Consider the following 57,671-nt stretch of genomic DNA (forward strand, 5'->3'; position numbering starts at 1 on the left):
CTTACTGCATCATCAATGTCGGCGTCAGGCATGACAATCGTGTGATTTTTGGCTCCTGCCAGCGCTTGTACACGTTTCCCGTTGGCAGCAGCAGTCTTGTAGACGTACTCTGCGACGGGCTGTGAGCCAACAAAGGAGACGGCCTTAATACCTTTGTGTTCCAAAATCCCGTTCACGGCATCATGTGCTCCGTGAACCACGTTTAAGACGCCATCTGGTAATCCTGCCTCCTGAAACAGTTCCACCAGGCGATTGGCGCACAGCGGTGTACGCTCCGACGGCTTCAGTACAAATGTATTGCCGCAAGCAACGGCCAAAGGAAACATCCACATAGGGACCATCACAGGGAAGTTAAACGGTGTGATTCCACCTACAACACCAACTGGATAGCGGTACATCGCCGATTCCATGTTAGCCGCGATATCAGGCAGTTGCGATCCCATCATCAATGTGGGGGCTCCCGCTGCGAATTCAACGTTTTCAATTCCCCGTTGCACTTCACCGTATGCTTCCTTGTAGTTTTTCCCGTTCTCCAACGTAATCAGGCGTGCCAGCTCTTCCCAATGCTCAACCAGCAGTTGTTGATACCGAAATAAGATTCGCGCGCGTTTCGGAACGGGTGTCCTGCTCCAGGTCAGAAAGGCTTCTTGAGCAATCTGTACTGCATCGTCAATGTCTTCCTTTATGGACAAAGGGACCTGCGCAATAGTTTCTCCAGTGGCAGGATTCGGAACAGGAAGAGTGTTGCTTCCGCGTGATGGGACCCAATTACCATTAAGAAAGTTCTTCAAAGTCTCTGCATTTGTTGGAGTCATAACGAACTATTACCTCCTCGACGCTAGATTGTCTTGTCGCACAATACGACACCAGTACTACGCGAGAAACTGATACTGCGCCTCGACCAGATGAAAATAATGCCCCTGTGACTGCATCAGTTCACTGTGACTGCCGCGCTCTACGATTTCACCGTGGTCAAACACAAGAATTTGGTCAGCACCCCGAATTGTTGACAGCCTGTGTGCCACGACAAAGGCAGTTCGGCCTGCCAGGAGCGCTTCCAGCCCTTTTTGGACGAGGTGTTCTGTATGGGTATCGATACTGGCTGTCGCTTCATCCAGCATCAGGACCCGCGGATCGGCGAGAATAGCCCGCGCGAAAGAAATCAACTGTCTTTGGCCCATCGACAAGCGGCTGCCGCGCTCGCGAACTTCTGTCTGGTACCCGTCTTCCATCCGCTCAATAAATTCATCCGCATACACGGCTTTGGCTGCGCGAATGACTTCCTCATCGCTGGCATCAGGTTTCGCATAACGAATATTGTCGAGAATCGATCCCGAAAAAATAAAGGTGTCCTGCAACACGATGCCCATTTGCATTCGCAGCGAATCTGACTGCACCCTTCGGATATCCTTCCCGTCGATGAGAATTCGCCCGCCAGTCGGGTCATAAAAGCGTGCCAGCAGATTCACAACGGTACTTTTGCCGGCACCTGTGTGCCCAACAAGTGCAATAGTTTGACCTGGACGCGCGGTAAATGAAATTTGATGTAAAGCTTTTCTCTCATTGTCATAGGCAAAATCAACGTTGTCGAACTTCACTTCACCCTCAATCCGAGACAACGGTTTCGCGTTCACGTCGTCGATGACTGCCGGACGTGTATCCAGATACTGAAAAATCCGTTCGGATGAAGCCATTGCTACAAGCAATTGATTGTAAAGCTGTCCCAATTGAGAAATCGGAGGCCAGAAGTTGCCCAGGTAGTTGGCAAAAGCGACTAACAAACCCACAGTAACGATGTCTGCTCTCAGCAGATGAACGCCGTACCAGAAGAGCACCACACTGCCGATGGCTCCGGTGACTTCAACGAGCGGACCAAACAAGATGCTGCGCCTCTGTGCTCGTAAAAAGTGATTGACATAATCCTGGTTCATATTGCGGAAAAAATGCTGATTCTCTTCTTGCCGTACATAAGCCTCTGTCACCCGCATCCCCTGAATGCTTTCGGCCAAGTGGGCATTAATACGGGAGAGACGGATACGGACAGACTGCCACGCCCTGCGAATTCGAATGGTGAGTCTAGTAGAAAGTACAAACATCAACGGTACGACTACCATGGTGAGGAGTGCGAGACGTGCGTTCAATGTCAGCATGATGATAATGATGCCAGCCAAGTTGAAGAAGTTGGTGATACTGTTCACAACACCGTTGGTGAACAAGTCTTGCAGGCGATTGACATCATTCATAATTCGTACCAGCACAGACCCTGCCGGTCTGGCGTCAAAGAAACTTAACGATAAGCTTTGAACATGTGTAAACAACTCTTTACGGAGACTATGAATGGCCCGCTGGCCAAGTAGATTTGTTAAATAGATTTGAAACCTTGTTGAGAGCAGGTTCAAGAGATACAACAGTAATAGAATACCGCACTCGATATACAGCCGCTGTGTGTTGTCCTTGCTGATGGCCGTATCAATTACTACCCCCACCATGTAGGGTCCTGCCAATTTCACTGCGACACCGGCAAGGGTTGCCAAAAGCGCTGCAGCGATGAGCTTGGGAAAGCCTGCTACGTATGACATCAAACGCTGAATTTCATGCCACTGAAATCTCTTTTCAAGTGCTTCGTCATCCTTGTATATAAATGGCGCTCGCAATGGATTCTCACCGCGGAACTCAGTCATGAACGATTCCCCCTTCCAGTCGATCCAACAGCATTCCCGTGGTTCTCCAGACTTTCGAAATCCTGAAATTGCATCGAGAAGATTTCCTGATACAACCCTTCCTGCCGCAATAGTTCATCATGGACGCCTCTCTGCACAATCCTTCCGCCGTCAATGACGAAAATCTGATTTGCTCGCTTCAGAGTTGAAATCCTGTGAGCAATGACAAAGGTGGTCCTGTCCCGCAGTACGCGCTGCAATGCCTGTTGAATCTCATACTCCGTTTCCATATCCACCGCACTGGTAGCGTCATCCAATATCAAAATGGACGGATCCTGTAAAATTGCCCGAGCCAGCGCAATCCGCTGCTTCTGACCGCCGGACAGGCCCATTCCCCGTTCTCCGACTAACGTATAGTACCCGTCAGGCATCTGTGAAATAAATTCCTCGGCGTCAGCAATCGCCGCGGCTCTGCGTACATCCTCCATGGATGCATCAGGCCGACCGTATGCGATATTCGCAAAAATGGTTGTTGAAAACAGGAAAGGTTCCTGAAAGACCATTGCAATACTGCGACGAAGTTCCTGGATATCCCACTCTCGTACATCCTTGTCATCAATCCGTACGTTGCCTTTGCTCACGTCATAGAAACGGGGCAGGAGGTTCACCAAAGTGGATTTCCCTGCACCAGTCAGTCCCAGCAAAGCTACTGTTTCTCCCGGCTGAACCTCGACTTGAATGTCTTTGAGTACAGTTTCATCTCCATAGGTGACGGAGACATTGTCAAACGACACCTTTCCTGCCACCTTGCGCTTGTCAACGGCGGATCCTGCGGCCTGTTCAGAGTGAGGCCGGTCGACAGGCTCAATGTCGTTCTCGGCCTCAAGCAGCTCCAGCAGTCTGTCCCCCGCAGCGACCGCCTGGGTCAAGTTATTTAAAAAGAAACCCAATTGAGCCATGGGCCAGATAATCGTCCACAGGATGCTGAGAAAAGCAACGAGATCGCCTAAATTCATGACCCGTTTCATGACCAGCAGGCCGCCGATGAATAAAATCAAAACGACTCCAAAGTTGCCGATGGACTCCATTAACGGAAAGTATCTACGCCACAGTACGGCGGTTCCGATGTTTGCATCAAAGTAGGCATCATTGCGGTCGCCAAACTTTCCAATTTCATGGGGCTCTTGTGCAAACGACTTGACCGTTCTCATTCCCATTAAGTTTTCCTGTACACCTGAGTTGAGCGTACCAAGAGAAACGCGTACACGGGAAAAGGCCGGTCGAAGATGGCTGCCGAAGCGGATAGCAATGAAGGCCAGTATTGGCATCAGCCCAATCAACACAAGGGCAAGCCAGACGTTCAGATAGAGCATAAAACCAATGCTGAAACAGACGAGCAGAAACAGGTTCATTAAGTTATTGATGCCGAAAGAGAGAAACATGCGGACGGCATCGAGATCGGCAGTTAAACGGGACATTAAATCGCCCGTGTGCATATCATCAAGAAACGTAAAGGACTGGTGATTCAGCTTGTGGTAGAGTGCATTGCGCAGGTCGAACCCAGTCAAACTGCCAAACACCTGGGAACTATAGGCTTGCCCAAACTGAAAGACACCTTTGACAATGGCAGCCGCAAGAATAGCTCCAACCAGCCACGGCAGTTCTCCATAGTGGTGATTTTCAATGACTTGGTTGACAATTGTCCGCAACAAATAGGGATAAGCAATTCCCAGACCGGCAGCAAAAACCAACAAAAACAGCCCCAAGTACAAGAACCGGATATGAGGCATGTAAAATCGACTGAGCCGTCGAAGGGAAACTTTCATCTGATGTCACCTCATTCAGAAAATATGGATGATTACTAATCAAGACAGGATAGAACATTCCCTATGCCATGACACCGACTTCATGACATAGGGAACCCGCTTGTAAAGCGCGCATAACAACAGCCTGGCCGTCCGTATACAGTTAACATACACACTGGGAAACATAGATAAGAGTTTCGAAGACGAATGACCAACTTGGCTTGACGAAGGAACTGCGTTCACAAAAGCGTGCGAATTTCCACTCTGACTATTTTAGCATGATTTTCACCAATATGATAAAATTCACACTTCTATTCCGAACAGAGCAAGTTATATTTCGTAAGATTGCCGTCAAACTTCTGGTATAATGCTGAACTTAGAAAGGACTGAGCATGAATTGACTTCAAACTGCTTCACCTCATTCTCTGAACAACGGCCGCAATGATTTGGCGACTTCGCAACCTCTACTTCTTCATCGGTATCAGCATTGGTGTTTTTCTTCCATATATATCAATACTGTTAAAACACGACGGTGTCTCCAACACGACCTTAGGGTTACTTATGTCCATGGGGATTCTCGCAGCCATGATTGCGCAGCCACTGTGGGGATGGCTAAGCGACAAATTCGGCATTGCGCGGTTTATTCTTGTTGTCGTATTCTTGGTCCCTGCTTCCTTTGCGATGTTTTTTAACGCTCACGTACTGTTCCTTCTGGCACTCATTAATGTGCTGTACTTTACGATTAAGTCTCCACAATTCTCTGTCGTCAATGCGTATACCCTGTCTATCACTGCAGATATGGGTTCTGTATATGGCAAGATTCGCTACTACCAGAGTGTCGGATTTGGTATCGGCGGATATATTGCTGGACTCTATTTGGGACACTTTTCTGTATCATCCCTTTGGATACTGTTTTCTCTTCTCAGCGTCATTGGTGCTTTCACATTGATTGGCTTGCCTCCAATGCCCAAAGTCGAGCACCATCCTCATGAGAAGGAAAACTTCGTCCAGAACTTGAAGGTCCTGCTCGTCGGAAAGCAAAACTATTTTCTGCTGTTTTTGCTTGGCGCATTTTTTATGAATCAAACGCTGGCTTCGTTCAACACCTACTTCGTGGTTGTTTTTCACGACTACGGCGGTGCCATGGATCATATCGGATGGGGCTTTATCATCGCATCTGTGGGAAACATCTTTAGTATGATTCTCGCTGAGCGCCTGACCAATCGATTCGGAACCGTCCGCATTTTGATTCTTGCTTCACTTTTGTACGCGCTGCGCTGGTTCCTGCAGATTTTCATTACGAGCCCAGACTGGGTGCTGGTCTTGCAAATCTTACACGGCTCGTTCGGGTTGTTTTTCATTCCAGCGGTCCACTATGTTGCCAACAACGCACCTGTCAAGGTACGGGCAACAGCTCAGGCCATCTTCGGTATGGTTGCGGGAGGCATGGGGTTATCCACAATTGTCGGTAACAGCCTTGACGGATACTTGCTGCAGTTTGGCGGTCCATCCGCAATGTACAGTGTATCTGCAGTCAGTGCAGTACTTGCGACAGCCTGTTTCTTCTACATTCTGTTTCATCAGAGACGAGCACGCATCCGCGAATCATACGCACAGTGACCGGATGCCTAATCCAGCCCCTACACTGTCCCTCTCCGATGCCGAAGATGCGAGGCGGTACCCAAGGTACCCAAAAGCTTTGGCGGAGTCTGTGCGTAAAGGTCATGATACAATCTCGGACACTGCCAAGCGAGTCTAACCTCACTTTAAGTCGAGTTGTTCATTGGCCGCGCATAAAGCAGATTGATAGACTTGCTTCAAAGGGACCGCTTGTTGCCGTGCTAACGCCTTCAAATCCTCGAATTCCGGGGCGATGTTTTTTACGCCACCGTTCCCTGAGGCAATTTTAACTCTGACGTCTCCATACTTGGTCTGGACGGTTTTCCACTCCCGATCGAGAATTCGTCTTGAAGCCTCATAGCCGCGGACACCAATGGTGGTCGTTTCGGTCAAGAGCAGTTCTTCCATCTGCTCACGCAGTTCGGGAGTGCACAACACATGGAATACCTGCCCCGGTCGTCCTTTTTTCATGACAACTTGGGATACCCAAGCATCGAGTGCCCCGTCTTCCAAAAGCCGATGAACGGTATAGGCAATCCATTCAGGCGTCATATCATCAACATTGGCTTCGAGGACGACAACATACTCTCGTTGTTCGTCATGACCGCTTTGCGTTAACTCACGTTGCATGGGGGCTGTTGCCGTAACCTCACCCATTTGAATACGAAGTAAATTTGCCGCAGGCAAGTCTTTCGTTCCTGCGCCATAGCCAACGGAATCGAAGACCATAGCAGGGCGAGACGCCTTGGAAGAACAGAGGGTCTTAATAATGGCGGCTCCTGTCGGTGTTACGGTTTCTCCCCAAGTACCCGAAGAGTAGGTCGCGAAGCCTTGCAGTAAAACAGCAGCAGCAGGGGCTGGCACCGGCATCAAACCATGCGCACAGTGGACAGTCCCGCCTCCGACCTCGATGGGAGATACGTAGCATACAGGCATGCCTGCCAAGTACCAACCAGCCATCGCACCGACGATATCAACTATCGCATCCATCGCACCTACTTCGTGAAAGTGAACTTCTTCGGGCGGAAGACCGTGAATGTATCCTTCTGCCTTTGCAAGGTGTCGAAATGCTTCCCTGCTTTTCTGCCGAACGGCTTCTGGTAACGCACTGTTGTCAAGGATAGACTCAATTTCCCGGAGACCGCGGTGTTCATGACTGTGTTCATGACTGTGTTCATGACTGTGTTCATGACTGTGTTCATGACTGTGTTCATGGCTGTGTTCATGGCTGTGTTCATGGCTGTCGTGTCGTAAGTCCGGATATAATTCGCCGTCCGCCTGTACATCCACTTTGGTTCCGCGAATGCCCTGTTTGAAAACAGAACGCACGGTGACATCGATGCCCTCAATGTCCAACGTTGCCAGAATGCTGCGCCACTGTGCTTCGTCAATCCCTGAATCTAGCCAGGCACCGAGAAACATGTCTCCGCTGGCACCGGCCTGGCATTCGATGTATGCAGCCCTCACTCCGATTCCCCCAGTCGATTAATCAGTGCAGCCAAGTAGCCCGCACCAAATCCGTTGTCAATGTTCACGGTACCGACCCCAGAGGCACAGGCGTTCAACATGGACAACAACGGGGCTAATCCGTTGAAGTGAGATCCGTAGCCCACGCTGGTGGGAACAGCGACAACAGGTTTGTCCACCAATCCCGTCACTACGCTGGCCAGTGCGCCTTCCATACCTGCCACCACCACAATCACCTTTGCTGCATAAATGGTGTCCAGGTGCTGCATCAACCGGTGCAGTCCGGCAACGCCCACATCGACAATCAAAGTCGTCGCCGCTCCCATCAATTCCAGGGTCAGGACGGCTTCGCGAGCAACAGGCAAATCCGACGTGCCGGCTGCCAGCACCAGCACATTGCCTACCGGTGCCTGTAACCCTCTTTGCAAATACACCATTCGCGCGGCCTCATCGTATTGAAAGTCTGGATAGGTTTTCGAGACTTCATGATAGACTTCAACATCCGATCTCGTTCCCAGCACAGGGCCATCCGTCGTCTCCACAAGCCGTGTCAGTACCTGCACGGATTGCTCCACTGTCTTTCCTTCGCAGTACACGACCTCCGGGAATCCTTTGCGCAAACTTCGATGGTGGTCTATTCTGGCAAATCCCAAGTCTTCAGCGCCAAACTTGCCAAGTTGCTCCAATCCTTCATCGACGGACAGCGTCCCCGATTGTACCGATTCTAAAATATCCCGGTAGCTCAACCTGTTCCCTGCCTCTCTATCAAAAAGGAATGTGTATCCATTCTAGTGTTCCAACAACCACAGCTACCAACACAGACAACCCGGTGATGATTAAATTGTAAACAATGCGCCGGCCATTCTTCTGAAACGCCCAGCTATACGCATGCATCATCATGACGCCGTCAATTCCGTCAACCAGGCTCATCCCTGAAGTAAAAAGCAGGGGGAGTACCAATGTGTCTGCGGCAGGCATCCCTCCGTTTACAGCGGCAGCCGAGACGGCCAAGAGACCCACTTCAGTAGCAGTATCAAAGCCAAGTCCAAACAACAAACCGACAAAGTATGTCTGCCAATCATGTGTCACCAATTTGAGGGGCTTTTGCAGCAGCCGGTTCAGGAAACCTCTTTTCCATAACAGGTCGTCGGTCTGTCCATGTCCGGTAACCTGCGCATCCGCATTGTCTTCATTAAAATTGATTTTGTCGCCTCTCATAGACTCGCGTCTACCCTTGCGCCAACTAATCCACAGGCTTCGAAACACCAAAAAATTGGCGATAGCAATCACATACAGAAATGTAGTTGAAACTGCGATGCCAATAAGCGATCCGACGGAAGCCAAATGAGGCAGATTGTGCCGAACACCTTTTACCGACAGAGAGATGACCAAAGCCAACAAGAACACAATGGTAGAGTGACCAAATGAAAAATACATTCCGACGCGACTGGGGTTTTTCTCTTCCTGCAAGAGCTTTCTCGTGATGTTGTCAATGGCTGCAATGTGATCGGCGTCTACCGCATGCCTTAACCCAAACCCATAAGCCAGGAGGCCAAGGGTAATCAGCATAGGATAACTGTTGCCAACAAACCAAAGCAAGGACCACGAAATAACATTTAAAAGCATCGTGATAGTGAAGACGGACGTTGCAGGTTTGAGTCTTGACTGTAAGCCTATTTTCTGTCCGGGCACTACATTTCCCGGCTGTAGTGAGTGTGAATGAGTCATCTCGAGACCTTCAAGAGACCCGTTGGGACGTTTCATCCGAAACACCACTTGCTAGACATGTGATGTCTCCCTGTGACTCTGATGTGCCTGTGAGGTCTTCTTCTGGTGAGCAGCCAACGATTCATTCAAGCTGCCTGTACGGTAGCCCTGCAAATCCAAGGAGACAAACCGGTAACCAATTTTCTTGAGTTTGGTTACAATGAGATCGGCGTATTGCAACACTTCAGTCATGGTTTCAGGCGGCACTTCGATGCGAGCCAGCCCGTCGTGGTGGCGTACACGAACCTGGCGAAACCCCAAATCGGTTAGGAACATTTCCGCCTGCTCCACGGCAGACAACTTCTCCTTCGTAATCTTCTCTCCATACGGAATACGAGAGGAAAGGCAGGCCAAAGACGGCTTATCCCATGTGGAGAGTCCCATGTTTTTTGAAAGTAATCGAATTTCCTTCTTGTACAGCATGACGTCTTGCAGAGGTGCGTAGACGCCTTTATCCTTCGCGGCTTGAAGTCCTGGGCGAAAGTCTCCCAAATCATCTGCGATAGCACCAAACGCCACTGCGTCGTAACCCTGCTCTTTGGCAATGGGAAGCAAATGAGAGAACAAGTCAAACTTACAGAAATAGCAACGGTTAACGGGATTTTCAGCGTAACCTGGAATACTCAACTCACTGGTGGCAATGATTTCATGGCGAGCACCCAAGTCTTTGGCAAGAGCTGCTGCTTCCTCCCGCTCACGCATTGGATAGGTTTCCGAATCCGCTGTGACAGCGAGCACGTTGTCAACGCCTACTCCTTCAATGGCCGCTTTCAAGAGAAAGCTGCTGTCCACGCCCCCTGAAAAGGCAACCAAAATCCTGCCAAGGGACCGCAATTGCTCAAGCAGTTGGTTATACTTCTCCCAGACTTCCTCCATGTAACTCATCCTCTCCGAAAATCCAGGGCACCCTCGGAGCGGGCACCGAATATCATGCCGGGTGTAGAAATCAAGCGATGGATGTCGGATGCCCAAACGGAGTTTGATACTCAGGCAGTGTGCTGAGAATCTTCGTAACCTCTTCATCGGACATTTGTCCATACCGCTCGACAGCATCCACGATTTTTGGAAACAAATGCACATCGCCGGCACTTGCAAAGCTGCTAATTCCCTGTGTGTTCAACACATAGTGCACACAGGCATCGATAATCTGCTGCTCGTCAAAGGGTTCATACCATGTAGCGTAATTGCGCTTCTGGTCTACACCCCAAGGTCCTTTTGCCACGGCCTTGATGACCCGCAGAGCCACATCCTGTTTTTGGGTTTGCTCGCGAAGTGCATCAAAATCCTGCCGATACTGAGGCATTGAGTACAGCTTGAAATTCAACGGTGTCAAAACTGCATCAAAGGTAAACCGGCGCAAGGCCTCCAAGTGGGTCGCTGGTGCTTGATGCCCATGGCCGGTAATGCCGATACCTTTGACAATCCCTTCGTCCTTCGCTGCAAGGGCTGCTTCGAGTGCACCTCCTTTTGAAGTGCACTTATCCAGTTCTTCAATGCTTCCTACTGCGTGCAGTTGAATTAAATCCACGTGGTCCACCTGCAGGCGTTCCAGTGACCTGTAGATCTCGCGCTTGGCCTCATCCCTTGTTCTCTTCCCCGTTTTCGTCGCGAGAAAAATTTGATTGCGAATTTTCGGCATCCACGGTCCTAAGCGCAGTTCTGAATCACCATAGTCTGCGGCCGTATCAAAATGATTGACACCGTGGTTTACAGCGAACTCAATCGATTTGTCTGCCTCATCTTGGGTCACAGCAGCCAGACTTGCCGCACCGAACATCACTGTGGTACTCATGTACTCCAATCGACCTAAACGACGCTTCTCCACGTCCATTCCTCCCTGCTGACCTACGTTAAAAAGAGGGGAAAACAGGATGAAATCCTGTCTTCACCACGCCGGTACAAAGCCATCAATTTCTTTCAATACGACGTCGATTTCTTTCATGACATCATCCGTCAACTCGACGTCTACGGCCTTCACATTCTCACGAACCTGGGATACTTTACTGGCACCCACAATGGCGGAGCTGACATTTGGTTGCCGCAGAATCCACGCAATGGCAAGTTGAGCTAAATTAGCATCGATGGATTTTGCAATGTTGTCCAATTTTTGCACCCCGTTCAAGACATCGTCATTCAAGTACCCCTTGATAAAACGATTTATTTTCTCATTCGCGGCACGACTGTCCGCAGGGGCCTGCTGTCCTGGCTTATATTTACCGGTGAGAATGCCTTGCGCCAACGGAGAAAATACAATTTGCCCCATGCCGTTTGCTTCAGAAGTCGGAATGACTTCTTTTTCTATGTAGCGAACAAGCATGTTGTAGATGGGTTGATTCGAGACGATGGGCCTCAAATTCCGTTTGTCTTCGATGGCTTTTGCGTGTGTAATTTGCGCAGCCGACCACTCGCTGACACCTGCGTATAGTATTTTCCCCTGTGCTGCCAAGTCATCCAATGCACGCAGCGTTTCCTCGAGCGGAGCATTCTCGTCATAACGATGACACTGGTACAGATCTACATAATCCACTCCAAGACGTTTCAGACTGGCATCACACTGCTCCATGATGTGCTTGCGCGACAATCCTCTGTCATTCGGACCGTCACTCATCGGAAAGTACACCTTGGTTGCCAGTACATAACTGTCGCGCGGATACTTTTTCAGAGCCTCTCCTACAACCAACTCAGCTTGACCGCGGTTGTATACGTTGGCTGTATCAAAAAAGTTAACACCCAGGTTATACGCCTCATCAATACACTCAATAGCTGTCTGTTTTTCGGTGGATTCGCCGTAGGTCAACCAACTTCCTAAAGCAATTTCACTGACTTTTAAGCCACTATGTCCAAGATTTCGATATTTCATGTTATTCGCTCCTCATTTATATCAACTTTTATGTTCCATTCCCACAGTCTTTCAATTCCACAGTCTTTCAATCAAGTCCAGAAACAAGGCTCCCGAAGGAATCGACAGAAGCCGCTTCCATACTGGTTTATCCTCGGCACTGGTTTATTCTCGGCCTCTGCGCTGCTGTGCCTCTGCACCGTCATCGTAAGGATAGGTCACCGGCAGTTTGCTGGCAGCATTTAAACGTTCGACTTGCTGTACCGTCAAATCCCAATCAGATGCACCGAGGTTGTTTTCCAACTGTTCCAAGGTCCGTGCACCAATAATGGGCGCCGTAACGGCTGATTGCTGTAACAGCCAGTTGATAGCCGTCTGAGCCGGTGTTTTCTCCGCTTCTGTTGCCGCCTCGAACAATGCGTCAATAACGGTCCAAGTGTATTCGTTGTTGTAATTGCTCCAAGACTCGCCCCATCCCTGAGTCTCTGCAGTTGCAATACGCGTCTGTTCAGGAGGATGCTCCATTCCACGGCGGAACTTCCCGCTCAACCAGCCTCCCCGCAGCGGACTCCAAGGAATCACCCCGATGCCTTCGTGCAAAGCCAAAGGAATCAATTCATATTCTGTGGCGCGGGAAAGAAGATTATATTGAGGTTGCAGACAAGAGAAGGCCTCCCAGCCGTTTTGCCGGCTCAAATAAATCGCCTTCTGCAACTGCCACGCACGGAAATTGCTCGCGCCTATGTAGCGAACCAGACCGCGACGAACGAGATCGTTCAAAGTGCTCAAAGTTTCCCCAAGGGGTGTCAGAGGATCCCAAGCGTGAACCTGATATAAATCAATATAATCCGTACCCAAGCGCTTTAGGCTTGCTTCGACTCCAGCAAGGATGTGCTTCCGGCTCAACCCCAGGTCATTTTGCGCCGTTCCCATAGGAAAGCGAACCTTTGTGGCTATGACATAGTCATCTCGATTTTTCTGTTTGAGCCAACGACCAACAATTTCTTCTGAAAGACCGTTGGAGTATACATCGGCGGAGTCAATAAAATTCCCCCCGGCTTCCACGAACCGGTCCATAATCTTAAAACTGTCTGTTTCGCTGGTCTCCCTGCCAAACGTCATAGAACCAAGACACAGTTCACTGACCTTAAGACCCGTCTTTCCAAGCATCCTGTACCTCACACGTCATCATTCCCATCCTAGTTAGTGTGTACACAGTGGATTGCGGCCTCTATTCTGGTAAACAAGAAAAAGCTTACTTTGATATTGTAGACCATCTAGTTCATCTGATACAGTAGTGAATATAATCATATATAATTACATTCTATAAACCGACTTACTTTTTTGAAGTGAAGAAAGAGAGTGTGTGTATCTAAAGGAACCGCTACAACATGAATTCCCTTTCACCTTCTGCGAGACAAGATGATATGTTCTATAAAATGAATCAAAGGAGAGAGTTATGGCACAAGCAAAGAAAGTAGTCGAACAAGCTGAAACAAGACTAACATCCAAAGAACTGCAGGATGCCGAGGATGCCTACTGCTCCATCGAGAATGCACTGGATATTATCGGCGGAAAATGGTCCTTTCTGATTTTACGGGAACTGTACGAGGGGCCTCAGCGTTTTAACGAACTGAGACGCAGACTTCACGGCATCAGTCCGAAGTCTCTCACAGATGCACTGCGCCATCTGGAAGCAAACGGCGTTGTCGAGCGAAGGGTATTTGCGACCGTACCCGTCACAGTGGAATACTCTGTAACGAATAAGGGACACGCGTTTCACGCAGTGTTAAAGGCCATGAAAAAATGGGGCAAGGAGTGGGCCTAGTCCACCGCGATTCGGCCCGGGATTGGCTTACGTCAAGTCGTCGTAAACCAACACATAAACGGCAGCCGGGCCGTGTACACCAATGCTCTGATCGTTTTCGATGTCCGAAGACCGGCTCGGACCGCTGATGAAATGCACCGATGATGGCAATGCTTCCATGGCAGACAGTTCTTCCATCACCTCGCCAAGCCTTGTACGAACCTGGGAGGCCCTGACAACGGCAATATGAACACTGGGCAACAAGCTGACGGAACGCCCGCGTTTTGAGCTTGACATCAGGACCAGTGTTCCTGTATCGGCGACGGCCCCCATACACCCCGTCAGCCCTACATCTGCTTCCGCTGCATCCTCTATTCCGGTTTCGCCCCACTCGGATAGTTCGTAGGGTTGCAGCGTTTCCATCAACTGCTGCAGCGACAACCCTGTACTTGTCAGTTCATCCAGGGACCACGTTGTCATCCGTTTAGGAGAAAGAGAGGCCAACAAGTCTTGCAAAGCGCCTTGCAATTCTTCGCTGGACCTACAGGTTTGTACGTGGGCCCCAAGCTTCTCAAGTGAATCTCGAAACGTCTGCAGCCGTTCACCGTTCTCCAATTTATAGGATTTCCAGAACTCAGGCGCCCCTATGATGTCCCTGGCGGGAGGCGCTGCAGGTACCTCATCTCTGCCGAGACGTTTCGAGATGTTTGCAAAGAAATCGGTCTCATTCACGGTTCCATTCCCCTTTCCCGCTGGTGTCCAACTCTTGCTTCAAACTAGACCATCTGTTGCGAAACGACTGCTTAGCGAGACTGGGTGCATCACGTCCCTTTGTCCATCCGGACAGAGGGCCAATCTGCGATGAAATGACGCCATTTCGCACAAATGGTTTCTGAAGCACCCGCGCTGTGCCCATAGCAGCACGGTACCTCTTCGAAGACGAAAACGTCCGGGCAAACCCCTTGAATGCCATCCGTTCCGCTGCGGATCCGTATCCGTTCTCCACAGCACGCTGCCGCAGGTGGACCAGCATATCGTGCAGAGGAATTTGTACGGGACACGCTTCTGAGCAGGCCCCGCAAAGACTGGATGCAAAGGGCAGGTCCGAATACTTATCCCCTTCATTGAGCAGAGGTGACAGGACAGCGCCGATGGGGCCCGGGTACACGGAACCGTAGGAATGACCCCCAACTTGCCGATAGACGGGGCAAACATTCAGACAAGCGCCGCAGCGAATGCACTTGAGGACATCCTGGAACTGAGAGTCGCCTAATTGACGTGATCGGCCGTTGTCTAGAATAATGAGGTGCAACTCGCTGGAACCGTCCAGTTCATCGTTGCGCTTGGCACCCGTAATCATGGACATATACGTTGTCAGCTTTTGACCAGTAGCACTTCTCGGAAGCAGGTTTGCCATCACTTCAAGGTCGCTAAAAGTCGGCAGAATGCGCTCCATCCCCATCAAGACGATGTGGGTTTTCGGTAGGTTTGTGACCATATCTGCATTTCCTTCATTTGTAAACAGCGTCACTGTTCCAGATTCTGCAATACCGAAGTTACACCCGGTAATCCCGATGTCCGCATTGCGAAACTTTTCCCGCAAGGTCTGCCTTGCAAAAGCAGTCAACACCTTGGTTTCGGTGGTCAGATTCTCCCCGCCGGCCGCATTAAACAGGTCCTTGATTTGATTTCGGTTTTTGTGAATCGCTGGAATAATAATATGCGATGGGGTTTCCTCTGCCAACTGGATGATATACTCTCCCAAATCGGTTTCCACGACTTCCATCTTCTCATTCAGCAGTTTTTTGTTGATGTGAATCTCTTCGGACACCATTGACTTGGACTTCACAATGGATTTGGCCTTCTTATCTTTGGCAATCTTAATGACCTGCGCCGATGCCTCTGCTGCGTTCTTCGCAAAATAGACTGTGCCGCCCGCATTCCTGACATTCTCCACGAACTGCTGCAAATAATAATCCAGATACTCGACCGTATGTGCTCGAATTGCGCTTCCCCGAGCGCGCCACTCTTCCCAATTCCCAAATTCCTCGGTGGTCGCTCTTTTCTTGTTCCGAAGTTTATCCTGGGTAAACCGAACGGCAGTTCGAAGAAAATCGTCTTGCAACGCAAGTTTCGACCTATCCAGCATCTTTGTTGCCTTTAGCTGTGCGTGCTGTTCAACAGTTGCCTGACCTTCTGTCATTTTGATTCACCTGCCTTCACGGGTGTCGTCTGATTCTTGCTATTCTCAATCCCTTCCTGAAGCAACTGGGCCAAGTGCAACACTCGTACAGGTTGACCCATTCGATTCAGGCGGCCGCCGATGTTCATCAGGCACCCCATATCCAAACCAACTAACACGTCAGCACCCGTTTCCAGAACATGACCGGCTTTTTCCGATACCATAGCAATAGAGATGTCACTCATCTTTGCAGCAAATGTGCCGCCAAAGCCACAGCAATCCTGTCCATAGGGCAAGTCAGTAAATTCAATGTCCTGTACCGCATCGAGGAGCCGCTTTGGTTCGTCCTTAACACCCAAAATCCTCGAACCGTGGCAAGAGGGGTGGTATGTAACACGGTGTGGAAATACGGCACCCAAGTCTGTGATTCCCAAGACGTTCACCATAAACTGAGAGAATTCATAGGTTTTCTCTGCAAGCTCCCGGGCCAATTTTTCGTATTTTGTGTCTCCTTGAAACATGTCCTCATAGTAGTGATGTGCCATACCGGTACAAGAACCGCTTGGCGAGACCACATAATCTGAATCCGCAAACGCTTCCAACAAGGTTACAGCGGAAGCCTTTGCTTCTTCGACGTAGCCGCTGTTAAAGGCGGGCTGTCCACAACACGTCTGTTGCTCCGGTACGCTGAGATCCACACCGCACTGATGCAGCACTCTCGCCATGGACTCTGCAACCTGTGGGTAGAAATTGTCCACTAGGCACGTGATAAACAGTGATGCTTTCATAATGGACCTTCTTCCTTTTATCTGTTTTATGTCGACAAAAACGGCATGTACTCTTCAATCTCTTGAAACTTCTCCGTCAGAGATTGAAATTTGTATTTCTACGCCTTATCAAGCTGGTTCAGCCTTGCTTCCACATGACGCAAGTGCTGCAACATTGCTGTTTCAGCACTGTTCGGGTCCTGGTTTTCAACTGCCTGAAGAATCTCCTGATGTTGGGCCAACAGTTGCTGCGGTTCACCTTCTATGCGGTAGAGAGCCAACCTGCTAGATAACTGCGCCGATTGCATTTTCTCTCTGACAGACTCCATTAATGCTCTGAGGTACGGGTTTTTGCTTGCTTCTGTCAATTTGTAGTGGAATTCAAAATCCGTTTGTTCACCAAGCTGGGACAGTTCCAAATCTGCTTTCATTCTTTGCACAGTGAGAGACAGACCGTCCAGCTCAGCCTGTGTCCTTCGCAAAGCAGCCAGCCGCACAGCCCCAGCCTCCAAAATCAGTCTTAATTCGAGCAATGACTGTACTTCTGCCGGCGTCATTAAATCATTAAACTTGAGAGACTGTGCAATCTGCTCAGACGTATGAGGATTGACAAAAGTCCCTTCGCCCTGTCGGCTTGTGATGAGATTCATCGCCTTTAATGCACTCAAGGCTTCCCGTACTGCTGCCTGACCCACTTGCCAGTCCACGCTGAGTTGGCGGACAGAAGGCAGCTTCCTTCCCGCTGGAAAAGTTCCAGAACGAATCCCCTCCAACAACCGCTGGATAATCGCTTCGTAGGTCTTTGTCGTCTGAATCGGCGTGTCGTTCATGGCCTCTCCTCCCGTTCCTAAGCTCACAGTGATCCAGTCATCCACCCGGTCACTTAGTCATCTGATGACTGGATGACTACTTGGCACCTAGCATAGCCGAACACTGTCTTCAGGTCAACAAGTTGAGGCGCTCGGAAGCTTATCCTACTGCGTTCAAAACGGATTCTTTAGGAAGAAAAGGTCGTCTGGTCGGGCAGTGTGTCAAATATATGCCCGTTTTCTTTGATGACTTGCTGAGCCTGCCGCACTTCGGCACATTTGGACGGGTGCGGAATTAATTTGCCGGAGTTGCATAAGTCTCGCGGGTTAAAAACGGATCGGACCGAAATTTGCGCATCAAGGTCGTGCTTTGTATACAAGTAGTTCATATCCTCTATTTTCTCAATTCCAATACCGTGTTCACCAGAAATGGTACCGCCTGCGTCTACACAGATTTTCAAAATTTTCGATCCCGTTTCCAATGCCAACTCCGTCTCACCCGGCACACGTGAATCGTAACAAATCAGCGGGTGCAAATTCCCGTCCCCCGCGTGAAACACGTTCGCAATCCGCAAACCGGTCTCCTCACTCAGGCCCTTGATTTGACGTAACACTTGTGTCAGTTTGCTCCTCGGAATGACTCCATCCTGAACCACGTAATCCGGAGAAATTCGACCCATGGCACCAAAGGCCATTTTTCTGCTGCTCCACCACAGTGAGCGCTCCGTATCTGATTGTGCCACCTTCACTGTGCGTACACTGTTTTTCTCGCAAATCTCGACAATCTGCCGTGCACTTGCATCCAGACCCGCCGCCATGCCGTCCACCTCGATGAGAAGCACTGCTTCAATGTCGTTCGGATAACCCACATGGTAGTTACTCTTGTCAACGGCCTGCATGGCCAACTGATCCATCATCTCCATTGCAGCCGGAATCACGCCTGCCGAAATCACATCCGATACGGTGTTTGAAGCCTCTTCCACACGGTTGAACATCGCCATGATGGTTTTTACAGCTTCAGGTTTCTTTAAAATTTTCACGACAATCTCTGTCGCGATACCCAGCGTTCCTTCAGCTCCTACTAGCAGTCCCATCAGGTCATAGCCAATGGGTTCGCCAAATTCCGAACCCATCTTTACGACCTCACCATCGGGCAAGACCACCGTTGCGGCCACAACGTGATTTGTCGTCACACCGTATTTGAGACAGTGCGCACCTCCGGCGTTTTCAGCTAAATTGCCGCCGATTGTACAGGCAGTTTGAGAAGACGGGTCCGGTGCATAATACCAGCCGTCGCGGCCAATCTTCTTCGTCAGCATAATATTCACGTGTCCTGGCTGGACCACTGCCCGCATGTTATCAAAATCTACGGACAAGAGCTTGTTCATCCGGACCAAATTAACAATAACTTCGCGGTTCATAGGAATTGCACCGCCGCTCAGGCCCGTTCCTGCCCCTCGCGGCAGGAACGGAATCTCATGTTTGTGCAAAAGCCTGACAATCCCTGCGACTTCCTCTGTAGACTCCGGATAGACAGCCAAGCGCGCACGACTCTTCTGCGCAACATATCCGTCACAGTCATATACCGCCAGTTTCTTACTTGAACTTATTATCTGGTTTTCGTCGATAATTTTAGAAAGCTCATGGATTAATTCAGTATCGTTCAACTCTGCTCTCCTCCTTTTGATAGGCAAGGTCAAGCAGTTCAATTGTATGAAGAACCTCCAAGCTCATTCCTTGCCGGTACGCTCCAACCTTTAGCTGCATCATGCAACCAGGGTTCCCGACAGCAATACCGTCAACATCACTAGGGATGTTCCCCATTTTCCGGTTCAAGAGTTTCCCAGACATGTCAGGATGGGTGAAATTATAAATTCCTGCGCTGCCGCAGCAGTAATCCGATTCCGACATTTCTATCAGATTTAACCCAGGTATGGACTGCAACACTTGCCGCGGTTGTGCACGGATTTTCTGAGCGTGACACAAGTGGCACGCATCCTGGTATGTGATGTCCCGTTCTACGCGTCCTTGAGGCGGACGCAGTCCTACTTGGATCAATAATTCCGAAATGTCTTTTACACTCTCTGAGAATTTTTCAGCCTTGTGGCGGTACTCTGGATCATCACGGAACAACTCAGCGTATTCCTTCATGGAAGAACCGCATCCCGCCGCGTTGATAACGACATAATCCACGCCGGATTGAAAAAACACGTCAATGTTTGTTCGTGCCAATTTACGTGCCTGAACGCGATCGCCTGCATGCACCTGCAACGCACCGCAACAAACCTGTCTTTTTGGAACATGAACTTCAATTCCGTTTTTCGTACAAACCCGTGCCGTAGCTTTATTAATTTTTGAGAACATGACATCCATGACGCATCCCGTAAACAGCATTGCAGTGGCTTTCCTTGTTCCTTCGGCTTCGATTACAGGGGGCAAGGATTCCAAAGCAAACTTTGCTTCTACCGATGGCATAACGGCCTGCATTTCCTGTAGGTGTTTCGGCAGCATCTGAGCGAGACCAGTTTTATCAACTACATACTTCAACCCTGAGCGTTGGTAAAGACGGGTGAGCTTTCCGATGCTTCGCAGGCGCTTGGGATGAGGGAAAATCCCGCGAAGAAACAACTTTTCAAGAGTCCGTTTCGCAGGCGTGCCGCCGCTAGACTGGTTCGTCATCTCCTGGTTTTGAAAATAGATTTGTCCACGTGTCTGCTCAATCAGGGAACCCACTTGCACACCAGACGGGCAAACGGTTTCACAGGCTCGACAATCCAGGCAATTTTCAACGGGACCCGTAACCGCTTCATCCAACTCAAGATTTCCTTTGTCCGCTTCCTTAATGACATATACGCGTCCCCGGGGTGACTCGTTTTCATCCCCTGTCTCCAGATAGGTTGGACAGACTTCAAGGCAAAAGCCACAGTGAACACAAACCGAATACAAGTCTTCCTGCGGGGCATCTTCCCATTTAAAAGAAGACATTTCGTTTGCCATCCTTAGGATTTTAGGTTCGCTTTGCCCCATTGTTCAATCCCCCTCAATCGACCTCTACTCATGATTCCTTGCGGGTCAATGGTTTGCTTAATACCGTACATTAATCGAAAGTCCTGTCGCTCGGTTCCAAACTCGTCGATTGCGGACCTCAACTCCAAAGAACCTCTTTCAACAACAGCAACTCCCTCATATTCTTGCACGACCTGACGAATGACCTGGACAACCTCCAACTCTGTATCCGGAGAGAAGTCCTTGGCAAAAAGTCTCCCAACTCCCCTCGGTCCGCTCACAGAAAGTTCGGAGACAGCACTCAGTGCTTGCATCTTGACGCGGATCTGCTGGGAAACCATCATGATGTTTACCGGGGGTACAGAATAACGAACAACAAGTGTAGAAGGGCGGAGGTAGTCGTGATATTGCATCCAGAACTCATCTGTCGCGCCAGCAGTGTACGTCACACAAACCATGCCTAGGTCGCGGGCCATAACGTTCAGTGCATTGACTTGGTATTCACTGGCCAACCGGTCTTCATGGCAATCCACAGCAAAATGCCACTCCTCGTTTCCAGCAGGTATGAATGTATAGGGACCGCTCAGTGCCTCGACCCGGCTCGGGACGAGGCTCGAATGGACAATTCGCCGCAGATACTCTGCCCCTGCCTCAAGACTGCCTGACGCGACTAGTAACGTTTGATAAAGAGGTAATGGACGCAGTTTGAAAGAAATTTCCGATAGAAATGCGAGCGTTCCATATGAGCCGACAAACAGCTTGGTCATGTCGTAGCCAGCTACGTTTTTGACGACCTTACTACCCGCCTTAATCATGCGCCCGTCCGGGTATACCACGCGCATTCCCACTGTCATGTCCCGTATCGCTCCATAGTGAGATTGCATGGGTCCGCCAGCTCCAACAGCCACACTGCCGCCGATAGTAGATTGTGCCTGACAAACGGGATCGATAGGAAGCATTTGCTGATGCTTGGAAAGTTCCTCCTGTAAATCAGACAACAGGACACCAGCCCCTGCGGTAACAACCATGTCCGCTGGTGAGTAATCGATAATTCGATTTATATGCCTGGTTGAAAGAGCCACATCAACTGTATCAGGGACACCGGCAGCGCCCATGTGAGTTCCGCCGCCTAGGGGTAGAGTGTGCCAATGCTGTTCACTGGATAACCGAAGAACATCCGAAGCCTGCTGCTCATCACGTGGACTGACAACAACTACAGGTTTTCTTTGACCAGTGACACCCGCCCCCAAATTCAAGTCAAAAGTCACGTCTTCGGAGGCAACAAAAGCGCAGAGTTTATCCCGAATGTAGTCTGGTTGAACATCTCCAGCCGTAATCAGCACCCCCTTTAGGTTGGAATATTACGAAAAGTCAGACGGTGCGAATTTCACTTTTCGACATTTGGCTGCTTAGCAGTCGGTGCTTCAGCGATTACTTTCATGTATTGAAAAAGCATACCATAACTTGTCTGCTGGTTCACCCGGTTACTGAATACTCAGGGATATCAATAAAACCACTGTCGCAAATTGCAATTTACAGTACCTGCGCCGTTTGCTAACATTTACAGTGAATTTTTGTCACTGTTTGTCACACATATAGTCACGGGAGCTGATACGTTTGGCACTGGTGCAGGTCGATTCACTTTTTCTATTGCGCGGCAATCAACCTGTTGTCAAGGATGTTTCCTTTTCCATCGACGCTGGTGAGATTGTTGGTTTGATTGGGCCGAACGGTGCTGGAAAAAGCTCCACTATTGGGGGCATCCTCGGGTTTGATCCTATTCACAAAGGATTCATCCAAGTACAAAATTTTACGGCCAGCAACAAATCATCGCTCCCCGCGGATGCAAAATCTCTCATTGCATACATCCCTGAGCAACCCATGTACTACTCAGATTTAACCCTGATGGAACACTTTGAATGGAAGCAAAGATTATGGAGAACATACCGTCGGGACACCGCAAGCGAGAAACTCCCTACATTAATAGAAGAGTTTACCCTGGGGCCGCACCTGCAGAAATTTCCTCATCAATGTTCAAAGGGAACCCTGCAAAAATTAATGGTCGTATCCGCACTGATGTTTCCCTTTGATGTGCTGGTCATTGACGAGCCGTTTATCGGGCTTGATATTCTTGCGATACGGCAGCTCAAGCTTCACATTGAAGCCGCAAGACAGGAAGGAGCCGCTGTTCTTATCTCCACCCACGTGCTGGATGCGGCGGAGAAGATGTGTTCGAAGTTTGTTATGCTCTACGAGGGATCCGTTTTTGCCAAGGGAACTTTGCAAGAGTTAATGACCCTCGCAGAATCCGATGATGCGGATCTGGAGAATCTGTTTGTCACGCTTGTTTCAAATCGACAACTCAATGCTGATGAGAAGGAGATGGAATCACTGTGAGTCTGCTGCTCATAGAATGGTCCCTTCGCCGCGTCCGAGACGTTCTGTCTATTTACTTTCGGATAGCACGTCTTACAGTCGATTGGACGACCATTGTCTATCTCTACCTCCCGGCGCTCGCTCTGCTGATATATGAAGGCATCCATTATTATCGCGGAATGTGGTTTACAGGTATGGCTCCAGACACTCCACTGGTCGGTCCTGTCACCTATCGGATGATTGTCATGGTCATTACCTTTATTTTGATGTTCTTATTACACATATCTGTGTTTGGACACATTTCTTTCCCTCTTAGGTCTGGAGACAGGGCCTTTGTGCTGAGTTCGCCAATTGCGAAAGACATTTGGTTTTGGACCATTTGGCTGCAAGAGGTAGTGTGGCTGATGTTGCGTTTGTTTGTGGTTTTGATCCTCACATTGCCCATTTTGTGGTTTATGCACGTGTCCGCTTTCTGGTGGTGCATTACACTCCTTCTGACGGCGACTTACACCAGCACAGTCGGCATGGCAGCTGCGTTGTGGAAACAGCAGGATGACTTTCGCTTCTGGAGGTTTCTTGTATTCCAACTCTCCCGAATCCTTTCGTTTATTCCGTTATCTTGGACGACATCGTCTCTACAGGCGCATTCACTGCACCTGAGTCTGTGGCTTCTCCCGTTGGTCATTGCGGCCGCCGTTTGGGTGCTGTCTCGTATGCAGAGACGCCTGTCGTGGAACCCGCTGTTCCGAACCAATGCGAGTCCTGTATTGAATTTCGCAGGCGCCAGCGATCCGGCGTCACACCAGGTTGCCTACAGTATGCGCGCACCGTCGCAATGGTTGGTTCGCGGCATTGAGCGGACCATACACCGCAGTCTGTCCCCCGTACCATGGCTTCTTTTGCTTCGGGCACTGCGAACCAAAGGAGTTTGGCGCACCTATCTCAGCCTCTCGGCCGGTGCAGTTTTTGCCCTGCGTTTTGTAGGGTCAGGACCCATCAAACTGCTTGGCGCTGGCTTTTTTATCTTTTTACTGTACCAGTATTGGAAATTGAATATTCGTCCACTTGTGCGGAAGCCGTCGATGGAGCAGACAATCGTCGAGTGGCCCGTATTAACCGTAACCGAAGTTCGAATTTTCGTGTGGATACTCCTGATTACTTTGGGTCTATGGGTCTTAATGTGGCAACTCCATCTGTAACATTGTGTCGTTCTTGATAGACTCCAAACGCTGTCTCATACTAGTAAGTGAGGCGTCGAATAATAAAAACAGGAGGAAGATGCTTCATGAATTTGATGAAATCAGTCGTCCTTACCCCAGCAGGAGAGTTGGTGGACTCAGAGATAGAGAGACCCTCTGTCAGCGGACGGGACCTTTTAATTCGCGTTCAAGCAGTGGCCGTCAATCCGGTGGACACCATTCAGCAACCGAACAGTGCAGGGCCTCGAGTGTTGGGATGGGATGCAGCAGGAGAGGTTGTCTCAGTCGGGGCAGATTGCACGCTCTTTCAGCCCGGCGACGAAGTGTACTACGCTGGGGACATCACCCGCAAAGGAGCCAATAGTGAATACCACTTGGTGGATGAACGCATTGTAGGCCGAAAACCTGCTTCTTTGTCCTTCGCCGACGCAGCAGCACTGCCTTTAACCAGTATTACTGCGTGGGAGGGCATGTTCCATCGAATCGGTATTGACCCATTCGACACAAACAAAGGAAAAACAATTCTCATTATCGGCGCGGCCGGTGGCGTCGGTTCCATTGCAACGCAACTTGCAAACGAAGCTGGACTGACCGTCGTTGGAACAGCCTCTCGGCAAGCATCGTCAGAATGGGCGCTTGAACACGGGGCTCATCACGTCATCAATCATGCTGAAGACTTTGCCCCGCAATTGCAAGAACTGGGAATCCAGCAGGTCGATTACGCATTTTGCCTCAATGTGGTGAACGAGAATTGGGATAATATGCTGAACGTGGTTGCCCCTCAAGGGCGTGTTTGTACGATTCTTCCGCCCATGGCTCCGCTAGACTTTCGAGCCATGGCTGATAAAACAATTACCTGGTCGATTGAAGCCATGTTTGCGAGACCCAAACACCAGACTGAAGATATGGACGAACAGCACAAACTGTTGAATCACCTTTCAACGTGGATTGACCAAGGAAAAATCAAGTCAACGAAGAACACATTACTCTCGCCAATTAGTGCGACCAACCTTCAAGAGGCATATCGTCAACTCAACTCAAAGCGAACCATCGGTAAAATTGTTTTGGAGGGATTCAGGTAGGATTCCCTTCCAAGATAAAGGTCCGTGGCCAGACGACGGCGCAGTATATCATGCCGACAGCCTGTGGTGAGGCTGCCGGCACTATATCTTTATCATGAGTTTTAGCTTATAATTTCTGCATTAGTACTCACACACTGATACATAGGCAGAGGATTCATATATGATTCGTACAGGCGACCAAAGATTCATCAAAGAATTAAACAAATCCATTACGATTAATCTCATTCGTCGAAAGAGTCCGATTTCACGGTCCCAAATTTCTGTTGAAAGCGGCTTAAACAAGGCGACTGTTTCCTCTCTGATTGACGAGTTGATTGCGGACGGGCTGGTCGTGGAATTAGGGCCCGGCCACTCTTCTGTCGGCAGACGGCCTGTTATGCTCGGCTTCAACGGGACCGCAGGATACACCATCGGCGTTGAACTGGGAATCGATTACGTTCGCGCGCTGACAACAGATTTAGCGGGAAATGTGGTCTTATCTGAGGAAACGGGAGCCCCTTCCTCTACCAACGTTCAAGATGTGGTAGCTGCATTGGCATCCCTGATTCAACGTATAAGTTCCAGAACCCCTTCCTCTAGCCTCGGAATCATAGGGGTTGGTATTGGTGTACCTGGACTCGTCGATTTCACCAATGGAATGGTACTGAACGCACCCAATCTGGGCTGGGCCAATGTGCCGCTAAAATCCTATTTGGAAACCCACCTTGACATCCCCATCTATATTGATAACGAAGCCAATACTGGTGCTTTGGCTGAGCACATGTTCGGCCGCGGAAAGCAGATATCAAATTTTGTCTACTTAAGCATTGCTACGGGCATTGGGACTGGCATTATTATTAACGGTAACCTGGTTCGCGGGAGTGAAGGGACTGCCGGTGAATTTGGTCACATGGTGTTGGAAACGCAGGGTTTGCGATGCTCCTGCGGTAATCGAGGGTGTTTAGAAATGTACGCGTCAGAAAAGGCTTTGGTTGCAAAATACCAGCAAATATCTGGGGAAAGCTTGCCTACCCATGATATTCTCGCTCGCTTGGCGCAGGGAGATGCCTTTGCATTCCAAGCCATTCAAGCCATTGCTCAATATCTTGGAGTCGGCATCAACAATATTGTAAACGCCTTGAATCCAGATTTAGTTCTAATTGGAAATCGCATGAGTGCAGCAGGAAACTGGCTTATCCCCCAAATTGAACAAATCGTGGGAAGAGCCTCGCTGCGAACGCCACCCTCACGAGTAAAGGTTGAGGTGGCGTCGCTTGGGCGGGATGCTACAGCAGTAGGTGCCGGTGCGCTTGTTATAAACGAATACTTTGCGGGACCGATTCAGTGACGAGCGTAAGCCTTTACTTACAGTAAAGCCGACTTACGGTTTCCCATACTTCCCTTGGCTCCAACGAGTACAGTGCTCGTCTTTCATTGTCCAGCTCCAGATTGGGAGCATTGACCACATTTACCTGGGGTTCAGCACAAATGAACCCTTCGTTCCCCTCGTTATTCCAGATCATCCACTGTTTGAATTCGGTACTCACATCATAAACAAGAGTGACATTGTTTTTTCTGTCATGCAATTCCATCCGATTGTGCCCGTTTTGCGCGCACGCTGTGTAGTGATTGTCCATGGGAGTAACAAAGGGGTACATACCCTTGGTTTTCAAGTCGATATCATGTTCCGACAACCCAGTAAAGCCTCCGTCCGGCAACCCTCGTTTGTCAAGGTTCCACCTGTCTCCAACTGTTACTTTAATTAGATAGTCCGAAGCCGCAGCATTCTTAGCAAACGGCGCATTTATCGCTGTGTGCAATCCAAACAGGCGGGGCATTGGCTTGTCGCCATCATTGCGCAACATGACATGCTGAGACAGTCCCCAACTATTCAATGCATACCGAAGCCGAAGGGTAAATTCGTGGGGCCAATAGGTGTACATGGGATGCCCCTTAGCTACTCGTTGGACCAGAGTGATAAAGGCCTCCCCAGCCGTCACCCCGTATTCCTCCACGGCCCAAGTTGCATCGTATAAAAACCCGTGAAGATGAGTGTTTTTTTCTGGTTCAGTAACGGGCATTTGATACGTGTCATTGTTCCAGGTAAACTGACCGGCGTCATATCTATTTGGTGGTAGTAAAACCGGGATGCCGTAATGATAAGGGTAGTCATAAAAGGCTTTTAGGTTATCCTTATCCGGTTCATGAAGAAACCGAAATTCTCGTTCCTTGTCGGCGAAAGACACAAGATTGCCGCCGTTCTCGGGCAGCACAACGACCTCATATTGATTCCACTTTAGGGAAATGGCAGGTAAGTCATAAAAATACGTTTTGTATGCCTGTACTCTGGCATTCATAGCTGGCCTCAATCCTATCTCATATCAGTATCGTTTCATGCTTTATACTACCTTTACGATGAACAACCTACAATGATGACGCCGTAGATAAAATGATTCATCATATAGTTGTCCCATTCATGCGGTCTTTTGAGGTGTTTTATAGACACTTCATCTAAAGTTGGCAAAAGCTTAAAGATAAGTTAAGGAAACCTTTACGTTACCTTTACAATGGGGAGTTACGCTGATCAGGAGAGACAGAACCCGCAAGAGGCCTTCAGTGCAAGCCGAATACCTCAAAAGATTTTTCTAGAGATTCGGTCTTGCGATAATAATATTTTCTCTAATGGGGATACCAAGAGGTGATGGCAATTGCATAGTTTGCTCTCGGTTTTAGCCTTGTTAATGATTCTTTGGAGTGTTTACCTGTTGTGGATACTGTCAGGTGTTGAGAACAGCGACGGCTATGAATAGAGCCGATTAAGTTAGTACCACCGCTTTTAAGCCACAGCAGAACGTCAAGCAGTCAAAGAAGACACTTTTGAAATTGAAGAGGGGTGGCTGCATGTTTGCGGTTGTACTTCACGTAATTCAGTACGTCTTGTTGTTCTTCTGGGGATATTGGCTCTTCATTGGCCTGTTTGGCTTTGGTAAAGCCAAGAAAATGCCAGATAGTGCACCGGCTACACGTTTTGCATTGTTCGTCCCAGCCCATAACGAAGAGAGAGTCGTTTACAATCTCCTGGATAACCTCAATCACCTTGATTACCCGAAGCACATGTATGACGTGTTTCTCATTGCCGATAATTGTACCGACGATACAGCGTTAATCGGACATAAGGCAAATGTCCATGTATTAGAACACTTCTCCGAGAAGGATGAGCCAAAAGGCAAGCCTTATGCGATTAAGTACGCGATTGACGAGCTCGGAGACCGCCTCATGCAAGACTACGATGCGATAGCCATCTTTGATGCAGACAACCTCGTATCACTGAACTACTTGCAGACGATGAATAACCACGTTGTTCGCGGCGACCAACTGATTCAGTGTTACTTGGACTCCAAAAATCCTAATGATAACTGGATTACCTTGTCATACGCTACATCGTATTACTACATGAATCGGTCTTGGCAACTAGCCAAATCACGCTTGAGATTAGGTAACGCCTTGGGCGGCACCGGCTTTTGTTTAACCACGGAACTACTGCAGAAAATTGGTTGGACGGCTCGCTCTCTGACTGAAGACCTTGAATTCACGATGCAATCCCTGTTGCACGGTGACTATGCAAAATGGAACCATTTTGCACGTGTATACGATGAAAAACCAGAGGGATTCGTCGCTTCTGCAATTCAAAGACTGCGCTGGGCCAGAGGGCATTGGGACGTGTGCTTTCACTATGTGGGTCCCCTCCTCTTAAGGTCATTCCTGCGCTTCGACATCCGGGCCTTTGATGGAGCCATGTACCTTCTAAATCCAGGCAAAATAGTCCTTGGCAGTCTCACTTCCTTGCTGATTCTGACAAAGTGGCTGATAAATGTACATGCTATAAATCTCCACATTAAAGCCGTTCACCACATTCTGCCGATTTGGATTTGGATTGGGGCTTTGAGCTTTAACCTTGCTTATATTTCGTTTGGAGTCATTTTGGACTCTGGACGAAGAATCAATCTGGTCAAAGCCATTGCCAGTGTATTTGTATTCAACTACACATACATTCCACTCTTCATCTGGGGCTTCTTTACGGCAAGAAATAAGACGTGGAAACGTACCGATCACACGAGAGATATCCTTATTAATGACGTTCATCAGCTCGATGGCGTTATACCGAGCAGCGCAGAAAACAACCCTGAACATACTGAGATCCACCAGCGAACACCTTCGTCTCAGGCACCAAACCCGGAGTAGGTGTAACCATATCCCTGCAATGAAATTGAACTGTTTAAGTGAGACATCACTTAAACAGTTTCTGTTTTTTTACGTGTCTCTTTTCTACGTGTAATGAAGCAACAACCCAAGAGTATATGAGGGTACCCTTCACAAATCGCTCATCCACCTGCAAGTTTATCCATCTTAGAGGTAGAATCTGAACCGAATCGAGTCGGAGGGGGCTAAGCCCCCAAGCTCTCACAACACAGCATAAGCAGATCCGCATACAGCAGTTTACGAAAGGGGCGCACGGTTCCTGGCATCCGTTCTCTACTGCCATCACATCCACGTCGTTTGAACATAGGATGGGCCTTGTTGCACACAAAGAATGGGTTGCCGATTCTCGGCAACCCATTCAATCCCCGCTTTACTTCAGAGATTAGCCTTTAATCTTCGCAATTTGAGCTTTGCTCTTCGGCTCAATGTTCGAAGGCAACGGACGGAAGTGCACAGGATTCAAGTACTTCGCCTGGTTTCCTCCGGTGGGGCTAATCGCCCAGTCCAAGAATTTCTTCAGTGCTTTTGCCGTCGCAGCGTCTTTCTGTTGGGACTTCACAATGGCGTACTCAAAGTTGATGATGGGGTAAGAATTCTTCCCTGGCATCTCAATCAAGGACACGCGCTCGTCTGCAGGCACACTCGGCAGGTTTGCAGCCGCCGCCTTGATGTTCGTGCTGTTTGGCAGAACAAAGTTTCCGGACTTGTTCTTCAGTGCTGCATAACCGACACCTTTTTGGGTGGCCTTATCCAACCAGCTGATACCCACATAGCCGATGCTGTACTTGTCGTTGGCTAGGTCGGTCACAACACCCTCGTTCCCTTTTGCGCCAACTTCGGCTGATACCTTCGGCCAGGATACGGTGGTGCCATAGTGAACCTGATTGCCCCATGCAGTATTTGTCTTCGACAAGAACTGCGTGAACAAGAATGTATCTCCACTTCCGTCAGAACGACGAACCGGTACGATTTGTTTGTGCGGAAGGCTGACACCAGGGTTCAAGGCTTTGATAGCCGAGTTGTCCCAGTACTTGATTTTCCCTTCGTAAACCTGGCCAATCACATTGCCGGAAAGGTGAAGGTGCTTCTTGTTCAGACCTGGAATGTTATACATAATCTGCTGTGCAGATATGGCCATCGGAATGTTCAACATACCTGAATGCTGCTGCATCACTGCTTTAGACAGATACGCGTCAGACGCACCAATTTGAACGGTTCCTGCCAGTGACTGAGAAATACCGTTTCCGCTGCCGGTAGACCCTGCTGTCAATGTTACATTGGAATCAACTGACTTATATGCATCAATCCACTGACCGTTAAACAGCGGATACAGCAGAGACGAACCCGTTTCAGCCAAAGTGACCTTCTGGCTTCCACCGCTTGATTGCGCGCCGTTGCCGCTGCTTGTATTCCCGCCGGACGTGTTATTTGCTGTGCCACAACCTGCAACTGCGACTAAAATGGCGGCTGCAGATGCTGCTGTTGTCAATTTTGTCATTTTTGCCATCACACATTCTCCTTTACCCCGTTGGGCCTTGAAAGTGTTGTGCTTTCTTGCTCTATCATTTATGGAAGTTACCCACGGGAAAGAGAATATCAGGCAAATATGAACTTGTTTTAAAGACTACGTTAAGAGTTTGTAAAGATTCATAGAGTGTCACCACTCAACCTGGACTCCGTCACGTGTCGAAATCCGTTGTTAGCTGTTTGGTAGAAGTAGTTAGAGGTGCGACTTAAATCACGGCTGTATGCTCTCTATAAACTTCTGGGCAATGGCCATGTGCCCAACCAAACTCGGATGAACGCGATCCCAGGCCAACTCTGCTGGGTATTTCTCTGTTAACAACTCATCAATTGCAGATTGAACATCCACTACATAGATGTCATGCTGTGAAGAAAATTGCTTGACCACGTCTGCATATGTATCGACCGCCGCCCGCATTGGGTCAGTTTTGTTGGGCTCAATATAAAATGGTGTCAATAAGAGAATTCCCTTTACCGACGGTTTAGTCAGTGCGATTAAATCGGAGAGTGTAGACTCATATTCCTCTATTAACACATGTGTCTCTGTCATGTGCGGTTGGTCATACTGGCGCCAAACGTCGTTAACTCCGATCATTACGGACAGCCAATCTGGACGCTGCTCTAATACGTCTGTTTGCCACCGCGCCTTCAAGTCTCGCACTGTATTCCCGCTTGTCCCCATGTTTACTAAACGGAGGTGCAACTCTGGGTACTTTTGTTGAAGCAGCGCATCAATCAGGGCTACATACCCTTTGCCGAGAGCTTCAAACAGACCTTCGCCAACCGGACGGGCGCGCTCGCAATCGGTAATTGAATCCCCGATAAACAACACTTTGTCACTCTTCTCAAACAGCAAGTTTATCTCTCCTATCCGGTAGTATGGTGCTACGCCAGATTGACTAGTACCGATTGACAACTTGGCCCCAGCCGACTCATACCACATTGTGAGGCTCGGCACCGTCCAGACGCACAAACCGATAATCCATTTTTAAGCACACTTCAATAATGTAAGGAAGCGCATCCACCGTACCTGACACATTACCTGCACTGTGATGAAGCAAAATTCCGCCATGATGCAAATTCGGTATCACATTGGCGGCAATCTGCGGTCCGGAGATGCCAGACCAGTCGACAGCGTCCACTGACCAAAGGACAACCCTATACCCCCATTGCGAAACAGCTTCGCTTACCTCCGCATTCAATTCACCGTAGGGTGGACGAAAGTATAAGGGTTGTACATCTGTGACTCTCTGGATGACAGCAGATGTACGTTGCACCTCCTCGTGTAATTCAGCCAAAGAGATTTCTGTGGAATGAAGGTGACTCCACGTATGATTCGCTATCAAATGACCAGAATCAACGATTCGTCTAGCAACCTCGGGGTTTGCTTCCACAGCGGCGCCAAGACAAAAGAAATTGGCATGAACTCCATATCTATCGAGCAAACTGAGAACTTTCGGTGTATAGTCCGAATCCGGACCGTCATCAAATGTTAAAGCAAGTACTTTCCCGTTCGAGGGAAGTCTCTTCATTGTGACATCATCATTGCTAGTCGGAACCCTCATGGTGACACCTCTTTTTTTCAGTGAAGTCTGTCAACTTCAACTTCATTATAGGACACGAGAAGACTGTCATCTAACCCCGCGTACGTCGGGGTCTCATCGTGTATCTGCTGAACAGTCACCAATTTGACTCCATTCTTCGGTAAAATCAGCCTCAAATGCATGCAATTGACCTGCGTCTTTTCTCTCCAAGTATCCACACGAGGGCGGGCTGCCTTATTCAGTATAGAGACATCTTCCCTTGATGGAAACCTCGGCCTGCCTAACTGCCTCCATACCGCCCAAGCATTACCGTGATGTTCATCAATGCTCTCAGAAAGTACAAAGGAATCTGACCAAGCGACTGGCAAGTCTACGTCGATTGTCAGGTCGTATTGTTTGTCTTTTCCCCACACCAGGTTCCAGGCAATAAGAACAATACTTTTGTCTTCCCTGCGTGTAATGAGCATTGTTCTGTCACGATACAAAACAGTGTTTCCGAGCCGATTGAAGAATGCAAACAGGTGAAAGGTCGGCTTCGGAATACTATGTAGTGCAATCAGTCCAAACCCGCCGTGAAACTGCGCTTTTGGCACATCGGACTCCTCAAATACGTCACTAAACGTCCAGTAAGAAAAAGCGTCTGCATAGTCTCCTGCTTCACTTAAAATTCTCGCTACATAAGCTGCATTAAAAACAGTGTCGTGAATCGGATTCGTTGGGTTGTAGGAAGTATTGTACTCCGTTATATAAAGAGGCAACTGCGGAAAAGGAGATCTTTTGATAACGTCACGTACCCCGGAAAATTGCTTGAGCATATCTTCCGGCTCCGCCAAGTCCTGATAATAGTATTCAAATGTCTTCTTGGTCGGAGGAGCAGACGTATAGGCATGGCGACTGACAAAATCGACGGGCACCTGCCTGTCGCTGCAAAACTTCAGAAATGCTTCAATCCACTCATCGGCCCCCCCGCAAATGGCCGGGCCTCCGACCTGCAGTTCTCCGTGTACCGCTTTTACTGCATGTGCAGTAACTTCATACAATCTGAAATACTCGACTTGATTTGCACCACTCCAAAAATTCACTAGATTCGGCTCGTTCCAGACTTCGATTGGCCATTTTAAAACTTCATTCACTCCATACCTTTCCAGGAAATGACCTAGAGTTGTTTTGACGAGACGCTCCCACTTGTCGTAATCCGCTGGCGGCGTTACATTCCCTTTCCAGTAAAATACAGTTTGGTTGCTAGACGCTAAATCTTGCGGCATAAATCCCAGTTCAAGAAACGGACGAATACCAAGGTCAAGAAACGAGTCAAAAATTCTATCAATATATGTGAAGTTATAGAAGGGTTGCTTAACGCCATCAATCTCGACTTCTCGGTAGATTCCTATATCATCACTAAACAGGCCATGTCCTCTAATATAGCTAAAGTGAATGTCTCGTTGTACCACTTCTAAATGCTCCAAGTACTCCTTTTGCAGTGCAAGTCCAAGCCGACCCGTTCCAACACACATTTTCCAATTGTGTCCCAACACAGACTCTCCAAAGCTCTGAAAATCAGCAGCAGTGATATGAATAGACAACGTAACACCTCCGCAAAAATGTGGTGAAAGACTGTCAAGACCGCCCGGCTGACCTGCAGGGGCGGTCTTGCACTTGTTTGTGACGCTCATCTCGCAAAAGAAAGTACCTACATGGAACCCTTCATAAATCCGGCAGCTTTGCGCTCACCAAAGCTGTCGTTATACCATGTATTGTATCCTCTAAACCAGAAATGACGCTCAGGCGTCGGCCACCAGACTTTAAATTCACCGCTGTCATAGAGCAGCCCCAACATATACAACATTCCGTCGTAGTATCGCCAGTGTCCGGAAGGAATACTTTGATTCCACAAAGACTTCACAAACTCGTATTTTAACGGTTGTCTTGCGGCAATAGCGGATGATGCATTCATGGCTACCAAACCGGTAGAGTGACCGGAGCTAGTGCTTAATTCTGTCCCATTCAAGGCATAATTGTTCCCATAAGAATTTATCCCTTGACTGTTAAAAAACTTCTCTATGGTGTTGGAGTACCTTACCTCCCAGGGCTTTGGTCCAAACCATGCCGCATCGACATTTGCATTAGCAATTGCCCGCCAAGCGTCAAACTCAAAATACTTGTGTTGTGGTCCCCAAGAGGGGGCATATGGTTTCCCGGTAAATGTGCTGTAATCCGGCGCCAATCCGGTCTTGGGATTAGCAGCATTTTGGAGTAAGCGTTGGGAGGCAAAGTATGCTTTGTCCCAAAGAACGCGATCGGCTGGGTCGGCCGCTGCAAAGACTCTGTAGAACGCGGGTAGAGCATAGGACGGATCCGTAAATCCTACGCTTCCAGGCGGTGAAAATGTCGGTAAGTAATACTTGTGACTAAACATATTCACACCGCCAATAGCAGAGTCGTGCCACATTGCGTGTAAAATCAACCTGGCCTGGTGCTTATAGTTGTAGATACCGCCGCCGTTTCCAAAACGGGCTGAAGCAAACAACAATGCAGCCGTTATCCACTGGTCGCCGTCAGGTGCCACACCCGTATCCAATACGGTACCGTTCGGTTTTGTATGCCACGAGAAATAGTATTTTTCAGGCCCCGACTTATGCTGCATATATGTTTTTGCGTAGTTCCACAAAGAGTCAAACGCTTTCTTATGTCCTAGCTCCACTGCAATCATCATGCCGTACCCCATACCTTCCGTGCGCACATCGGCATTGCCAATATCCTCGATGTAAGCCATCGTAGGCGTCATCTGATAGTATACGGTCTGGGTGTTTTTGTTCCCGTGAAACAACTGATTCCAGGCGGCCTTGATTTTTTGGTGGATGGCTGTCTGTGAATAGCCTGTCTGGGCAAACATGTTGGGTCCTCCCCAACTCACTGGCTTTCCTCCGTAATGGGATGCACTGCCTACTGCATTGCCAGACCTGTGTGATGCTGCCAAAGCGGTTACAGGACTTACGACCATGAGCGAAGACAGTAATCCCACTCCTGCTAAACTAAGCTTCCTCAACATTCTCAATTCCTCCTAGTGGTTCACTACCTTTGAATCAACCAAATCTGCGGACCGTCGACGAACAGAACACTTCACAGTTGCTTATTTACATCTGCCTAATCACAGTACGTGCGAAGCCATTGCTGCGCCAAATTTAACCATACTAGTATTGTTGTGTGCCGAGCGACTGTTTGTATTGCAACCTCTCACATTGAATCAGACGAAGCAGCGGGTCCTGTTGTTATTTCGCCGGCTTCAAGTGCATCAGAATAATTGAAGCTGCGGGGCGATTCCATACTGACGGTGATACATACGGATTGTTTTTGCTCGGCCATCCTGTGTATTTGGCTGTACTAAATTCGTACCAAGTCGCATTGTATGTGAGCGGGATTGTTGGCAAATCATTAGCCATGACTTTTTCTATGGTGTAGATACTTTGCTTTTGTTTGGTTGGGTCTGTTGTTCCTGCGAATGTATTCAATGCCTTGTCAACCGTCTTATTACTGTAAGCCATCCAATTCGATGCTCCTTTGGTACGCAACAGTGCGTCGAACACATAATACGGATTGGGTCCACCGTTAGCAGCCGACACTGCCAACTGGAACTTGTGAGCTTTTAAATTGGCTTGGTACGATGCGTTCTGCTCCTGTTGAACATTTACCTTAATTCCAATCTGTTTTAAGTCCTGTGCAATCATGGAGGCCTGCATATCCCAGTCAGTCCAGCCAGCTACAGTAATGAGATTGAATTTCAACTGTTTTCCAGACGGAGAAACCATAACTCCTGAACCATTCTCCTTATAGCCAGCATTTTGCAGCAACTGCTTCGCTTTTGAAACGCTGTAGGTAAAACTCTTCTCAGAAGCTGTGAGGTTCGGGTCTAACCACTTACTCTGGGATGGAGACACGGCATTTGGTTGTGCCACTTGTTCAAAACCGTATTCAGCCTTTTGTGCCAGGGCCTTTCGGTTGATCGCCAGACTCATCGCCTGACGCACAACTTTCTTGCTCAACAAAGGATTCTGGAAGTTCGGCAAGAGACTGAAAATTTGCGTCGGCGGAAACCAGTAGTTATTGGTCGATTTTTTCGAAGTATAGATTTTTTTGATGTTGGGGATAAACAATCCTGTCCAATCCAACTTGCCTTGTGTCAAAGCCAATGTAGCACTGTTATTTCCGTTGTACGCGGGAATCTCTACCTCAGGTACTGGAGGCTTTCCTTTGTAATAATTGGGGTTTGCCTTGTATTTAATATCTTGAGATGTAAAGCTTTGCAGAGTGTACGGCCCGGTGCCTACAGGACTTGCGTTAAGATTTTTGGCAGGATTTGAGATGTTCTTCCAGATGTGCTTTGGCACAATATACGTTTCCAGCACATACATCGCAAACGGAACATCGGCCTGCTTAAAATTGAAAACAACCGCTGAGGTTCCCTTCGCCTTCACACTGTTTAGTTTTTGCCAAACTCCGTTCAAATCAAGAGACGGATTCTTCTTTAGGATTTGAAAGGTATAGACTACATCCTGCGCAGTGAACGGCTTACCGTCCGACCATTTCGCTTTCGTATTAAGCTGTACTGTCAGCGTCTTATTTCCATTACTCCACGTCATTGTTTTTCCTAGAAAAGGGAATTTTTTGCCGGTTAAGCCATCGTAGTAAAACAGCGGCTCGTAGACCAGTCCGATTGCGCCGTAGTCAGCGGTGGTGGAAAACGGGTTAAAATTCTTCTGATAGCTTCCCTCCGGAGTCGGCAACATGAGAATTGGTTGTGCCTTGCCAGCCGATGAATTCGAAGTCGCCTGATTTGAGGATTTGCCAGAAACGTTGCTGTTTGCACTATTGGAGTTCCCGCAACCAGTGACAGCGATACCAAGAATGACCACCGCACTGCTCAACAAGCCCAATTTTTTCACTGTTTTCATCTTTTTGCCCCCCTGTAATAAGGTAATATAGTACGTGAAAGTCATGATGGATGCGCTTTCAGCCGCTAGAATGAAATCACTTTCCAAGGCTGTTCATCGATGAAACTTACCAGTTCTATCTCAGTTGATATTTTGACAATTCTTATAATATCATTGGCGTCAGGGAGTCATATGCCCAGTTCGGGCCGACTTTTACCCAAAACGCGCACAACTTTTCAGAATGAAGGTGAGGACATGGGACAGCCCAATGCGTTGTACGAATACATGATGCCTAACATGGATTCAACGTTTCGTTTGTTTGCTGCGCACCTGCGATCCGTGGATTCTCACTGGAAATATCCCAAGCACACAGATACGTTGTTCGAAATTAATCTTGTTGTTGAAGGACAGCAAACCATGGTCGTAAATGGAAAACGATACGTACAGGACCCAGGCGATCTGCTTTTGCTGAAACCCAAAGACATCCATCAAGCTCAATGTTCAAAGGGTTCTTCAATGACCTACTACTGTCTTCATTTCGACGTTGATTACCGGCCCATACGAGAATTGCTCTACAGCAACGAGTGTATTTTCTATCGCCATGACAGTGTGCTGGCTCAGGAAATCGATTCCGTTCTAAAAAAGCTCATTGACATCACAGTCTGCAAGGATGAACATTCAGTTGCACAGCGCATGTCGGCACTGGCTACCATGTTTGAATTATTCGCCAAACTGAGTGACGCTCTGTCTGGCCAGACGGATGCCAGGCCTCACAGTGCCGGCGCAATGATTTCGCGACAGATTGCTGATGCCTTAGACGCCTATGTTGATAAGATTGACCAGGAAGAGGAGCAACCAAAAGACATAGTCCATCAAATATCCCTCGACCTTGGCTACAGCGTTTCAACTTGTGGACGCATCTTTCAGGAAGTCTACGGTATGTCTCCCCGTCAATATCTCTCTGCTGTTAAACTACGAAAAGCCAAGTTACTGCTCATAGAATCCGATATGACCGTAGAAACCATTTCCAGAAAATTAGGCTACGGTGACATTGCCCATTTCAGTCGACAATTCAAACGATGGACCGGACAATCGCCAAGGTCATTCCGCGTGGATTTCCAGTAGTTGTTGTCTTCGCAAGACAGCGCATTATGAAGTACTTGACGCTTCGTTTCAAAATCGTCCTTAGACTATCCTTGAACTTCTACGCCAGTTCCTTTGCGTAATGACAAGCCGCGTAGTGATGTGCTGCCAGTTCGCGTAATGCCGGGGTTTCTGTTCGACAATCGTCTTTCACATATGGGCACCTGTGCGCAAATGGACATCCGACACGACCTTCCGATAAATCAGGCGCTTCATTGCTGGTTTCAGGTAAGCTCTTACTCCAGTCACTTCCTGGTGTGGCCGCAAACATTAATCTCGTATACGGGTGCAACGGTGATTTCAGCAAGTCTCTGGAGGAAGCAGTCTCCATAACGCGACCCCCGTACATCACCATGATGCGGTCTCCAAAATAACGAGCAGACGCAAGGTCGTGGGTGATATACAAATACGATAGGTCAAAATCGCTTTGCAGTTCGCTCATTAGTTCAAGAATCCCCGCTCTGATGGAAACATCAAGCATGGAGATGGGTTCATCTGCAACAATAAAAGACGGATTCACGGCCAATGCCCGTGCTATTGCTACACGCTGTCGTTGTCCACCTGAGAGTTCATGGGGAAATTTGTTGCGGAACTCATCAATAGGGGTTAAGCCTACTCTCTCGAATAGTTCATCAATTTGCTGTGATACTTGGCTTGAATTTCCATGACGAAACTTTCGTAACGGAAATTCTAAATGCTTTTCCAGCGTACGCACAGGATTTAGCGAACCAAACGGGTCTTGAAACACCATTTGAGCCGTTTTCCGATAATCACTGAGTTTTGCTCTGCGAATGTGAGATACATCTTGCCCTCCCACTGAAATTGTGCCTTGCGACGGTTCAAGTATTCTGACCAAAGCCCGACCTATGGTACTTTTCCCGCTTCCAGATTCCCCGACAAGCGACAAAACTTCACCTTTGTTTATATGAAAGCTGACGTCATCTACGGGCGTAATGTACGCCTTGCCTCTTTCGTTCCGTATTGGAAAGCGGATTTTCAGGTTGTCAACTTCAATGAATCTTTGCTGGGCCATGTCGATATGCCTCCTTTCTCGGAGTTAAACAAGTGACATTCCACCTGTGCGTATTCGCCTAAACTAACCTTCGCGGGCCTGGCTTCTTTGCAGACCTCTGCCGCAAACGGACATCGAGGGTGGTACGCACAGCCATCTGGCAACTGCAGCAGGTTTGGCGGACTCCCAGGAATACCTTCAATATGAACGTCTTCATGCGTCAGCTTTGGAATTGCCCGTAAGAGTCCTTCTGTGTACGGGTGATGGTCTACGTCGTCACCCAGTCTTTTGGACTCTGTGTCCTCCACGATTCTGCCCGCATACATGATGGCAACCCGTTGTGCCAATTCTGTAACCAGACTGAAGTCATGGCTGATAAACAAAATTGCAAAACCATGTTCCGCCTGAAGTTCCTGAATCTGATTTAAGATCGAACGCTGCACAACAACATCTAAGGCTGTTGTCGGTTCATCCATAATGACTAAATCGGGCTCAAGCGCAATGGCGATAGCAATGACAATCCGTTGTCGCATGCCGCCCGAAAGCTCGTGCGGATAGCTTTTTAAGTACTTGCGGTCAATTCTGACCAAACTTAACAATTCAAAGGCCCTGTTCCGGGCTTCTCGAATGGACATGTGGGGTCGGTGAGCACGCAGAGTATCGACAATTTGCTTTTCGACATTCATCACAGGATTTAAGGCTGTCATGGCACTCTGGAAGACCATAGACATTTTGTTCCACCGGAATGTGCGCAGTTCTTTCTTGCTCATGGCGTATATGTCTTGACCATTTACACGAACCGTTCCTTTTGTAATGTGCGCCCCGTTCTTAAGCAGTCTCATCACTGCGTTAGCCAATGTCGATTTTCCCGATCCCGATTCTCCAATTAAACCAACAATCGTATTTCGGTAGACTTTGAGATTTACGTCATTCACAGCTTGAACTGGACCGGCAGCAGATTCGTATACCACCGAAACGTCTTCCAACTCAAGGACGGGCGTGTTTTCTTCCACGGCGTTTGCCTCCCAACTGTCGAAGTCGCGGGTTGGTAAATTGGTCGATACTGAAGTTGATGAGAACTAAAGCCAGCCCGACAAGCGCAATACCTGCCCCAGGTGGAATGAACCACCACCAAGCCCCATTCAACATTGCACTTCCCGCTTGAGCCCAGTACAGAATTGTCCCCCAACTCACAGATGTAACGTTCTCCAGTCCTAAGTAGGCGAGTCCGGATTCCGCAAGAATGGCACCAAGGCAAGCAAAAATGATGTTCGATGCGATAATACTCGTCATATTTGGAATGATTTCCGTTACCATGATGCGCAGCGGAGAGGCACCGGAGAGTTTTGCCGCGACAATAAACTCGCGTCCGCGCAAGGACATGGTCTGCGCACGAAATATCCGCGCACCCCAAGCCCAGCCTGTCAATCCAATAATGACCCCGTTTATCATCGGTGTACTGTTGTGAACCATTGATTCAATGACAATCAGCAACGCCAATCCCGGCAGGACCAAGAAAATGTTTGTGACAAAGTTCAGGACGGTGTCGACGATACCCGGATAGTATCCAGCCGTAACACCGAAGAGCAAGCCAATGACAGTTGCCAGAAGTCCAGCCCCGACACCGACTGTCAGCGTTGCCCTCGCGCCGTAAATGAACTGGGAAAAGATATCCTGTCCGGTCGTGGTCGTCCCGAATAAATGTGCTGCACTAGGAGGTTCACTCATGGGGAAGTTCGTTGACAGAGGATTGTAGGGTGCAATGAACGGCGCAAAAATCGCAGCCAAGGCGAATATAAGGAACAGGACTACCCCAACAGCCGATCTCTTATCTACAAACAGCAATCGCACAAAGCCAAATCTGTGCTTTTTCTTACGAAATTGTGGACTCGGGGAAATACCTGTCGTTTCTGTCGTCATGCGTTAGCGCCCCCTGTACGAACACGTGGGTCCAACCGACTGTAAATCATATCAACAATGAGGTTTGCAACTAGAACTGACACAGCAATAATAAGAAAGGCAGCTTGGATGAGCGGGTAGTCTTCTTGTAAGACAGCCTGGTTTAATTGCTCTCCAATCCCCGGATATGAAAACACTTGCTCTGTTAAAATGGAACCGCTTACCACATTACCGATGGCAATAGCAAAACTCGTAACCTGAGGTAAAATGGCGTTGCGAGCCGCATATGAGAAAATGAGTCTTCCCGGCTTGACCCCCTTCGCTTCTGCAAAAACCACATAATCGTCACCCAGTGTTAAAATCATATTGTTGCGCATACCGACCAACCACCCGCTCAGTGACCCAAGAAAAATAGTGATAGCCGGAAGCACACCGTGTTTTAACGCGGAAAGCAAAAAGGGCATAGTCAGGGACGGCTTATACTGAGAGGCATAACCTCCGGATAGAGGAAACCATCCGAATTTGTAAGCGAATACAAACAACAAAAGCAGTGCCGTGAACATATACGGTGTGGCTTGGACAACCATGGAACCAACAGGCAAAATGGAATCCATAATCCCTCCTCGTCGCCAGGAAATCCAGATTCCGAGACCCGTGCCAACGAAAACTGCAATGACGGTCGTACTGCCAACAAGAACCAGGGTCCAGGGAAGACTCCTTTGGATGACCTGTGTGACTGGAGTTGGATAGTACGTATAAGACAAACCCCAGTGACCAGTGACCAAATTTTTCAGGTAAGTAAAATACTGTATTAAAAGAGGCTGTTTGCTGAATCCAAACTGTAACTTTAATGCCTGCAGTGCTTGCGGAGACAAGCTGTTGCTAAACTTGGCGAACATTGCGTCTGCCGGGTCCCCGGGCATCATACGCGGCAGAACAAAGTTGATTGTGACTGCCGCCCATATGGATACCACAAAAAAGCCAAGACGGTTTAAAACATACCGCATAAAATCCCTCCCTCTTGAACGGCTTGTATAACTCTTGCACATGTGCTGCTGCTGTCGACGCAATCCACAACTAGACTTGTCTTGCCTCCCTGCGTATGCGCTTACAATTCGTTTCTGAATTTTCTTGTATTTCTTACACTACGGAGCACAAACTTTTATCCATTTTTCTCACCCCATATCTCCTCTCAAATTACTTGACAATTATAATATCAGTCTTGTGGGAGCGTTAACATTCCCAGTTCAAGCCTGTTATTACCCAAATCGTGCAAACATTCGGTTGGGCAAAACCAGAATTTTTTCCTTGCAGTTTTTACAGAACGACCCATGTATTGTGAGAATAACCCGGCTGCTCCAGCCGGGTTATTTTGTTTCTCCAATTTCTAAAAACAGTTCATCATCCAATCCAGTAATTTATACGGATGCGATATATTGATTCAAAATTGATTTAAGCATTTCCTGACGGCCAGATTCGTTACGAATCTCGTGTTGTAATGCATACTCTTCTAGACTCTTAAAGTTGGCCTTCCCAGCAACAATATCTGCTCCAATTCCTTCCTTGTAGCTCCGGTAGCGCGTATCGATGAAGTCTTCCAACACTCTGTCTTCGAGCAGCTTCGATGCGACTTGAAGCCCCTTTGCAAAGCTGTCCATCCCTGCAATGTGCGAGTAGAACAAGTCCTCAGGATCCATCGAAGGCCGACGCGTCTTTGCGTCAAAGTTCATCCCACCACTGTGAAGCCCGCCATTCTGCAGAATTTCGTACATCGCAAGCGTTGTCGAGTACAGGTCTGTCGGGAACTCATCCGTGTCCCATCCCAACAGCAGGTCCCCTTGGTTCGCATCCACTGAACCAAGAACCCCGTTCACCCGGCTCACTCGCAACTCATGTTGGAAAGTATGTCCGGCCAATGTGGCATGGTTCGCCTCAATGTTCAGTTTGAATCTGTCCTTCAATCCATACTTGTATAAGAATGCGATACTGTTAGCTGCATCGTAATCGTATTGGTGTGTTGTAGGCTCTTTCGGCTTCGGCTCAATCAAGAATTGACCTGTATAGCCAATTGCGTCCGCATACTCCAGTGCCATGTGATAGAACCTGCTCAAATTGTCCAGTTCAAGCTCCATGTTTGTGTTCAGCAGCGTATCGTATCCCTCGCGTCCGCCCCAGAACACATGGTTTTCAGAACCAAGCTCTTTGCCAATTTCCAAGCTCTTTTTCACCTGTGCTGCCGCATACGCAAATACATCCGCATTGGAGGAGGTGGCAGCACCGTGTACAAACCTTGGGTTTGTGAACATGTTTGCTGTGTTCCACAGCAGTTTTACGCCTGACGTCTTCATATATTCCGCAATCATCGATACAATGACGTCCAGATTCCGGTTGGTTTCAGAGAGCGTGTCCCCCTCCGGTGCAATATCCCTGTCGTGAAATGCAAAGTACGGCACACCCAATTTTTCTGCGAATTCAAAGGCAGCTTCCACTCTTGCCTTCGCCAAATCCATACCAGACAGATGGTTCCAAGTCCGTTTCATTGTTCCGACTCCAAACTGATCGGAGCCGTTAGCTGTAAACGAATGCCAGTATGCTACAGAGAACCGCAAGTAATCTTCCATTCGCTTTCCTGCTACCACTGCGTCAGGGTTGTAATACTTAAAAGCCAGGGGATTCTTGGACTGAGGACCCTCATATGCAATCTTCTTTACATGTTCAAAGTATGCCATTCTCTTCTCCTCCTAAGTTGTTGTGTGACTGTCAATGAGTGCTTTATACCAAGGACTGCCTTGTGTTTCCACAGCTTTTGTATCGCAGAGTGAGTGTGGATTCTTAGCTGCATTTACCTCGAAAGCTGGTTAAGCTGTGTAACAATATCCTTCGATGCCGCATAGCCTTGGCGAAAAACCGAATAGAGTGAATCGTAAAACTCGACCCATTCCTCCTTGGGACGGACAGTCTTCCCGGATGAGAGCCAAGAGTGAACGGATTCGCTCGTTTCGTCGAGAATCCCAACCCCCTGGGCTGCCAAGATGGCTGCTCCGTAGGCCGGGCCGTGTGAAGCCTGGACAATTTCCAACTCCTGTCGAACAACGCTTGCGAAAATTTGCATCCAGATGTCTCCTTGTGCACCGCCTCCTGAAGCCTTCCACTGCGAGGATGTAATACCGAGTTCGCGGATGATTTCCCAAGCATCCCTCAGACTGAAAGAAACGCCCTCCAGCACGGAGCGTACCAAATGAGACAAGTCATGGCGCCATTGCAATCCAATCCAGCCGCCTCGCGCATTTGGATCCAGGTGCGGTGTTCTCTCCCCCAGCAAATAGGGAAGAAACAATAACCCTTCCGCCCCGGGAGCAACCGACTCAGCTTCGTCCATCAAAAACTCGTAGACATCACGTTTGGATTGATTCGCAGCTAGTTGTTCAACTTGCGCAAACCGATTTCGGTACCACTGAAGCGATCCGCCTGCTGCCTGAGTAACACCCATGACAAACCAACTGTCCCTCTGCCCATGGCAAAAAGTATGCAACCGGCCTTTGGGATCCCGAAGCGGGGAATCCGTAACAGCCAGCACCACGCCGGAGGTCCCAAACACTGCAGAAATCGCTCCGGGTTCCAGAACTCCCAACCCGATGGCACCTGCTGCTTGGTCTCCAGCTCCTGCGACGACCGGAATACCTCCAGGCAGACCCAGCAGCGCACCGGCTCCATCGGTAAGATGCCCAACCACGTCGTTGGACTCGTAGACAGGTGGAAGCCATTCCTTTGACACCCCAGTGGCTTGACACATTTCGCTGGACCACTTGCGTTTGGATACATCAAACAGCAGTGTCCCAGACGCATCAGCAACGTCCATGGCATATGAGCCCGTCAGTTTGTATCGGATATAATCCTTCGGCAGTAGTACACAGCGAATTTGACGATACAAATCCGGTTCATAATCTCTCATCCACAACAGTTTTGTTAGAGTGAAATTCGGAAGAGGGGGGTTTTGCGTCAATTGAATGATTTGCTCTCTGCCAACCGTCTGCTCCAACGCAATGGATTGTTCTTCAGTTCGCACGTCACACCAGATAATAGAAGGTCGCAACACTTCGCCGTCTCTGTTTAAGGGCACCAAACCGTGCATTTGGCCAGAAAACCCAATGGCTTGAACATCAAGGTTGGTCTTTTTCTCTAGTGCACGCTGCGTGGCCTTAACGGTTGCGTTCCACCAGTCCTCGGGATTTTGCTCTGCCCACCCGAGCTTTGGAGTCGCCATGTCATACGTTTCTGTGGCGGAACCCAGAACCGTACCATCAACTCCTACTACAATCACTTTTGTGCCGGAGGTTCCTATGTCAATTCCCAGCACTGCTTGTTGCATAGTCATCACACGACCTCCCCTTCCAACGCTGGTTTGGATACGACTTTCATATACCATCTCTCAGGGAACAGTCGACGAAGGTTATGTATTCTTCACCAGAACCAGAGAGAATGACTTCCTGAATCCGATTGCAAGCCAGTTAAAAGCAACTCCGATGCACACTTGAGCGGACAAACGGCCGAGGAATTTCCGACCCATTTTTATCGCACATGTGATTTTGCATTACAAGTCATTTTGTTTAAGATATAAACAAATTAATCAAGTCGAGTATATTATTTACCTTGTTTTTTTTCAAGTCATTTTTTCGATAGGTATACTTTCTCTAACCCTATCAAGCAGCTAAACCCTATCAAATACAGCACTATATCTCGGAATTTAAAATCCCGAAACTTCAGATGAAAATAGGTTGTATCCATAGCAATTTGGGATCACTTGAAGACTAATGATGGGTTTATTTGTTTGACACATTACACTAATTCTTCTATAATTATAAGGAATAATACTAACCTATTCAGGATTACTTCTTTAAATAACTTTCAGTCTTTTACTTTCCACCCATTTGTATATTAGTATACATGAATGTCAAGTTGCTGCGATAGAATGCTCACAGACAACTCTGATGACTCCATTTACGGGCAGGCTTTGTTAATGATACGCACAGGAGATCAAGCTTTTATAAAAGAATTGAACAAGTCCATAACCATTAACTTAATCCGAAGAAGAAGTCCTATTTCGCGTTCACAAATTTCCGTGGAAAGCGGCCTTAATAAAGCGACCGTGTCCTCTCTGATTGATGAACTCATTTCGGAAGGCCTTGTCATTGAATTAGGACCTGGCCATTCATCGGTAGGAAGGCGCCCTGTCATGCTTGGATTCAACGGGAGTGCAGGACATACCATTGGTGTTGAACTCGGAGTAGACTACGTTCGTGCCCTATCCACTGACTTGGCGGGCAATATTGCTCTCTCAGAAGAGACCAAATCTCCCGATGCTGGGAATATTCAAGAAACTATTGCGTCGTTGGCAAACCTAGTGAAGGAAATCATTGCAAAAACCCCTCCTTCAAGACTAGGCATCATTGGAGCCGGCATTGGTGTGCCTGGTATGGTTGACTTTAGCAACGGTACCGTATTAAATGCGCCAAATCTCGGTTGGTTCAATGTTCCTCTAAAATCCTATCTTGAAACGCACCTGAATATCCCCATCTTCATTGATAACGAGGCGAACACAGGTACTTTGGCGGAGAAAATGTTTGGACATGGCAAACAGGTGTCGAACTTTATCTATCTCAGCGTGAGTACCGGTATCGGGACCGGCATCATGATAAACGACAACCTGGTCCGAGGCAGTCATGGGACCGCCGGGGAGTTTGGTCACATGGTTGTCGAGACGCAAGGGTTGCGCTGCTCCTGCGGTAATCGAGGCTGTCTGGAAATGTACGCATCTGAGAAGGCACTGGTCACAAAATACCAGCAGCTCTCTGGCAGGACGCTGCCCACTCCGGAAATCATTTCGCTCTTGTCACAAGGAGACGCCATGGCGTTTCAAAGTGTCCAGTCTGTCGGTCAGTACTTAGGAATTGGCATTAACAATATTATCAATGGATTGAATCCCACACTCGTCATTATTGGAAATCACTTTAGTACCCTAGGAAGCTGGGTAATCCCTCAAATCGAACAAATCATCGGCAATTCAACCTTGAGAACTCCTCCCTCTCAAGTCAGGGTGGAAGTGGCCTCCCTTGGACGTGATGCCACTTCAGTCGGCGCAGCAGCACTTGCGATTAACGAGTATTTTGCTGGTCCAATACACTGACTCAGCTATCTGACTCAAGTATCTGTCGCAATTGTCATGACAAAGCAAACAGAAAGCCTACACGCAAAATCGGCCGGACATAGAGGACCTCGCGCAGGAAAGCGCGAGGTCGTTCTCATTAAAAAACTACAGCATGTCAGCGGCGGCGACCTAGTCTACAGCAACATACTTGCGCCACACGTGAACTGGTTGCCAATTTAATAACTCCTTTGCTTTCTTGTTTGAAAGCAGTGTCTCATAGCCAGACAACTCCTCTCGGAAGTCTGTTACATTCGGATAGCGAGCTGCCATCAATTCGCGGCTTTTAATGTCCATACTTGTTTCATCGTTCGCAATGTTTAAAGCGACGGCTCCCAAATTATCCGTCTCGATGGCTAGCCTGCAGGCAGTTCCCGCATCCCGAGCATCAATGTAGCTCCATAAAATACGCTCCCGCTCTACTGCGTCATGGATAAAACCCTTAAAAAGGGGATACATATCAGGTGTAATCACATTTCCTAGACGGAAGCAGGCAACTTGAATTCCCGTTTTTCTATGAAACATTTCTGCAGTTTTTTCATTTACAATTTTCGAAAGACCATAACTGTCTTGGGGCAGTTGGGGATGTTCTTCGTCGATTGGAACATATTTGGGCTCCATCGGATGCACCGCAAAGCAGATTCCATAGGAAGATTCACTGGATGCAATCACGGCCTTTTGAATTCCAAGGGTCGATGCAGCTTCCAAAATATTATAGGTTGCCATCACGTTGTTTTGAAAGGTGACCTCGTTCGGATGTGAATATGCTACAGGTATAGCAGCTAAATGAACAACGGCGTCTGCATCACTCAACACTCCGTAGACCTCACCAAGATTTGTTAAATTGGTAAGTACAGTTCTACACAGAGGCTCTTCAGGCAGTTTTGTGTCAACATTCACCACTTCATAACCGTTATCAACAAATTCCTTGACAACCCATTTGCCTAACTTTCCGCTCCCGCCGGTGATGACCACTTTTGACAATCCCAACACTCCCCTAAGGTTTCTACACACTACTCTTTCTCAGGTCTTCTTCTCGTTTGCAGAGTCCGTTCCCTGCTCGGTAGATCTGCCATCAACAGCGATTCTAGCGAATCAGTTCAACCTGGACTTTTAATGCGGTTTTATCCTTGGGTTGCGACAGTAACTCAGGGACTTCATCGAGTGAAATTGTGTGTGTTAAAATCTCCCCAATATCAATTCTGCCTTCTTTAAGAAGTTGAAAAGCGGGTATAAAAGTGTTGTTAATCGCCATCGAACCAAGTATGGTCCAGTCCTGATTATAGATTTCAAAGGGATTTACTGTAATCTGTGCTTCCTGGGGAGTTACACCAAATTGCAGAAACTTGCCCGTCTTACCCAGGTACTTAAACTCTGTTTGAATAACCTGCGGTATTCCAGTGACATCAACTACGATGTCGAATCCCTTTGGATATGAGTGTGACAGGACCGCCTCTGATGTCTCGGAAAGTATGCCTCGAGTGGCACCATATTTCAGGGCGGTGTCCAATTTTGTCTGTTCCACATCAACGACGACCAACTCCGAGGCACCTGCATGGGCTAATGCTTGAATCAATTGAAGTCCCATGGCACCAACCCCAAAAAGTAATACGCTGTCACCCATACGGACCTGTAACCTGTTCATCCCGTGAACAACGCATGCGATGGGTTCCACGAAAGCACCTTGCTCAAATGTCATCTCATCAGGCATTTTTACGGCGTTTTTTGCCGGTACGGCAACGTACTCCGCTAATGCTCCGTCAGTTGTATTGCCAATAGCTCCCCAGTGCTCACAGTGATTAAATCGATTGGTCAGACAGTATTCACAACCCCCACAGTACAGCGTTGGATCGACAGATACTCTGTCACCGGGTTGAAAGCGGTCCACGCCAGCGCCTACTTCCTCAACTATCCCGGAGAACTCATGTCCCGGAATAATTGGATAGGGTGAAAGAAATTCACCGTCGAAAATGTGCTGATCGGTTCCACATATACCGACACTGTGCACACGAACAATCATGTCGTGTTCGGATGTCAATGTTGGGTACGGAACTATTTCTACTCTTCCATCTCGCGGTCCATGGACTACGAAGGCTCTCATTTCTCGTTTGCTCATTCATCTCACACTCCGTTTACGTATAGTAGTGCTTCTCCTTAACCTTTGACGGCACCCATACTTAATCCCCGCACCAGCTGCTTCTGAGCGATCCAACCGAAAATGACCGGAGGCAGAACCGCAATCGTGCCAATGGCACTTAATTTGGACCAAAACAGTCCCTCACTAGTCATAAACGAAGAGACCAATATGGGAAGCGTAGCTGCATGCGTATCGGTAATGTTTAATGCAAAGAAGAATTCATTCCACGAAAACACAAGACATAACAGTGACGTTGCAAATAGACCAGGACGTACTAGCGGCAGTATAATTCTCCAAATCAGGGCAAAACCATGTGCACCATCGACCTGACTCGATTCAATCACAGAATACGGAATATCTGTGAAGAAGGACCGCATCATCCAAACTACAATCGGCGTATTCATGCCAATATAGAGAAGTGAAAGACCATAGAGTGTATCGAGCATGTTCAAATCCCGAAACATAATGTATACAGGCACAATGACACCGACAGACGGAAGAATCTTCGTTGTAATAAACCAGAAAAAGATGTCATCTCCGTGCTTCGGTTTGTAAATCGCCAGGGCGTATGCCGCTGGCACACCGATAGCCAGCGCAATTATGGTCGATCCGATTGCAGCAATCAGTGAATTGCCCAAATACGAGAAGACCCCCGAAGAAAAAACGAGTTGGTAGTTGTGCAAAGTGGGATGGAAAACGAGACTTGGGGGCATGTGCACAGCCTGCTGCTCGGTTTTAAAACCATTCAGGAACATGACGAGAATGGGGTAAAAGTAGACAATGGCTACAAGCCAAGCTACGATACCAATTACTGCCTTCTTGGAACGTTTCATCGTAGGGTCTCTCCAAACCGATTGCGAATATTTTTAAACAAGAATGACAATCCAACCACTGTTAGAACAACGAATAAAACGGACACAGACGACGCAAGTCCATAGTGATAGTTCTGTACTTGGGTTCGATAAACCAGGTAGGACAGATTCGTGGACGCAAGCCCAGGTCCGCCCTGCGTTGTCACATAAATGGTGCCAAATGTCTGCAAGATAAAGATCAACCCAAGGAAAATTGCAACTTCCATGTAGCGCATCAGATGAGGAATGACCAAAGAGAAAAACCTTTGGATACCATTTGCACCATCTAATTGCCCGCTTTCATGTAGTTCTTCCGGAAACGACTGTAATCCGGCCAGCAGAATCAGCATAAAGAACGGGATCCAACGCCATGACAACACCAGAATAATGAGAATCATAGGATCACTTTGAGCTACCGCAACGGGATGCATACCAATATGACGCATCGCCCACGCGAACAAGCCAAAACTCGGATCGAAAATGATATCTTTCCATATAATCCCGGATACTGTTGACATCACGAAAAATGGCGTAATAATCAGCGACCGAACAATACCTCTCCCCCAAAATGGTTGGTTCAACAGTAAGGCGAGCAACATACCAATGCCAAGACAAATCACTAAAGTAAACAACGTGATGACCACTGTGTTTAACGTTGCATGATAGAATTGCATACTGCTAAGCTCTCGTGCGAAGTTTGAAAAGCCAATAAATTTTATACCCTGGCTTGGACGCAGCAAGTTCCAGCGAAAGAACGAGAGATACAAAGTGCCTAGAAACGGGATTTGCGTCAGGACTCCGACAACAATCATCCCCGGGAGTATTAAGCGCATATAACGCTGTTTTGGATGTTGATGAGAAGCCCGAGTCGTTACACGCCTCCCCCTTCCCGTCGTCATCCGAGACTGAATGTTTTCCAACGCAATCAATGCCTCCGTCCACTTCAAGATTCACAAGGTGCTTATCCTGTCAAATGTTTACCGCGGAAGGCCCCACAGGGGGACCCTCCACCCTTAAACACAACTATTTCTGATAACCATTTGTCTTCGCCATTTGATTTGCTTCTTTCTGTGACTGCTTCAGTGCCGCTGCCACACTCTCTTTTCCGGAGATAGCATTTGCAATGTTCTGAGAAACTTTGTTGCCCAGAGACTGAAATTCTGGAATACCTACAAACTGCACGCCTTTGTATGGAACAGGATTTTTTGTAGGGTGGTTTGGCGTCGCACTCTGAATTGCGTTTAAAACCAGTTTGGCAAAGGGCGCAGCCTTTGTGTAATTCGGATTCTTATAAGTTGATACCCGCGTGCCGGGAGGGACTACGCTCCACCCTTCCTTTTGCCCAACAAGCTTGATATACTGCTTGCTTGTTGCCCAAGTAATAAACTTGAAAGCTGCCTGCTTATGTTTGGATGCGCTCTCCACCCCCAAAGCCCACGTGTACAGCCAATTGTGACCGTTCTTTGTTGTCTCAACGGGAGCCGGGGCGAAACCGATGTCTTTCGCATACTTGGAGTTGCTCTTATCACTCAAGTATCCTGCCGCAACCGTTGAGTCGTACCACATTGCACCTTTACCGTTTGCCATGTCGGTTTCCAATTCGGTAAATCCAGACGATGTTGCACCAGGTTCACCGTACTGTTTAAGAAGATTCACGTAGAAATCAACGGCTTTTGACGTAGCCGGACTTGTTAGTTGTGCTTGCCATTTCTGATTAAACCATTCACCGCCAAAGGTGTTAATGACAGTGTCGAGGGATGCAAGACTTTCGCCCCACCCCTGTTCACCCCGAAGCAGAATACCTGCGGTATTCTTTGAAGGATTGTTTAGCTTCTTAGCGTAACTCTCAATTTGATTCCACGTCGGATGTGCCGGCATCGTGATTCCGGCCTTTTTAAACAAGTCTTTTCTGTAGTAGAGCATTGAGGACTCTCCATAAAAGGGTAGTGCATAAAGTTGACCTTGGGCTGTCAAAGACTTCCTAATAGGCTGTAGAATATCCTGGAGATCGTACTTCTGCTTTGCAGAACTACTCATTTTGTTGAACATTGGTGTGAGTGCTGACAACCACTTGTCTTTCGCCCAGATTGGTGTGGTGTAGTTCGAGACTGTGACAACGTCAAACTTACCGGTCTTCGTAGCGACGTCTTGAGTTACTTTGTTCCGCAACTGGTCTTCAGGGAGTGTCACAAAGTTGACCTTAATCCCAGTTTGCTTTGTGAAATTCGGAGTCAGTTTCTCCATGATTTTCATGTCAGGATTGTTAACGGTAGCTACGGTAATTGTGGTCCCGGAGCCGTTTCCCGAGCCTCCTGAAGTTGTCGTATTCCCGCTGCCTGAACCGCTTACATTACTGTTCGCGGTATTGCACCCCGAGACGGCTGCCAGTGTTAAAAGAACGGCACTGGTTGAGAAGACCCACCTTGATTTCTTCAATATTCCTCCCCCTTTTTGCTTACATTCAAAACGAGTGACTGAGAATGAGTGACTGTATTCTTGTAAGAAGAGTTTGATATATTAGGTAGTGTAGTTCTCAATTTTAATCATGTCAAATCATTTTCAATCAAATAATTTCATTTATAGACATAGATACAACAAACTACAGCAATAAAGTGCAGTATCAGTCGATTTTATTGCAAATCTATACTAAAATAAGTAATATCAAGTCACATTCGCGCACCTATGAACACAAGGAGAGGTAGCCATGTTACCGGTCGAGAGAAAAAGGCGCATTGTAGAGCTAGTGACGCGAAAGAGCATTGCTTCCATCACAGCATTGTCTAAAGAACTTGGTGTGTCGGAAGCTACGATTCGTCGAGATATTGCGGAAATTGAGCAGGAAGGTTTGTTAAAAAGAACATATGGCGGCGTCTTTGTAGACCGAAGTGCCAATATTGAACCCCCATTCCCGGAGCGAGTGGAGAATGAAGTGGAGCAAAAGATGCGCATAGCGCAGAAAGCTGCAGAAATGATTGATGACGGCGACCACATTATTTTGGACTCGGGGACAACAACACCATTCATAGCCAAAAACATTGTAAACCGAAGAGATATCATTGTAGTTACGCCGGACATGAATGTGGCTATCCAGCTTCGGGAAGCAACCGGAATCAAAGTCATTGTTACAGGAGGAGTCTTGTACCGGTCTGGATACGTATTAAACGGTATGCCTGCACTGGAGTTTCTCAACACCGTTCACGTGCAAAAACTTTTTTTGGGCGCCCAAGCCGTACATCCTACTTATGGCATAACACAGACAGAGTCTGAACTCGTCCAATCTAAGCAAGCCATGATTAAGGCAGCGCAGCAAACGGTCTTATGCGCCGACCACACCAAAATTGGAAAGGTCACACTTCATACCGTCGCACAAATGCAGGAGATTCATACTTTCATCACAGGAACTGAAGCACCCACGGAACAACTCATAGAATTCAGAGACAATGGTGTACGAGTGGTGACTGCATAGCGGTCACCAGAGTTTCCCAGGCCCTTTCGAATTCATATGATGTAAATACCATTGCGTGTCCTCCCGCTAGCTTTTCGACTGGTGTGACCAATCTAAAAGATGAGAAATAGCAGAACTTCTGTGTTGGTATGCATCCTTGTATAAGTGTGAGAGTTCTTGACGAGGAAAGACTTCCGTTGCGTCCAGGGAAAACGCACGTGGCATTTTAGATGCATTCGGCCAGACTCCCACACCCAGACCTGCCAACAGAGCTACACCATAGGAAGCTCCACCACTCGCTTTCGGGACGCGAAGAGGTGTTCCTAGAACATTTCGGAGTATATTGAGCCAAAGTCGACTTCGAACAACGCCACCCGTTATTGTAACCGCATTCATAGGGCCAACTGATTGCGATAGAAGTGAGACACCATCTGAAATCGAATAGGCGACACCTTCAACAACAGCTCGCGTAAAATGCGATTTGTGGTGATGCACGTCAATCCCGATGAAGGCCGCGCGAATCTTGTCAGAATTAAGCGGGGTCCGTTCGCCAGTCAGGTATGGCAGGTAGACGAGACCGTCGCTGCCCGGCGGTGCGCTGGCTGCAACTGCCATCATGTCATCATAAGATGCGCCTTGTTCAAACACATCCCGAAACCACCGGAGAGAACCGCCTGCGGACAGTGTCACAGCCATTGCATACCATCTTCCGGACAAAGCATGACAAAAGACATGAAGTGTAGGATTTTGCTTGGATGCTTGTTCCGCAGTGGGCGGCTCATCCAGAGGACAAAGAACAACCCCGGAAGTGCCTACAGATATCATACCTTGACCAGGTTCAGATATGTTGAGACCAACGGCTGCAGCCGCATTGTCTCCGGCCCCCGCTATGACTGGAATACCAGGTCTCAATCCAGTCACCTCAGCCGCAGATTTTGTTACGTAACCGATGACATCGCTGCTTTCTCGAACTGCAGGGAACCAATCTCTTGGAAACTCCAACTGCTCAATCATTTCATCATTCCAAGTCCTTGTCCGGATATTAAAGAACCCGGTTCCGCTTGCATCTGAAACATCCGCAGATCTTACACCCGTCAGCCGAAAATTGACATAGTCCTTGGGCATCATAACAGTCTTAATCCGACAGTAGGCATCGTAGACGTTGTTTCTCATCCAAACCAACTTTCCTGCCGTAAATCCGGGTAACAGCGAATTCCCAGTTTCACTCTGATACTTCTCGGCCCCCACATTGTTTAAGATGTGCTCGCAAATTGGGTGCGTCCTTGTGTCATTCCAGAGAATGCTTGGATGAACGGGAATACCGTCTCCATCAACGCAAACGGAGGAGTGCATCTGCCCCGCAACGCCAATTCCAACGACTTGGTGAGGGTTGATTCTATTCCAAATATCATGAAGCACGTTTCGAACCGCCTGCCACCAGACATCCGGATTCTGCTGGGTCCACCCGCTGCGAGGCGTATCAAATCGATAAGTAGAATAAGACTCGGCAATGATCTCCCCCTCTGAATTTATCGCGAGTGCCTTCGTTCCTTCGGTACCCACGTCAATTCCGAGTACGATTGGCATGTGTATTCCTCCACATAAACATTTCAGATAATTATATCGTACCTCGAAATTCCGTAAATAACTATTAGATGAAGGCGCTTATTGACCTCATTAAACGTATCCATACGCCAAGAAGCCGCCGTCCACAATTAGTGTTGTACCTGTCATGTAGTCTGAATCGCTGGACGCCAGGAAAACTGCCGGCCCAGCGATGTCGTCAACTTTTCCCATACGCCTTGCAGGAATCTTCGCAATCATCTTGTCCGGATTATGAACACCCTGTTTTATGTACTCCTCAACAATCTCCGTAATAATGAAACCAGGGCTAATTGAATTCACTTGCACGTTGTGCTTTGCCCATTCCACCGCCAAATTCTGCGTTAATTGTTTAACCCCTCCTTTACTTGCAGCGTAAGCCGCTCGTTCTGGAATTGCTGCGTGAGAAACGATAGAAGTAATGTTGATGATCTTGCCCCCGTTCCCCGTCTCTATCAGATGTCTTCCAACTGCCTGGCAGTAAAAAAACGTACCATTCAGATTGATATCCAAGCAACGCTTCCAATCCTCATAGGCTAAGGCTTCGGACGCACCAGCCGCCGATATGCCTGCACAGTTCACCAGGATATCCACTTTGCCCATGGAAGTTACAGCTTTAGATACGCTCTCTTCGACTTCTTCTGGATTGCTGACATCCGCGACAAAACTCTTCGCATTAGCACTCGTATGTGACCTAACCCAGTTACACTGTTGCTGCAACTCTGTATCTGTGCGACTCACTAGAAAAACATCCGCACCTTCTTGTGCCATCCGTCGTGCAATCGCTCCGCCAATACCTCGCCCCGCACCTGTTATTAAGGCTGATTTGTTTTGCAAACGCATTTTCAACACTCTCCCAACTTATCATTCTCAAGTTTAAGCACAGTACTTTTTTGTTATAAAATGAGTCTGCCCAAGGTGTTCACACCAGTTGAAACGGCGGGTCCTCAGCAATAAATTGCACAGGTAATAATGGAAACATCGACTTAACGGATTCTGCTAGATACTTCATACCAGATTCTTCGCTCCTTAAATGTCCGATAATAATCAGGGCCTTGTGCATGCCCACAGCGATAGCATCGCGGACATACTCCGGAGTTTCCCATTCTGGACCCTCCCCAATAATCACTAGATCTAAATTTTCTCGGCGAAGAAAAGGAATAGCCAACTCACCACCCCCCGTATAACCTGGTAAGACGCCAACACGTGAACACTGCATGGAAAGATTTCCGACAACTTTCACATAGGATACATCCAGCTTCCTCTTTACATACTCAGCCACAGCTTTCAGGCTGATGGCTGGAATGGACAATGGCGGAGTGTTCAGCGGGAGCAGCCCCTCGATACTCGGCTGGACGATATACTTAGACCAATCCAGGTCCTGAATCAGCCCTTGAACAATTCCATCCGGGTTATTTCGGTGCATGTGGTCGTGTAACCGAAAAATAGACATTTCTTTCTTTTCAATAAGGTTTTGCTTTCTCCGAAACACAATGTCATCTTCCAACATCTCGACTTTATCCATGTGGTGATAAAAAGGCGCCTCATGTGCAATCACCAAATTTGAACCAAGTTGGGCTGTTTGCAGAAGTACGCTATAAGACGGCATGAAAGTCGTCACGATACCTTTGACTTCTGCTTCCGTACTTCCCGACTTGAGCGTATCAACCCTACTCTCGACAGGACCAAGCCATCCAGTTACCTTGCGAATCACTTCTCCAACCGTTGGCATGACGAATCATCACTCCATCCCTGACTG

At 48.2% G+C, this 57,671-nt stretch carries 48 protein-coding genes (1 of these 48 only partly in view); 10 read left to right on the forward strand and 38 right to left on the reverse strand.

What is annotated here, in order from left to right; translation table 11 throughout:
- The 3 genes in view from GI364_RS18215 to GI364_RS18225 are tightly spaced (at most 57 nt apart) and all read right to left on the reverse strand, a layout consistent with a single transcriptional unit that may run on beyond the window.
- Window positions 1-815, reverse strand: the 5' portion of a protein-coding gene (locus GI364_RS18215) for a CoA-acylating methylmalonate-semialdehyde dehydrogenase (protein WP_198850638.1). Its footprint begins 646 nt before the window's first position; the window shows 815 of its 1,461 coding nt (coding positions 1-815); it begins with the start codon at window positions 813-815; its stop codon lies beyond the left edge, outside the window.
- Window positions 816-872: 57 nt separating this feature from the next.
- Complete coding sequence (locus GI364_RS18220; RefSeq protein WP_198850639.1) at window positions 873-2,681, reverse strand: ABC transporter ATP-binding protein; 1,809 nt, start codon at window positions 2,679-2,681, stop codon at window positions 873-875.
- Window positions 2,678-4,486, reverse strand: a complete 1,809-nt coding sequence (locus tag GI364_RS18225) for an ABC transporter ATP-binding protein (RefSeq protein ID WP_198850640.1) — start codon at window positions 4,484-4,486, stop codon at window positions 2,678-2,680. The genes GI364_RS18220 and GI364_RS18225 overlap by 4 nt, the downstream gene beginning before the upstream one ends.
- A 420-nt stretch (window positions 4,487-4,906) precedes the next feature.
- Here GI364_RS18225 and GI364_RS18230 point away from each other — a divergent pair, with 420 nt between their 5' ends.
- Entirely contained in the window at window positions 4,907-6,085 is a 1,179-nt protein-coding gene (locus GI364_RS18230; RefSeq protein WP_198850641.1) for an MFS transporter, read from the forward strand.
- A 141-nt stretch (window positions 6,086-6,226) separates the two neighbouring features.
- Here the strand turns inward: GI364_RS18230 and larC are convergent, their stop codons facing one another.
- The 7 genes from larC to GI364_RS18265 form a co-directional block, all read right to left on the reverse strand.
- A complete protein-coding gene (larC, locus tag GI364_RS18235; protein WP_198850642.1) occupies window positions 6,227-7,552 on the reverse strand; it encodes a nickel pincer cofactor biosynthesis protein LarC in 1,326 nt (441 codons plus the stop codon).
- The gene (gene larB / locus GI364_RS18240) at window positions 7,549-8,298 is read right to left on the reverse strand and encodes a nickel pincer cofactor biosynthesis protein LarB (protein WP_198850643.1); all 750 of its coding nucleotides are present in this window, start codon (window positions 8,296-8,298) and stop codon (window positions 7,549-7,551) included. The genes larC and larB overlap by 4 nt, the downstream gene beginning before the upstream one ends.
- Before the next feature lie 19 nt (window positions 8,299-8,317).
- Entirely contained in the window at window positions 8,318-9,316 is a 999-nt protein-coding gene (locus GI364_RS18245) for a HoxN/HupN/NixA family nickel/cobalt transporter (protein ID WP_198850644.1), read from the reverse strand.
- Window positions 9,317-9,331: 15 nt separating this feature from the next.
- Window positions 9,332-10,195 (reverse strand): ATP-dependent sacrificial sulfur transferase LarE, encoded by an 864-nt coding sequence (gene larE, locus GI364_RS18250; RefSeq protein ID WP_370541797.1) that lies wholly within the window; start codon window positions 10,193-10,195, stop codon window positions 9,332-9,334.
- Window positions 10,196-10,265: 70 nt separating this feature from the next.
- A complete protein-coding gene (locus GI364_RS18255; RefSeq protein ID WP_198850646.1) occupies window positions 10,266-11,144 on the reverse strand; it encodes an aldo/keto reductase in 879 nt (292 codons plus the stop codon).
- 60 nt (window positions 11,145-11,204) lie between these two features.
- Complete coding sequence (locus tag GI364_RS18260) at window positions 11,205-12,179, reverse strand: aldo/keto reductase family protein (protein WP_198850647.1); 975 nt, start codon at window positions 12,177-12,179, stop codon at window positions 11,205-11,207.
- Window positions 12,180-12,323: 144 nt separating this feature from the next.
- On the reverse strand, window positions 12,324-13,328 hold the full coding sequence (locus GI364_RS18265; RefSeq protein ID WP_233095862.1) for an aldo/keto reductase: 1,005 nt from the start codon (window positions 13,326-13,328) through the stop codon (window positions 12,324-12,326).
- A gap of 289 nt (window positions 13,329-13,617) precedes the next feature.
- Here GI364_RS18265 and GI364_RS18270 point away from each other — a divergent pair, with 289 nt between their 5' ends.
- Entirely contained in the window at window positions 13,618-13,986 is a 369-nt protein-coding gene (locus GI364_RS18270) for a winged helix-turn-helix transcriptional regulator (RefSeq protein WP_198850649.1), read from the forward strand.
- Window positions 13,987-14,013: 27 nt separating this feature from the next.
- On the opposite strand, the gene GI364_RS18275 is transcribed toward GI364_RS18270, so the two are convergent.
- The 7 genes from GI364_RS18275 to GI364_RS18305 form a co-directional block, all read right to left on the reverse strand.
- Window positions 14,014-14,697 carry a LutC/YkgG family protein gene (locus tag GI364_RS18275; protein ID WP_198850650.1) on the reverse strand — a complete coding sequence of 228 codons (684 nt, stop codon included), beginning with the start codon at window positions 14,695-14,697 and terminating at the stop codon, window positions 14,014-14,016.
- Window positions 14,690-16,168 carry a LutB/LldF family L-lactate oxidation iron-sulfur protein gene (locus GI364_RS18280; protein WP_304503165.1) on the reverse strand — a complete coding sequence of 493 codons (1,479 nt, stop codon included), beginning with the start codon at window positions 16,166-16,168 and terminating at the stop codon, window positions 14,690-14,692. The genes GI364_RS18275 and GI364_RS18280 overlap by 8 nt, the downstream gene beginning before the upstream one ends.
- Window positions 16,165-16,935 (reverse strand): (Fe-S)-binding protein, encoded by a 771-nt coding sequence (locus GI364_RS18285; protein ID WP_198850651.1) that lies wholly within the window; start codon window positions 16,933-16,935, stop codon window positions 16,165-16,167. The genes GI364_RS18280 and GI364_RS18285 overlap by 4 nt, the downstream gene beginning before the upstream one ends.
- A 98-nt stretch (window positions 16,936-17,033) precedes the next feature.
- Window positions 17,034-17,744, reverse strand: a complete 711-nt coding sequence (locus GI364_RS18290) for a FadR/GntR family transcriptional regulator (protein WP_198850652.1) — start codon at window positions 17,742-17,744, stop codon at window positions 17,034-17,036.
- Between the two features lie 167 nt (window positions 17,745-17,911).
- Window positions 17,912-19,390: an FAD-linked oxidase C-terminal domain-containing protein gene (locus GI364_RS18295; protein WP_370541798.1), complete on the reverse strand. Its 1,479-nt coding sequence runs from the start codon at window positions 19,388-19,390 to the stop codon at window positions 17,912-17,914.
- The gene (locus GI364_RS18300) at window positions 19,377-20,750 is read right to left on the reverse strand and encodes a (Fe-S)-binding protein (protein ID WP_198850653.1); all 1,374 of its coding nucleotides are present in this window, start codon (window positions 20,748-20,750) and stop codon (window positions 19,377-19,379) included. Before GI364_RS18300 ends, GI364_RS18295 begins: the two co-directional genes overlap by 14 nt.
- Window positions 20,723-22,072 (reverse strand): FAD-binding oxidoreductase, encoded by a 1,350-nt coding sequence (locus GI364_RS18305; protein WP_198850654.1) that lies wholly within the window; start codon window positions 22,070-22,072, stop codon window positions 20,723-20,725. The genes GI364_RS18300 and GI364_RS18305 overlap by 28 nt, the downstream gene beginning before the upstream one ends.
- A 283-nt stretch (window positions 22,073-22,355) precedes the next feature.
- Here GI364_RS18305 and GI364_RS18310 point away from each other — a divergent pair, with 283 nt between their 5' ends.
- The 4 genes from GI364_RS18310 (at window position 22,356) to GI364_RS18325 (ending at window position 26,713) form a co-directional block, all read left to right on the forward strand.
- Window positions 22,356-23,126, forward strand: a complete 771-nt coding sequence (locus tag GI364_RS18310) for an ABC transporter ATP-binding protein (protein WP_233096188.1) — start codon at window positions 22,356-22,358, stop codon at window positions 23,124-23,126.
- Window positions 23,123-24,304, forward strand: a complete 1,182-nt coding sequence (locus GI364_RS18315) for a hypothetical protein (RefSeq protein ID WP_198850656.1) — start codon at window positions 23,123-23,125, stop codon at window positions 24,302-24,304. Before GI364_RS18310 ends, GI364_RS18315 begins: the two co-directional genes overlap by 4 nt.
- 86 nt (window positions 24,305-24,390) lie before the next feature.
- Window positions 24,391-25,386: a zinc-binding alcohol dehydrogenase family protein gene (locus tag GI364_RS18320; protein WP_198850657.1), complete on the forward strand. Its 996-nt coding sequence runs from the start codon at window positions 24,391-24,393 to the stop codon at window positions 25,384-25,386.
- 160 nt (window positions 25,387-25,546) lie between these two features.
- Window positions 25,547-26,713: an ROK family transcriptional regulator gene (locus GI364_RS18325; RefSeq protein WP_198850658.1), complete on the forward strand. Its 1,167-nt coding sequence runs from the start codon at window positions 25,547-25,549 to the stop codon at window positions 26,711-26,713.
- A 13-nt stretch (window positions 26,714-26,726) separates the two neighbouring features.
- Here the strand turns inward: GI364_RS18325 and GI364_RS18330 are convergent, their stop codons facing one another.
- Window positions 26,727-27,722 (reverse strand): aldose 1-epimerase, encoded by a 996-nt coding sequence (locus GI364_RS18330; protein WP_198850659.1) that lies wholly within the window; start codon window positions 27,720-27,722, stop codon window positions 26,727-26,729.
- 544 nt (window positions 27,723-28,266) lie between these two features.
- Here GI364_RS18330 and GI364_RS18335 point away from each other — a divergent pair.
- Window positions 28,267-29,607: a glycosyltransferase family 2 protein gene (locus GI364_RS18335; protein ID WP_198850660.1), complete on the forward strand. Its 1,341-nt coding sequence runs from the start codon at window positions 28,267-28,269 to the stop codon at window positions 29,605-29,607.
- A 400-nt stretch (window positions 29,608-30,007) separates the two neighbouring features.
- Here GI364_RS18335 and pstS read toward each other — a convergent pair whose 3' ends face one another.
- From pstS to GI364_RS18365, 6 genes are all read right to left on the reverse strand, one after another.
- Complete coding sequence (gene pstS, locus GI364_RS18340; RefSeq protein WP_198850661.1) at window positions 30,008-31,132, reverse strand: phosphate ABC transporter substrate-binding protein PstS; 1,125 nt, start codon at window positions 31,130-31,132, stop codon at window positions 30,008-30,010.
- Window positions 31,133-31,363: 231 nt separating this feature from the next.
- Window positions 31,364-32,005, reverse strand: coding sequence for an SGNH/GDSL hydrolase family protein (locus GI364_RS18345; RefSeq protein ID WP_233095863.1), 642 nt, complete (start codon window positions 32,003-32,005; stop codon window positions 31,364-31,366).
- A 76-nt stretch (window positions 32,006-32,081) separates the two neighbouring features.
- Complete coding sequence (locus tag GI364_RS18350; protein WP_198850663.1) at window positions 32,082-32,714, reverse strand: polysaccharide deacetylase family protein; 633 nt, start codon at window positions 32,712-32,714, stop codon at window positions 32,082-32,084.
- 17 nt (window positions 32,715-32,731) lie between these two features.
- On the reverse strand, window positions 32,732-34,264 hold the full coding sequence (locus GI364_RS18355) for a GH39 family glycosyl hydrolase (protein WP_370541868.1): 1,533 nt from the start codon (window positions 34,262-34,264) through the stop codon (window positions 32,732-32,734).
- A gap of 119 nt (window positions 34,265-34,383) precedes the next feature.
- Window positions 34,384-35,742, reverse strand: coding sequence for a family 8 glycosyl hydrolase (locus tag GI364_RS18360; protein ID WP_198850665.1), 1,359 nt, complete (start codon window positions 35,740-35,742; stop codon window positions 34,384-34,386).
- Window positions 35,743-35,962: 220 nt separating this feature from the next.
- Window positions 35,963-37,642 (reverse strand): ABC transporter substrate-binding protein, encoded by a 1,680-nt coding sequence (locus GI364_RS18365; RefSeq protein ID WP_198850666.1) that lies wholly within the window; start codon window positions 37,640-37,642, stop codon window positions 35,963-35,965.
- A gap of 234 nt (window positions 37,643-37,876) precedes the next feature.
- Here GI364_RS18365 and GI364_RS18370 point away from each other — a divergent pair, with 234 nt between their 5' ends.
- Window positions 37,877-38,746 carry an AraC family transcriptional regulator gene (locus tag GI364_RS18370; RefSeq protein WP_198850667.1) on the forward strand — a complete coding sequence of 290 codons (870 nt, stop codon included), beginning with the start codon at window positions 37,877-37,879 and terminating at the stop codon, window positions 38,744-38,746.
- A gap of 79 nt (window positions 38,747-38,825) precedes the next feature.
- Here GI364_RS18370 and GI364_RS18375 read toward each other — a convergent pair whose 3' ends face one another.
- The 6 genes from GI364_RS18375 to xylB (GI364_RS18400) all read right to left on the reverse strand — a co-directional run bounded on the left by GI364_RS18375 (window position 38,826) and on the right by xylB (GI364_RS18400) (window position 46,050).
- Entirely contained in the window at window positions 38,826-39,797 is a 972-nt protein-coding gene (locus GI364_RS18375) for an ABC transporter ATP-binding protein (protein WP_198850668.1), read from the reverse strand.
- A complete protein-coding gene (locus GI364_RS18380) occupies window positions 39,761-40,789 on the reverse strand; it encodes an ABC transporter ATP-binding protein (RefSeq protein WP_198850669.1) in 1,029 nt (342 codons plus the stop codon). The genes GI364_RS18375 and GI364_RS18380 overlap by 37 nt, the downstream gene beginning before the upstream one ends.
- Window positions 40,764-41,696 carry an ABC transporter permease gene (locus GI364_RS18385; RefSeq protein WP_198850670.1) on the reverse strand — a complete coding sequence of 311 codons (933 nt, stop codon included), beginning with the start codon at window positions 41,694-41,696 and terminating at the stop codon, window positions 40,764-40,766. Before GI364_RS18385 ends, GI364_RS18380 begins: the two co-directional genes overlap by 26 nt.
- Complete coding sequence (locus GI364_RS18390; protein WP_198850671.1) at window positions 41,693-42,682, reverse strand: ABC transporter permease; 990 nt, start codon at window positions 42,680-42,682, stop codon at window positions 41,693-41,695. Before GI364_RS18390 ends, GI364_RS18385 begins: the two co-directional genes overlap by 4 nt.
- Before the next feature lie 411 nt (window positions 42,683-43,093).
- Window positions 43,094-44,404, reverse strand: a complete 1,311-nt coding sequence (xylA, locus tag GI364_RS18395; RefSeq protein WP_198850672.1) for a xylose isomerase — start codon at window positions 44,402-44,404, stop codon at window positions 43,094-43,096.
- Between the two features lie 113 nt (window positions 44,405-44,517).
- Window positions 44,518-46,050: a xylulokinase gene (gene xylB / locus GI364_RS18400; protein WP_198850673.1), complete on the reverse strand. Its 1,533-nt coding sequence runs from the start codon at window positions 46,048-46,050 to the stop codon at window positions 44,518-44,520.
- Window positions 46,051-46,692: 642 nt separating this feature from the next.
- Here xylB (GI364_RS18400) and GI364_RS18405 point away from each other — a divergent pair.
- Window positions 46,693-47,859, forward strand: a complete 1,167-nt coding sequence (locus GI364_RS18405; protein WP_198850674.1) for an ROK family transcriptional regulator — start codon at window positions 46,693-46,695, stop codon at window positions 47,857-47,859.
- A gap of 150 nt (window positions 47,860-48,009) precedes the next feature.
- Here the strand turns inward: GI364_RS18405 and GI364_RS18410 are convergent, their stop codons facing one another.
- The 5 genes from GI364_RS18410 to GI364_RS18430 all read right to left on the reverse strand — a co-directional run bounded on the left by GI364_RS18410 (window position 48,010) and on the right by GI364_RS18430 (window position 53,301).
- Window positions 48,010-48,861 (reverse strand): NAD-dependent epimerase/dehydratase family protein, encoded by an 852-nt coding sequence (locus tag GI364_RS18410; RefSeq protein ID WP_198850675.1) that lies wholly within the window; start codon window positions 48,859-48,861, stop codon window positions 48,010-48,012.
- A 103-nt stretch (window positions 48,862-48,964) separates the two neighbouring features.
- Window positions 48,965-49,993, reverse strand: a complete 1,029-nt coding sequence (locus GI364_RS18415) for a zinc-dependent alcohol dehydrogenase family protein (RefSeq protein WP_233095864.1) — start codon at window positions 49,991-49,993, stop codon at window positions 48,965-48,967.
- Window positions 49,994-50,031: 38 nt separating this feature from the next.
- Complete coding sequence (locus tag GI364_RS18420; protein WP_198850676.1) at window positions 50,032-50,847, reverse strand: carbohydrate ABC transporter permease; 816 nt, start codon at window positions 50,845-50,847, stop codon at window positions 50,032-50,034.
- Complete coding sequence (locus GI364_RS18425) at window positions 50,844-51,785, reverse strand: carbohydrate ABC transporter permease (protein ID WP_198850677.1); 942 nt, start codon at window positions 51,783-51,785, stop codon at window positions 50,844-50,846. The genes GI364_RS18420 and GI364_RS18425 overlap by 4 nt, the downstream gene beginning before the upstream one ends.
- A 103-nt stretch (window positions 51,786-51,888) precedes the next feature.
- The gene (locus GI364_RS18430) at window positions 51,889-53,301 is read right to left on the reverse strand and encodes an ABC transporter substrate-binding protein (RefSeq protein WP_233095865.1); all 1,413 of its coding nucleotides are present in this window, start codon (window positions 53,299-53,301) and stop codon (window positions 51,889-51,891) included.
- 268 nt (window positions 53,302-53,569) lie between these two features.
- Here GI364_RS18430 and GI364_RS18435 point away from each other — a divergent pair, with 268 nt between their 5' ends.
- Entirely contained in the window at window positions 53,570-54,331 is a 762-nt protein-coding gene (locus GI364_RS18435) for a DeoR/GlpR family DNA-binding transcription regulator (protein WP_198850678.1), read from the forward strand.
- 66 nt (window positions 54,332-54,397) lie between these two features.
- Here GI364_RS18435 and xylB (GI364_RS18440) read toward each other — a convergent pair whose 3' ends face one another.
- From xylB (GI364_RS18440) to GI364_RS18450, 3 genes are all read right to left on the reverse strand, one after another.
- Complete coding sequence (gene xylB / locus GI364_RS18440; RefSeq protein WP_198850679.1) at window positions 54,398-55,897, reverse strand: xylulokinase; 1,500 nt, start codon at window positions 55,895-55,897, stop codon at window positions 54,398-54,400.
- A 90-nt stretch (window positions 55,898-55,987) separates the two neighbouring features.
- Window positions 55,988-56,755: an SDR family NAD(P)-dependent oxidoreductase gene (locus GI364_RS18445; protein WP_198850680.1), complete on the reverse strand. Its 768-nt coding sequence runs from the start codon at window positions 56,753-56,755 to the stop codon at window positions 55,988-55,990.
- A 79-nt stretch (window positions 56,756-56,834) separates the two neighbouring features.
- Complete coding sequence (locus GI364_RS18450) at window positions 56,835-57,644, reverse strand: Nif3-like dinuclear metal center hexameric protein (protein ID WP_198850681.1); 810 nt, start codon at window positions 57,642-57,644, stop codon at window positions 56,835-56,837.
- Between the last annotated feature and the right edge of the window lie 27 nt (window positions 57,645-57,671).

Origin of the sequence: Alicyclobacillus sp. SO9 (assembly GCF_016406125.1) — a bacterium.
GTDB lineage: Bacteria > Bacillota > Bacilli > Alicyclobacillales > Alicyclobacillaceae > SO9.

Bases quoted from the DNA above. Each gene is read 5' to 3' on its own strand.
- GI364_RS18220 (WP_198850639.1), bottom strand. From the start codon at position 2,681: ATGACTGAGTTCCGCGGTGAGAATCCATTGCGAGCGCCATTTATATAC.
- GI364_RS18225 (WP_198850640.1), bottom strand. From the start codon at position 4,486: ATGAAAGTTTCCCTTCGACGGCTCAGTCGATTTTACATGCCTCATATC.
- GI364_RS18230 (WP_198850641.1), top strand. From the start codon at position 4,907: ATGATTTGGCGACTTCGCAACCTCTACTTCTTCATCGGTATCAGCATT.
- GI364_RS18245 (WP_198850644.1), bottom strand. From the start codon at position 9,316: ATGAAACGTCCCAACGGGTCTCTTGAAGGTCTCGAGATGACTCATTCA.
- larE (WP_370541797.1), bottom strand. From the start codon at position 10,195: ATGGAGGAAGTCTGGGAGAAGTATAACCAACTGCTTGAGCAATTGCGG.
- GI364_RS18260 (WP_198850647.1), bottom strand. From the start codon at position 12,179: ATGAAATATCGAAATCTTGGACATAGTGGCTTAAAAGTCAGTGAAATT.
- GI364_RS18265 (WP_233095862.1), bottom strand. From the start codon at position 13,328: ATGCTTGGAAAGACGGGTCTTAAGGTCAGTGAACTGTGTCTTGGTTCT.
- GI364_RS18270 (WP_198850649.1), top strand. From the start codon at position 13,618: ATGGCACAAGCAAAGAAAGTAGTCGAACAAGCTGAAACAAGACTAACA.
- GI364_RS18280 (WP_304503165.1), bottom strand. From the start codon at position 16,168: ATGACAGAAGGTCAGGCAACTGTTGAACAGCACGCACAGCTAAAGGCA.
- GI364_RS18285 (WP_198850651.1), bottom strand. From the start codon at position 16,935: ATGAAAGCATCACTGTTTATCACGTGCCTAGTGGACAATTTCTACCCA.
- GI364_RS18290 (WP_198850652.1), bottom strand. From the start codon at position 17,744: ATGAACGACACGCCGATTCAGACGACAAAGACCTACGAAGCGATTATC.
- GI364_RS18300 (WP_198850653.1), bottom strand. From the start codon at position 20,750: ATGGGGCAAAGCGAACCTAAAATCCTAAGGATGGCAAACGAAATGTCT.
- GI364_RS18320 (WP_198850657.1), top strand. From the start codon at position 24,391: ATGAATTTGATGAAATCAGTCGTCCTTACCCCAGCAGGAGAGTTGGTG.
- GI364_RS18325 (WP_198850658.1), top strand. From the start codon at position 25,547: ATGATTCGTACAGGCGACCAAAGATTCATCAAAGAATTAAACAAATCC.
- GI364_RS18330 (WP_198850659.1), bottom strand. From the start codon at position 27,722: ATGAATGCCAGAGTACAGGCATACAAAACGTATTTTTATGACTTACCT.
- GI364_RS18335 (WP_198850660.1), top strand. From the start codon at position 28,267: ATGTTTGCGGTTGTACTTCACGTAATTCAGTACGTCTTGTTGTTCTTC.
- pstS (WP_198850661.1), bottom strand. From the start codon at position 31,132: ATGGCAAAAATGACAAAATTGACAACAGCAGCATCTGCAGCCGCCATT.
- GI364_RS18350 (WP_198850663.1), bottom strand. From the start codon at position 32,714: ATGAGGGTTCCGACTAGCAATGATGATGTCACAATGAAGAGACTTCCC.
- GI364_RS18360 (WP_198850665.1), bottom strand. From the start codon at position 35,742: ATGTTGAGGAAGCTTAGTTTAGCAGGAGTGGGATTACTGTCTTCGCTC.
- GI364_RS18365 (WP_198850666.1), bottom strand. From the start codon at position 37,642: ATGAAAACAGTGAAAAAATTGGGCTTGTTGAGCAGTGCGGTGGTCATT.
- GI364_RS18370 (WP_198850667.1), top strand. From the start codon at position 37,877: ATGGGACAGCCCAATGCGTTGTACGAATACATGATGCCTAACATGGAT.
- GI364_RS18375 (WP_198850668.1), bottom strand. From the start codon at position 39,797: ATGGCCCAGCAAAGATTCATTGAAGTTGACAACCTGAAAATCCGCTTT.
- GI364_RS18385 (WP_198850670.1), bottom strand. From the start codon at position 41,696: ATGACGACAGAAACGACAGGTATTTCCCCGAGTCCACAATTTCGTAAG.
- GI364_RS18390 (WP_198850671.1), bottom strand. From the start codon at position 42,682: ATGCGGTATGTTTTAAACCGTCTTGGCTTTTTTGTGGTATCCATATGG.
- xylA (WP_198850672.1), bottom strand. From the start codon at position 44,404: ATGGCATACTTTGAACATGTAAAGAAGATTGCATATGAGGGTCCTCAG.
- xylB (WP_198850673.1), bottom strand. From the start codon at position 46,050: ATGACTATGCAACAAGCAGTGCTGGGAATTGACATAGGAACCTCCGGC.
- GI364_RS18405 (WP_198850674.1), top strand. From the start codon at position 46,693: ATGATACGCACAGGAGATCAAGCTTTTATAAAAGAATTGAACAAGTCC.
- GI364_RS18415 (WP_233095864.1), bottom strand. From the start codon at position 49,993: ATGAGCAAACGAGAAATGAGAGCCTTCGTAGTCCATGGACCGCGAGAT.
- GI364_RS18420 (WP_198850676.1), bottom strand. From the start codon at position 50,847: ATGAAACGTTCCAAGAAGGCAGTAATTGGTATCGTAGCTTGGCTTGTA.
- GI364_RS18435 (WP_198850678.1), top strand. From the start codon at position 53,570: ATGTTACCGGTCGAGAGAAAAAGGCGCATTGTAGAGCTAGTGACGCGA.
- xylB (WP_198850679.1), bottom strand. From the start codon at position 55,897: ATGCCAATCGTACTCGGAATTGACGTGGGTACCGAAGGAACGAAGGCA.
- GI364_RS18445 (WP_198850680.1), bottom strand. From the start codon at position 56,755: ATGCGTTTGCAAAACAAATCAGCCTTAATAACAGGTGCGGGGCGAGGT.
- GI364_RS18450 (WP_198850681.1), bottom strand. From the start codon at position 57,644: ATGCCAACGGTTGGAGAAGTGATTCGCAAGGTAACTGGATGGCTTGGT.